The sequence below is a fragment of the Aquitalea sp. genome (assembly GCF_030150775.1).
In the GTDB taxonomy this organism is placed as follows: domain Bacteria; phylum Pseudomonadota; class Gammaproteobacteria; order Burkholderiales; family Chromobacteriaceae; genus Aquitalea; species Aquitalea denitrificans.
The window spans coordinates 1-54,840 of sequence record NZ_JASLFG010000038.1; the positions used below are offsets into that span (position 1 = coordinate 1).

Sequence of the window (54,840 nt, forward strand, 5' to 3'; positions counted from 1 at the left end):
CCGGCAATCTGCTGCTGGTGGGCCTGCTCTACCTGCTCTATCGTTATTCCCGCTTCTGAAAACACATGTCATGCCGCTGAAAAACCTGTATGCCCGCCTGCCCTCGGTAGACCGGCTGCTCAACCATCCGCTGCTGGAAAAAGTGCTGGATCGCCACGGCAATGCCGCACTGGCCGAAGCCGTGCGCCAGACCCTGGACGAAGCCCGCCAGCACATCCGCAGCAACAACAGCCTGCCGCGCTGGGCAGAAGACGAACACCAATTGGCCGAGCAAGCCAGCCAGCGCGTCTGCACCCGTCAGCAGGTGCAGATCCGCCCGGTATTCAACCTCAGCGGCACGGTGCTGCATACCAATCTGGGGCGTGCGCCGATGGCGGAAGAAGCCGTCGAAGCGGTCAGCCGCGCCATGCGCGAGGCCGTGACACTGGAATACGATCTGGATGGTGCAGGCCGTGGCCACCGTGACGCCGCCATCAGCGAATTGCTACAGGAGCTGACCGGGGCTGAAGCCACCTGCGTGGTCAACAACAATGCCGCAGCGGTGCTGATTCTGCTATCCACGGTCGCGGCAGGCCGCGAAGTGGTGGTGTCACGTGGTGAACTGGTGGAAATCGGCGGGGCTTTCCGCATGCCGGACGTGATGCGGCAAGCCGGCTGCCAGCTGGTGGAAGTGGGTGCCACCAACCGCACCCATCTGCGCGACTACAGCCAGGCCATCACGCCGGACACCGGCCTGCTGATGAAGGTGCATACCAGCAATTACCATATAGAAGGCTTTACCCACAGCGTCAGCGAGGCCGAACTGGCAGCACTGGCGCATGAACACGGCCTGCCGGCAGCCACCGACCTGGGCTCAGGCGCACTGATAGACCTGTCTGCCTACGGCCTGCCGGCGGAACCGATGCCACAGCAAATGATTGCCCAGGGGGTGGATCTGGTCAGCTTTTCCGGCGACAAGCTGCTGGGTGGTCCGCAGGCAGGGCTGATCATCGGCAAGAAGAGCTGGATAGACAAAATCCAGCAGCACCCGCTCAAGCGCGCACTACGCTGCGACAAGATGACACTGGCGGCACTGGAGGCCACCTTGCGGCTTTACCTGCAGCCAGACAAGCTGGTACTCAAGCTACCCACGCTGCGCCGCTTGGTGCGCCCGCAGGCCGATATGCAACAGCAGGCCCAGCGCTTGCTGCCGCTGCTGCGTGATTTTGCCGGCAGTGATTTCGACACCGCAGAGCAGGCCTGCCTGTCGCAGATTGGCAGCGGCTCATTACCCGTAGACCGCCTACCCGGCTGGGCCATTACCTTCAACCCGCGCGATGGCCGTGGCAGCACACTGGAAGCGCTGGCTACCCGGCTGCGCAACCTGCCCTCCCCGGTGATTGGCCGGCTGTATGATGGCAAGCTGTGGCTGGATTTGCGCTGTCTGGAAGACGAAGCCACTTTTCTGGCGAATCTTGGCCTGACAGTGCAGAGCGCAAACCCCAGCTAGCCGTGCCAGCGGCTCCAGCCCAGAATCAGCACAAAGGCCGCCACGCCCCAGCACAGGGTGGCGGCAGCCAGCGCCCAGGGCAGGCGCAAACGGTCCAGCAGGCAATACAGGCTGAACAGGTAGACAAAATATGGCAGCAGCGACCACATGCCAAACAGCACCGTGGTCTTGAGCGCCAGAGCGCCGCGTTCGCTGCCGACAATATAGTGGGCAATCAGCGCAAAAGTGGGAAATAGCGGCACCAGGCCGGCGATATAGTAATTGCGCGAGCGCGACAGCAGGCTGATCAACACGACGGCCAGCGCCCCCAGCAGGGACTTGAGCAACAGAGCCAAGGTCATTCCGGAGCAAGATGATTAACAGGTGCTATTTTGACATGATCGGCAGCTAACACCTGCGAAATGCAGATCATTCTTATTATTGTTTTTATTTACCAATCAATAAATTTCAATTAATAAAAACTTAAGCCAGCTGTGGCATACTGCACTCCCCACCCGATCCGGACCACCTTGCCATGACCATACACACCAGCCATTCCCCACACGAAACGATAGATGAAGCCGCCCGCAACAAGGCCGCTCACCGCAGCACCATGGTCAGCGTCTGGGTCAATATCGTGCTGGCAAGTGCCCAGATCCTGATCGGCGTGTTTGCCAAATCACAGGCCCTGGTGGCTGACGGTGTCCACTCGCTGTCCGACTTGCTGTCCGACTTTGTCGTGCTGCTGGCCGGCCATCACAGCCGCAAGGCACCGGACGATGACCACCAGTATGGCCACCAGCGTTACGAAAACGCCGCTTCGCTGGTGCTGGGCCTGCTGCTGCTGGCGGTGGGCATTGGCATGCTGTGGTCTGCCGCCGTCAAGTTTCACGACCCCTCATCCATCCCCACCGTGCACAGCGTGGCGCTGTGGGTTGCCATCACCGCACTGGTGGCCAAGGAATTGCTGTTCCGCTTCATGCTGGCGGTGGCGCAGCGGGTGCGTTCCAGCATGCTGGTGGCCAATGCCTGGCATGCACGCTCGGATGCCGCCTCCTCGCTGGTGGTGGCCATCGGCATCATCGGCAACCTGATGGGCTATCCGATTCTCGACCCGGTTGCCGCACTGATCGTGGGCTTCATCGTGGGCAAGATGGGCTGGAGCTTTGCCTGGAACTCACTGCACGACCTGATGGACCGCGCCGCCGACACCGAAGAAACCGATGCCATTCGCACCACCCTGCTGGGCACCAGCGGCGTCCGTGCGCTGCACGACCTGCGCACCCGCAAGATGGGCGATCTGATCCTGGTGGATGTCCATCTGGAAGTGGATGGCCACATGAATGTCTTCGATGCCCACACCATTGCCGAGCAGGCACGCGAACGGGTGATGGCGGCCCATCCGGTACTGAATGTGATGACCCATATCGACCCGGTTGGCCTTGAACACCCGGCAGACCGCTCCATCGCATGATTTTTGCCACTGCCGGCCATGTCGATCATGGCAAAACCGCCCTGCTGACCGCACTGACCGGCCAGAATGCCGACCGGCTGCCGGAAGAGAAAAAGCGCGGCATGACCATAGACCTGGGTTATGTCTACCTGCCGCTGGCGGACGGACGGGTCGCCGGCTTCATTGACGTACCAGGGCACGAGAAATTCCTTTCCAACATGCTATGCGGCCTGTCCGGCATTCCGCACGCCTTGCTGATCATTGCCGCCGACGACGGCATCATGCCGCAAACCCGGGAACATCTGGCCATCCTGCAGCTTAGCGGCATTGCGCAACTGACGGTGGTCATCAGCAAATGCGATCTGGCCGATTCAACCCGGCAGCAGGCGGTGGCCGACGACATCCGCCAACTGCTGGCCGCCAGCCCATGGCCAGCGGCACCGGTTTTCTTTGTCTCCAGCCACAACGGTACCGGTATCGAGCCACTGCGCCAGCACCTGCTGCAACACCTATCAGCACTTCCCTCCTCTGCCGGCCAGCGCTTTCGCCTGGCCATAGACCGAGCCTTCAGCCTCAGCGGAGCCGGACTGGTGGTTACCGGCACCGCACTAGGCGGCCAGGTAAGGGTTGGCGACCGGCTCTGGCTCAGTGGCAAGGATGACCCACTCAGGGTGCGTAGCCTGCATGTGCAAAATACCGCGGCGCAGTCTGGCCAGGCCGGGCAACGCATCGCACTGAATCTGACTGGTGATATTGAAAAGAAAGACATCCAGCGCGGTGACTGGCTGTTTAGCACCACAGCACCTGCACCAAGCAGCCGCATCACGGTCAGCGTGCAGGCCATCGCCCCCTTGCGCCACTGGCAGGCTTTGCATATCCACCATGCAGCACGCCACATTACCGGACGGCTAGCACTGCTAAACCGCAGCCAACTGGCTGCCGGAGAAACCGCCCTGGCCGAACTGATGCTGGACCAGCCATTGTGGATGGTTTGCGGTGATCAGCTGATCCTGCGCGATGCCAGCGCACGCGACACCCTGGCCGGTGCACGTCTGCTCGAATTACAGGTACCGGGCCGCGGCAAACGCCAGCCAGCCCGGCTGGCTTATCTGCAGCAATTGCAGCACACCACGCTCACCCCGGCCGACAGACTGCAACTGCAAAGCCGGCAGCAGGCCGTGGTGCTACAGGACTTTGCCTGGGACATGCAGCTGGATGAACCCGCCCTGCAACAATTGCTGCAAGCCAGTCCCGGCCAGCAAGTGGCCGGCCGGTTCTATCACCCGCAACACTGGGCCGGCATGCAGGAAACCCTGCTACAACGACTGGCCATGCTGCACCAGCAACAGCCGGACCAGTTGGGTGCCAGCCGAGGCCGCCTGCGCCGCCTGGCCCTGCCCGGCGAACCCGAAGCCACGGTCAACCAGCTACTGGAACAGCTGCTGCAACAAGGCCGGCTGAAACAAACCCGGGGCTGGCTGCACCTACCTCAACATGTGCTGGTTTTCACACCGCAGGAAGAGCAGCAATGGCAGCGCCTGGCACCCTGCTTTGTCGGCAATGAACCCCACTGGGTGCGCGACCTTGCCAGCACCCTGGGTGAGGATGAAGGGGAGACACGCCGCCTGCTGCACAAGGCGGCGCGACTGGGTCATGTCATGGCCGTGGTGCAGGACCGCTACTTTTCCAGCGCCAACATGCATGCAATGGCTGACATCATCCGCCAGCTTTGCCAGCAGCACGGCCACGCAGATGCCGCCACCTTCCGCAACCAGCTGAGCTGTGGACGCAAGCTGGCCATCCAGATTCTGGAGTTTTACGACCGTACCGGCTTCACCCGCCGTCTGGGAGATCGCCATCTGCTACGTGAGAGTCTGCTGTTTGGCGGCATGGAATCCACGACAGGACCGCACACTTTCCCGCCGACCTGAAACCGGTATAATCAGCCGACATGGAAGAGAGGCTCCCCCGGTGGGGTGGCTGGTCTTCAAAACCAGATGGGGCCGCCAGCGGTCCCGGGTGGGTTCGACTCCCATTCTCTTCCGCCATCAGCAAGCCATGCCAAACCACTGAAAGCCTGCTAGAACCCAAGACCCGCAACGCTTTCATTCTGAATTTCCAGATGCAGTAGGGGCTTCCGGCGGCTCTCTGCGGCGCGAGAATTCGCACAAAATTCGCACGACAATCCCTAAGTTTTTCAACATCACCAAAAGCAATTTCAGGCACATGGGCCAGCATGGGCCACCAATTTATCGCGCAATCAGTTGCCAATATTTAAACAAAATTTAAAAAATAAGAAGTATTGCATACACTTTGTTAATTTTTCCCACTTAGGGTCAAGTTTCGTCCAGGCCTCAGCATGTCAAGAAATGCAAAAATATGTTAGTTCGTATACACTTTCGAACAAAGTCTAACTATTTAGCATACTCAAATGTCCTCACAACAAGCAGAAGCGGTAATTAAACAGTTCGCTGAAAGCAGGAATGATAGTTCAATTTCTGTACTCGAATTTATTGGGATATTAACAATCTGGATTGCAATGATTGCAATATGCAATCCCATTGGAAACTTCCCGTTAAATGATGACTGGGCATATGCAGACTCTGTAAGAAAATTACTGGAGGGCAAGATTGTTCTACACGACTGGACAGCAGCAAATCTGTTCAGCCAATTATTCTGGGGTGCACTATTTTGCAAAGCCTTTGGCTTTTCTTATACAACACTCAGAATATCATCTCTAGTTCTCGGCTTTATTGGAATACTTATAACGTATCAACTGGCCTTACAACTAAGCAAGAACAAGCAAACAGCATTTGCGTTGTGCATTTTAACTGCAGTCAATCCAATATTCTTTGCATCAAGCAATACCTTCATGACGGAAATTCCGTTTTTTGCATTTTCCTTAGCTTCAATTCTATTTCTGACAAATGCATTCAGAAGCTCGTCTTGGGTTGACATATCAGTTGGAACTGTGTTCGTTATAATTGCCATGCTTTCTCGGCAGATTGAACTAGCAATTCCAATGGCATTTGCTATCGCATACCCAATAAACAAAAAAATAAATACTAAAACACTACTACAAGCATCGCTACCTCTAGCGATCTGCATACTAACACAAATTTTATTCAAAGCCTGGCTGGAAGCAGAGAACAAAATCCCATTCACTTACGGCTATCAAATACACCTATTAAAAGAAACATTGAAGCTCCCGCCATTAGAAATGGCAAAAATAATCTATAGCAACACCATAAAATCCATCACGCTAATTGCATTTTTTTGCTCACCATTTGTTTTTCTCAAATCAAAAACAAAGTCCAAGGCAAATACGGCATATATTATTACAACAATATTACTTTCAGCAGTCACATGGAAATATGCAATTCCACATACATTCCCGATAACTGGAAACATTCTAAACAAAGGTGGAATTGGCCCCGGAAGTTACGAATACTCTCCATCAAGAAAACTGACACAAATTTGGACAGCTATCGGAGTTATATCTACATTTGCAAGCATTGCAATGATTGCAAATTTTGCCAGATATCTATTCAAATCATTCAAATTTATAAGAGAAAAAAACCTCAACCCAATAAAACTTCCACTATTTTCATACTAACAACTCTAATATACCTTGCCCCAGTAGAAGCAATTGATGGGATGTATGATAGATATTTCATTATTCCTTTCGTAACAATTCCACTATTCATCCTCTCCATTGAGAGTGAAAATGAAAACAAGAGTGAACATACCATTTCAAGAGGCTACTCAGCCATATTTATTGCATTCCTAACAATAACAACAACTGCCCTAACTCATGACTACCTAGAGTGGAACAGAGAAAAATGGAACTCACTCAACTCTCTCTTAGAGAAAAAAATACAGCCACAAGAAATTAATGGTGGATTTGAATTTAGTGGTCAATACTTGTATACAAATTACACCAAGAATAACAAGAAAGGCTTCTGGGTAATAGATGACAAATACAAAGTAACAACATCAACAAAAGATGAAGCCACTGAAAACTACACAATTCTGAATAAAAAGAAAATCAACACATGGCTACCAATGAGTATCAAATACGTGTACACCTTGCGCAGAAATAATTAACATGAATAAGCAATTTTTTAAATTCATTGCCACAAGCGCAACATCAGCAGGATTTAATTTTTCATTTAGAATTTTATTTAACCAGTGGCTAACATACTCCCAATCAATTTTTGCAGCATACATAATATCAACAACAATTGCCTTCATTCTTGCCAAGAAATTTGTATTTAGCAACAGCACAGAGAGTACAAAGAACTCAGCAATAAAATTTATCATTGTAAATATATGGGGAATGTTTCAGACATGGGCAATTAGTCTATCAATGGTAAATTATATATTACCGACAATAGGCATAACAGATCACACTCATGAGATTGGCCACTTCCTTGGACTTTCATCTTTGGCGATTAGTAGTTTCATGGGGCACAAATATTTCTCATTCAAAACTCACAAAAGCATTCAGGAAGATGCATGAACCACTCTACTTCTGCATGAATCCGCATGATCCGGGTTAGGTGACTTCACCACACGAAAGCCTTGCTACGGGCCGTTTACGGGGCAATCATGCAGGTGCAAGTTTTCCGACACGTTAAGTGGGCGGGCGAGGCGGGGCTTCGATTGCGCGCGCTGGGGGTCCAGAGGGGTGTTTTTGGATATTTTGGGAATTGGCTATGTGTGCCGGTATTGAATTCGCCGGGCGGCAGATACTCTGGTCTGATGACAACCCGCAGCTGCCCATGCTGAGGAAGGACGGCAGCATCTGCTGGGGTGCGTGGGGCAAGGCATTCACTGAGGCCAGGCGCGACATTCCTGCCGGTGGATGGGCCAGGCTGGAAAGCATCAGGGACGGGAAGTGGAAGCGGTATCACCCGGTTGCGGTGAAGATACCGGCCACCGCATTCATGGAGAAAAACGCCAAGGGCGAGGCGGTATGGTTCCCGCTGGTGTCAGGCATCATAATTCAGGGCGCGGCCATTGAAACCAGCAACGAGATCATGACTGCATGAATGGGGAAGCAAGGACGTTCGAGTCTACGTTGTCACCATGCCAGCAGATGAAACCGTCCGGCCAGTCCATGACAGAATGCCGCGCCTGATAGTACAGCCGTAAAAAATGCGCCTCGCGGCGCATTGTCGTTTGGGGTAACGGTCAGGCTGCAGCTGGGTCGGTGAAACGGATATGGGGCCATTCATCATGATGCGCCTTGCTGCGGCATCACTAGGTATCAAGCTGACCAGTGGTATAGGAATTCTGGGCAAACTTGGCGCGATGCTGAGGTGGATTGGCCGTGTCATTGCCTTTGTCGGACGCCTGTTCCTGTTCAATCCGATTGGGCTGGTCATTACCGCCATTGCCGCCGGAGCCTATTTGCTCTGGCGCAACTGGGACACCATCGGGCCGAAGTTCGCCGCCATGTGGGAAGCCATCAAGGCCGCATTCGCTGCAGGCTGGGAATGGGTCAAGTCATCCACCAGCGCCGCGCTGCAGTGGTTCTTCAATCTGCCAGCCCGCTTTGTCGAGTTGGGCAGCCAGATCATGCAGGGCATGGTGCGCGGCATTGAATCCGGGCTGGCCAAGGTCAAGGACGCCATTACCGGGGCCGGTGACGCCACCATCACCTGGTTCAAGGAAAAGCTGGGCATCCACTCCCCTTCCCGCGTATTTGCCAAGTTGGGCGGCTTCACCATGGCCGGGCTGCAGCAAGGCATTGCCGGTGGGCAGGATGGCCCGCTGTCTGCCGTGCTGGGCGTGGCCAAGCGGCTGACCGCTGCGGGGGCAGGTATCGCACTGGGCGTGGCCGGGCCTGCCATGGCCAACCAGCTGGACCAGCGCGGGCCGATGCGCGCCACGCCGCCAGCGGCAGCCGTCGCCGCACCCGCGCCCATCACCATCACCATCCACGCGGCACCGGGCATGGATGAAAGAGCACTGGCCCAGGCCGTTGCGCGGGAACTGGCGCGCCAGCAAAACCAACAAGCGGCAAACCGCCGCAGCCGCTGGGGAGATAGTGACTGATGCTTGGCTTGCCGATGCTGGCCTTTGGCCTGTTCGTGTTCAATATGGAAACCCTGCCCTATCAGGAATTCAAGCAGCGCTATGGCTGGCGCTGGGCCAGCAATACCCGCGTCGGCTTGCGCCCGGCTTACCAGTTTCTGGGCAAGGACGAAGAAGCCTTCACCCTGTCCGGTGTGCTGATGCCGGAACTGACCGGCGGGGATACCGCGCTGGACCTGCTGCGCCTGCAGGCAGACCAGGGAAAGGCATGGCCGCTGCTGGAAGGCACCGGTACCATGTATGGCTTTTTCATCATGGATGGTCTGGACGTGGGCCGTACCGAGTTTTTCAGCGACGGCAAGGCGCGCCGGATTGAATTCACCATCACGCTGAAACGGGTAGACGTCAGCATGATGGACCTGCTGGGTACCATCACCCGCAGCATTCTGGAGTTGGCACAATGATGGACAGCATCACTGACAGCCTGATGACATCCGCCAGCGCCGTGCTGGATCAGGCTGGCCAGCTGCTGGGCAGCCTGCAGGCATTCACCCAGCCAAAGCAGCCCGCCTTCACCATCACGCTGGATGGCAAGAACATCAGCAGCAAGCTGGCAGACCGGCTGATCAGCCTGACCCTGACTGACAACCGGGGCTTTGAGGCCGACCAGCTGGACATTGTGCTGGATGACGCTGACGGCATGCTGGACATTCCACCGCGTGGCGTCACCATCAAGCTGGCGCTGGGCTGGGCTGGCCAGCCGCTGGTAGACAAGGGCAGCTATATCGTGGACGAGGTAGAGCATACCGGCAGCCCGGACACGCTCACCCTGCGCGCCCGCGCCACCGACCTGCGTGCAGGGCTGGCCGCCAAGCGGGAAAAGTCGTGGCATGCCACCACGCTGGGTGTCATCGTGCGCGCCATCGCCAAGGCCAACAACCTGACCGCCGCCATACCGGACTGGATCGCCCGCCAGAAGGTGGAACACATCGACCAGACCAACGAGAGCGACGCCAACTTGCTGAACCGGCTGGCCCGCCGGTTTGATCTGGTGGCCACCGTGAAGCATGGCAAGCTGATTGTCTGCAAGGCCGGGGATGCGGAAAGCGTCAGCGGCAAGCCCTTCCCCACCTGCCTGATTACCCGTGCAAGTGGCGACCAGCACCGTTTCAACGTGGCAGACCGCAATGCCTACACCGCCGTAAAGGCGCAGTGGCAGGACATCCAGCGGGCCAAGCGCGGGGAAGTCATTGTGGACGCCAACACCCGTTTTGAACGCCGGGCCACGGTCACCAAGCTGGGGAAAAAGAGCAAGCGCACCAAGCTGGCTGCCATCCAGGCCAAGGGCATCGAGCCGAGCGCCAGCAACGTGAAGGTGCTGCGCCATGTCTATGCCAGCGAGGCCACTGCCCTGCAGGGTGCCAAGGCCGCATGGCAAAAGCTGCAACGCGGTGCAGCGGAATTCAGCATCAAGCTGGCCGAAGGCAGGCCGGAACTGTTCACCGAGCTGCCGGCCAAGGTGCAGGGATTCAAGCCTGTCATCGACAGCCAGGCATGGGTCATCAACAAGCTGACCCACACGCTGGGGGATGGTGGGCTGGTGACGGATATTGAACTGGAAATGAAGTTGGATGAACTGGAAAGCTAGCTGCAAGTGGGAAACGATTACAACAGCAGAACCGTTGATTCTTTTGTATGTCACACAGTTGATGCTACATTGAACCAGAAGTTGTACAATCGCGCGCTTTGATCGAACCATAGCACTGTTTGTTCATCTCCCCAATGAAAGGAGGACAATATGAGCATGACGCCTGTTGAACTTCTCCAGCGGTATTGGGATGGAGACCTACCTGTGAAGGTAGAAAACATCGCTAAAGCCGCAGGTTTACGCGTTCGGCACGCTCTTGGCCGAATTGAAAACAAGTACAGTGGCTGCATCGAACGCATGGACGATGGCGTGTATCAAATCAACGTTGACTTGACTGAGTCGCCATTACGCCAGCGTTTTACCATCGCACATGAACTTGGCCACTGGGCACTTGGTCACCTAGATGACAGAACAACCTGCTTCCGGGATGGTCCTGCTGACTTTTCCAGCAATGCCATGCAGCCACTAGAGCGTGAAGCCAACAACTTTGCGGCACAGTTGTTGATGCCTGATACACTGGTCAAATACGTGATTGATCATCAAGGAGTGAATTCTCTAGCCGACTTGGCCAATGTATTTTCAGTCTCACAAACTGCCATGTCTTACCGGCTGAGAAATCTTGGTTTAGTTAATGCCTGAGACACCCACGATAACATCCAATAGTGGGGATATCGACCCGCTAGTTGCGAAATTTACTCAACAAGCCGGAGCAGAGTCAGCCTTGAATGCTGTCGATGCTACGGCTTTTTTTGCGCAACCTCACCAAACCGGCCCTGACTTAAGTCAGGATATTGGAAGTAACACACAAAGCGTCCAAGATACAATTGCCTTTCAGGAATCGGCTGACCGTAGGGCAATGCAGCGATCTTTGTTCAACAGTGCAATATCGCTATCCGTTTTGATGTTTTCTTTTGCGGCAGTCTTGGCTGCCGTTATTGTTAGCAAGGCAACAGACGCCAATAAATTCGATTGGCACTTACCTTTGTTGGCAGCCGCATTCGTAGTGCCACCCACCTTAATACTGATTGCCATCATCCGTGCCATTTATCCGTCGTTGGCCAAGTCTGATGATAAAGACAACCTTCCTGCGCTCAATCTGGTCAAGGAAATCGCTGTCGCAATCAAAGAAGCCGCGAAGGCGGTAAAAGGCTAAGAGCCTTGAGCTGGACGGATGAAACGACAAGGCCCCATGTCTGGGGCCTTTTGCATTAGAGGTCAGTCAGCAAGCATCTAAAAAGCAACCGCATCAGAAAAATCATGCTCATGAATGATTTGCAATCGAACGCCAGACTTGCGCAGTTCGACAGCCCTTTCAACTTTCCGGCCATAGCAGGCATAGGCCCAGCAGGGATTCCCTTCCGCTCCAATCACCAGATAATCCACCTTGGCCGACACTGACGAAGACACCTCTCCGCCACGCGACTCCACCAGTGCGGCCAACTCCTTGCGACCATAGCGGGATGACGCCCCGGTAAAGCAGAAGCGGGAGCCTGCAAAAACGATGTCCGGACAAACGGCGCACAGGCCGGCCAGCGTACCGCCTTCGGCAACAGACGGGCTGACAATGGTTCTGTCATCCAGTACCGCGATGAACTCAGTAAAGAAGTCACGCAGCAGCAGCTGTTCCTGTGCGTCAATTTTCTTGTCAGCCATCACCGTGGTCACCAGGCTGCCGACTTCATCGTAAGGCCAGCAGGACTTCAAATGATCGTGCTCCTCCAGCCAGTCCGACAGGCCGCGCAACTCCTCCTCGGTCACCACACCATCCGCCATGATGCCGCCAAGCAAAGCGTGCAGCCGTTGCAGGTCGGATGTGGTCTTGTCGTAAAACTCACTGGAGCGCAGCCGGTTGCACAACCACAGCAAGTCTGCCTTTTGCTCCGCATCAATGTTGCCGCTGTCCACCCAGCTGCGCACAACAGGCATCAGCTCGTTCATCGGGTGCCGGTTGCCAAACTCATGACAGTCATCCAGCCACTGCTGCAAAAAGCCAAACTCGGACTGACTGACCATGCCATCTATGGCAATGCCTTCAATCAGTCCGTGCAGGGTATTGATAGCTTTGTCCAGCCGGGAACGACTGGTGAAACGGATAAGGGGTGTATTTTCAGCGCGCATGATGGAGTCCGTAAGGGTGCAAGTTAGGACGTTTGAATTTTTACTTGCAGTGTATCACGCACCTGAAATGTGAATCACAAACAGAAAAGCCCAGCGGCATGGCTGGGCTTGTAGGCTGACCGTTCGGATAGGGGGCTGGGATTGCTAACGATCTGCCTGCGAATTGACTACCTGCCTGCGTAAACTCCACCAGCAGGCAAGGCCTGCTGCAGCGCCGCTGACGGTTGCAACCCAATAAAATTCTGTGATTTTTTTATGAATTAATGGCACTTCAAAATCAGTAGGATGCATAGGCGCTAACAACCAGCAAACAAGCAGCAAGAGAAGGCTGGCGTTTAGCGACGCGCCAAGAACGTAGACCAGACAATGTGCCAGCCTGCGCCGCCGTTGCCAGAATGTGAACAGCAAGTAAGGGCCGATAGAGAAGACGCCGACAAACAAGAAGCACCAACAGAACAGGAAAAACGTCGTGCTTTCTATCTGCGGAATTGCGCTCAAGAATACAACATGTATATATCCCATGAAGAGCAGCGACCCGGTAAGCAGACCGGCCAGGTATGGCCCCATGAAATGCTGCGGCTTGCGTTCTACCGTTTCCATTGCACTCAATTCCAACCTGATAAGTAATGCAGGTCCCTGGAAATCACTTCCGCAAGTACGCCCAGCAAACCAGCCCGGCAGCGGTTCCACTGAGGAGAAATCGGGGAAGCACAGCACTGGTGCTGAGAAGTTTCACTCCGTCCATCTGCACACCTGGGCTACTCGCGATGCAGTGGTAAAGCAGCATCAGACCAAGGGATGTAACAACCGCACCACTCACGTAAAAAGCCCAATGGTATAGCGCGAACTTCTCTGATAACCAGATGCAAAGACGATAAGGCAAGACCGCAAGCAACGCTGCGCAGAGCCAGACAAAAGCAAAAAACACGGCCCCCATCATCAGCACATTGCCAATATCCGAACCACTCCTGACCCAGAGCCAGAACCAGGTGATTGTTTGACACAGCGCGAAAACCAGCGCACCGGCAGTCACCGCCAACAAGTAGGCAAAACGGATTTGCTGGGCGTCCTGGAATGTTGCCGGTCTGGAATTCATGTGTGTTATAGCGCGTTGTACGCCTGCATTACTGCCAGAGTAACCGCCCTGCCCTTGTCATCCAGCTTGCCGAACTGTTCCAGCACGGCAGACTGCTCGTTGCTGAGTGCGCTGTTGTTTCGTGTACCTGTCACTACGTACAGGACATTAAAGCCAGCAGTAGCCCAATTCTGAAGTGTTTCCGCATTGGGTGCGCGATCACCTCTTTCATAGTTCTGGTAGGCGGTAAAGCTGATGTCACCAGCTTTTGCAGCCTCTGTCTGGTTTAGGCCAAGTCTATTGCGCTCCTCGCTCAGTCGTACAGAAATACCCACAAACGTGTGCCTCACAGTTGACTTTCACCCGAAAGTTGGTATTACGCGGCTTGTAACTCACAAACGTACACATAGTAACTCACATGCACAGCAAGCCAAAAGCCTACGGGCCGCGTGGTGCGGCCAAGCAAAAGCCGGTGCAGATGCGACTGCTGGCACAGGAGCGCCGCGAGTTTGAGCGCTTGTGTCGGGAGCAAGGCGGTTCGGAAAGCAGCATTGCCCGCGCCATTTACCTTGCCGGCCTGCCGGTGTGGCTGGCCCAGCGCCAGCAACAGCAACAGCAAGCCACCGCATAACTGCACTTTAGTCATTGACCAGCAGTTGGTAAACCTCTGGAAACTTCGGTTTCCGTTGAATTCAGGACAAATGGATATGGACTTCATCCGCATCAGCTTCCAGAAAATGTGTAAGGCAATGCCTGGTGGCTGGTCCGCTATGGCTGCAGCTATGGGCCTGTCGCTGCCGAATCTGGAAAACCGCGTGTACAACCGCCGCAACCAAGCCATGGATGTTCACGAAGCGCTGCAGCTGCAGGAATTCAGCGGTACCGCCCTGTTTGCCGAAGCCGTCGCCCAGGTGTCTGGTGGTGTATTCATCCCGATGCCGGCCATGGGAAAAATCGACCAGTCTGAGATTGGCCAGATTTACATGGAACTGGTGGAGGAAGTGGGCAAGCTGGCCCGCGAGTGGCGCGAAGCCACCCGCGATGGCGAAGTGGACCCGAAAGAGCGCCAGCGGCTGGAAGAGGTGCACGCTGCCATCTGCACCAAAGTCACCCAGATGAACCACCTGACATTTGAAGTGTTCTGCAAGGATGCCAAGCAATGAGCGCTCGCCCCTGCCCTGCCTGCGGTGAAGCCGCACTGATTACCCGTACCAGCCGCTTGGTCACGCTGGTTACTTGGCAGAACTACTACGCCTGCAAGGTATGCAATCAGACCTATACCGGCTACGAAAGCCTCGATGGCCGTCTTGGCGAAGGCTTTGTGCCGCCGGAAGAGCACTTGGCCAAGGTGCCGCTTTCCCCAGCAGCAGAACGCCAGCGCGCCCGCGACATTTACCGGGCAGCGCGCCGAACAGAGCCTGACGATCAGTTGGCTCTAGGCTTCTAAGCCACACCACCACTAACAATCCGCCCCTTTTCAAAGTGAGCCCGCGAGGCCCACGGGGTACTGCTACGTCCAAAACTCTGGAGGCCATGCCATGAACCTGCGCCGCGTTGAACTGCAAGACGGTACTACCTGCTACACAGCCGCCCCACCGTGGGTGGCCAGATGGGCCACGTTGACACCGAAATGGTGATGCGTACTTACGGCAAGTGGATACCAGACCCGGACAAGCGCGGCGGCTATCAGCCAGTCAACAATTGGCAGCTGCCGCCGCACACGAAAACCGCATGACAAAAAGCCCGCAGATCGCGGGCTTTGCTTATTCTGGCGGTCACGAAACCGCGTCACGATATCGCACAACTGTCGCACAAATGATTGTGCGAAATGCTGAAACCATTGCCACACAAGGCTTGCAGAGCATGACGCCGTAGGTTCGACTCCCATTCTCTTCCGCCAGTATTCCTGCTCGCAAAACCAGCCATCAACCGGCATATCAGCAATAAAAAACCCGCACACTGGCGGGTTTTGCTGTAATGGCCACCGGAAAATCCTGGCCCGGCGTTTTGCTTCCTCAAGCGGCCATGCCTTTCAGTGCGCGGCGATAGTACTCAAGATAAACCCCGTAAAGATGATGCAGCACGCTGGCACTACGTCGTCCCGACTTGGACAGGCATGCTTGCCGGGCGGCATTCAACTCACGCAACTCATACGGCATCAGCACGATCTCATCTCGCGACTGGAAAACCGAATAGGCCGATTTCAGATTCTCGATGACATGCTGGATCAATCTGGCTTCCGGTGAATGCACATTTACATACAGCACATGAAATGCCTTGAGCAGTGCAATCATCTGGATGATCCGGTCACCGTCCGCCTTGCCTGAACAAAGATCTGCACAGCAGGAAGTCAAATTCTGTTTGATATTTACCATGTTGCCACACTGACCTTCACTGACTATTACCGGATGCCATGCTGCAGTTGGCATCATGATCTCACCCGGATTCACCACCTCATCCAAAAAACCCGACCAGCGGGCAGAAGAATGCATGCCTGCCGATACTCCGGAGGGCTGCCCCAACATGTATAGCCTGCCAAGGATAACACTCTTACCCGGCTTGCCAAGTGAGCGCAGCAAAGCAAAACAGCAGTAATACACAAGCCATTACATATAAGTCATAACAAGTCATAAATACCAACCCAATTTCACTAAGCAAACTATCAGCCATTTTCCTGGCCGGAGTTTGCCTGTCTCCGCTCGTGATATTGCAAATTGGGGTTCTTTCAAGGCTTTCATCACCCCACAGCCATCTTCTATAACAAATTATAAAAGCCCATACGGGTTCGGGGATAAGATAAATGTTCAATCAGCACCTGAAACAACAGATTGCCAGCCTGGAGAGGCAACTTTCTGCAAGCAAGCAGCTGGAAAACGCACTGGATCACTCCATGGCGCTCATCCGGTTCAGCCCGGATGGCTGCATTACCGATGCCAATCAGAACTTCCTCGACACCATGGGTTATGCCACCCGTGATGAACTGCTGGGCAAACCGCACAGCCTGCTGTGCGAGCCAGCATACTCGGTCAGTACGGATTATCGGCAGCTGTGGGAAAGGCTGCGCCGTGGCGAGTTCTATCGCAGCCAAGTGTGCCGCCTTACCCGAGATGGCCGCACCATCTGGCTGCAGGCAACCTATACCCCGGTCAAGGATGAAAACAACCATGTTGTCAGCATCATCAAGCTGGCAACCGATATCAGTCGCAATGTCGCGGAAGCCACCCGTAACCAGGCCATCCTGCAAGCCATCAACCGGGCAATGGCCGAAATAGAATTTACGCCGGATGGCCTGATCCTCAATGCCAATGACAATTTCCTGCAAGCCACCGGTTATACCCGTGACAGCCTGATTGGCAAACCACATCGCATACTGTGCACTGCCGAGTTTGCCGCCAGTGCGGAATACGTCGCGCTATGGGAGCGCTTGCGTAGCGGCCAGCATTACAGCGGGCGCATATTGCGCCAGAGCCGCGATGGCAAGCTGATCTGGCTGGAAGCCAATTACAACCCGGTACTGGACGAGCAAGGCCGGGTTGGCAGCGTCATCAAGTTTGCTACAGACATCACCGCCCAGATCTCCCTGCAACACATGGAAAGAGAGTCGGCACTGCTGGCTTACGCTACCGCGCGCGAAACCCAGTCACTGGCCAATGCCGGGGTGTTTGACATCGAACAGAGCATCGAGGAAATCATGACCATGGCCGGTGATATTGAACGTGGTAGTCAGCAGGTGCAAAAACTGGGGGATCGTTCACAGCAAATCGGCTCCATCGTGCAAACCATCAAGGAAATTGCCGACCAAACCAATCTGCTGGCCTTGAATGCCGCTATTGAAGCAGCCCGCGCCGGCGAGATGGGACGCGGCTTTGCCGTGGTGGCAGACGAAGTGCGCAAGCTGGCAGAGCGTACATCCAGCTCTACAGTGGAAATCAACAGCATGGTGCAGGATATCCAGGTACATACCCGTACCGCGGTATCCAGCATGGACAGCCTGCTGGAACAGGCCAATGGCAACGTGCAGCTATCCCAGCGGGTAGGAGAAACCATTTCCCGCATCAACCACCAGGCCAAGGGCGTTGTCGAGGTGGTAAGCCGCTTTGCCGACATGAAAAGCCAGCAAGAGCAGAGCAGGCCCTAGCGCCCAAGGGTAAATCCGAATTGGCAGCAGCAGCATGGACATTATCTAATGTAACCTGAACCCTGCTCCTGCCTGTCGGAGGCCCTGCGCACCATGAAAATCGGCCTGTTCATTCCCTGTTTCATCAACGAACTGTTTCCCCATGTGGCCATGGCCACACTCGAACTGCTGGAAAGCCTGGATTGCGAGGTGGACTATCCGCTGCAGCAATCCTGTTGTGGTCAGCCGCTGGCTAATAACGGCGACAGCAAGGGCGCTTGTGATGCAGCCAAGCGCTTTACCGATGTCTTCCATCAGTATGACTATGTCGTTGCGCCCTCTGGCAGCTGCGTCTCCCATGTAACCCACCACTACGACTGGTATATCGCCGACAACCGTGACTATCAGCAGCTCAAGCCCAAGGTGTATGAAATCATCGAATTTCTACAGGATGTGCTGAAACTGGAAAAGTTGCCCAAGCCGGTGTACTTCCCGCACAAGGTGTCCATTCACCAGAGCTGCCACGGCCTGCGTGAGCTGCACCACGCCAGCCCGTCCGAACTGATGATGCCCTACCACTCGCGGCTGGAAGACATCCTCAAGCTGGTTGATGGTGTGGAAGTGTTGCTGCCGGAACGCCGTGACGAATGCTGCGGCTTTGGTGGCACCTTCTGCGTTGACGAGCCCGAGCTATCCACGGCCATGGGCGAGGACCGCATTGCCCAGCATGAGGCCACCGGCGCGGAATACATCGTCGGTGCCGATCCTTCCTGTCTGATGCACATGGGCGGCATCATCCGCCATCAAGGCAAGCAGATCCGCCCGCTGCACATCGTGGAAATCCTCACCGGTCGGGGAGAACGCACATGAAGGACGACAGCGTAAAACACCCGCAGGCTGCGGCAGAATTCCTCAAGGATCGCGCACAGGCCAAATGGCACGACAGCGCCATCTGGTGGGTACGGCAAAAGCGTGATGCCCAGGCCAAGCAACTGCCGGAATGGGAAGAACTGCGCCGGCTGGCCCGCGAGATCAAGGCCCATACCCTGTCACAGCTGGACGATTACCTGGCCCAGTTTGAAGCCAATGCACAAAAGAATGGCGTCACCGTGCACTGGGCAGCCGATGCCGACGAGCACAACCGCATCGTGCACGGCATTCTGGCAGCACGGCAGGTCAAGAAGCTGGTCAAGTCCAAGTCCATGCTTACCGAAGAATGCGGGCTGAATCCCTACCTGGAACAGCGCGGCATCGAGGTGGTGGATACCGACCTGGGCGAGCGCATCGTGCAATTGCGCCACGAAGCGCCCAGCCATATCGTGATGCCGGCCATCCACCTCAAGAAAGAGCAGATTTCCGAACTGTTCCACAAAGAGTTGGGTACCGAAGCCGGCAATAACGACCCCACCTACCTCACCCACGCGGCACGGGCCAATCTGCGTGAGCACTTCCTGACCGCCGATGCCGGCCTGACCGGGGTCAACTTTGCCATTGCCGAAACCGGTGGCGTGGTGGTGTGCACCAACGAAGGCAATGCCGACCTTGGCACCAGCCTGCCGCCCATTCACATCGCCAGTATGGGGCTGGAAAAAATCATCCCCAAGCTGGAACACCTGGGCGTGTTCACCCGGCTGCTGGCGCGTTCGGCCATCGGCTCGCCGGTGACGACCTATACCTCGCATTTCCACCAGGCCCGTCCTGGTGGCGAGATGCACATCGTCATCGTCGACAATGGCCGCAGTGACATTCTGGGCAATGAGGAGTTCTATCAAAGCCTGCGTTGCATCCGGTGCGGTGCCTGCATGAACACCTGTCCGGTATACCGCCGTAGCAGCGGCTTCAGCTACAGCTACATCATTCCCGGCCCCATCGGTTCCACCCTTGGCCCCAGCCGTGATATGAAAAAGCACGGCAGCATGGCTTTTGCCTGCAGTACTTGTGGTTCCTGCTCCAATGTCTGCCCGGTCAAGATCAATCTGCACGAACAGCTGGTACTCCATCGCAAGAAGGCGTTTGACCAGAACCTGCTGCCAGCCGGCAAGAAAATGGGCCTGCTGGCCATGCGTTTTCTCACCCAGCACCCGGCATTGTTCGACCTGGGTGGCAAGGTCATGCGCAAGGTGGTGCCCATCATTCCGGAAAGCCTTACCCGTCATAGCGCCTGGAGCCGGGCTGGCCGTGATCTTCCGCCCATGCCGGCACAAAGCTTCAAGGAGCTGTACCAGCAGCGTAATCAAGACAAGAAGGACAAGGAGGGCAAGCAATGAGCGCCCGTGACAGCATACTGGCCCGCATCCGCCACAACCGCCCGGCAGCAACAGCCTTGCCGGACATCCATGCCGTGCCGTTTATCCGCTACGACAACCAGTTTGAAGCGTTTGCCACGCTGATCCGTAATCTGGGCGGCGATGCCGTACAGATGCAGCCAGGACAGAGCGTGGCCAGCATCATTGCCGAGCGCTGGCCTGAGGCTGGCCGCAGCGTCGATCTGACCGTACCGAACCACGAAGAAGTAGATGACCCGCATGCCTGGCACGACGTCGATGTCGCCATCGTACCCGGTCAGCTAGCGGTAGCGGAAAATGCCACGGTCTGGGTCAGCCATCCGGACAACCGTTTCCGCTCCATTTATTTCCTCACCCAGAAACTGGTGCTGGTAGTGCCGCGTGAGTCCATGGTGGATACCATGCGCGATGCCTATGCCCGCATTGACATGGCGGAGCACGGCTTTGGCAGCTTCATTTCCGGCTCGTCACGCACCGCCGATATCGAACAAAGCCTGGTGATGGGCGCCCATGGAGCCATGGTGGCGCTGGTGATTTTTATTTAGTTGTACGCACGGAGCATTGCTTCCTTGGGCCCCTGCGGGGGCCTTTTTTCATGCCTGCTTGCACCATGAAAAAACCGCCGGTCTGACGACAGGCGGTTTTCCCTAGTTGCCACAGCAGGCAATCAGCGGCTTGCTTCCACCTTGTAGCGCGGCGGCAACAGCAGGGCCGGAACCTCGCGCTGCGCCTTGCGGCTGCGACGGCTGCTACCGGCAGGCTTGATGGTTTTCAGGCCTTCACCCGATTTGCCTGCCATCAGTGCGGACGCAGGTACCGACATAGGATCGCGCTGGACTTCCCGCACCGGAGCACGTGCAGCCGAGTGGCCATAGTCGCGACCACCCTCACCACGGGAAAACTCGCGACGCGGTGCCGATTCCTCACGCGGCGCAGCTGCACCCGGCTGGAAGCCTTCCACCACCTGCGGCGTCAGTGTCTGGCGAGTCAGCTTTTCAATGGCCTCATGCTGGCGGGTTTCCGCCGGGCTCATCAAGGAAATGGCGATACCGCTGGCACCGGCACGGCCAGTACGACCGATACGGTGTACATAGTCTTCTGGCGAATTGGGCAGTTCGTAATTCACCACGAAAGGCAGTTCGGTAATATCCAGGCCACGGGCTGCCACATCGGTGGCCACCAGCACGCGCAGACTGCCGTCCTTGAAGGAAGACAGGATTTCCAGGCGCGAAGCCTGAGCCTTGTCGCCATGGATGGCTTCCGCCACCAGACCATCGCGCTTCAGATCACGCGCCAGTTGGTCGGCACTGAGTTTGGTCTTGCAGAACACGATGACCTGACTCATGTCACGGCTCTTGATCAGGTGGCTCAGCAGATGGCGCTTGCGACCGGCATCCACCGAATACACCAGCTGTTCCACTTGCTCGTTGGTAGCATTCTGCCGTGCCACTTCCACTGTTTGCGGGTCTTTCATGAAGTCCGCAGCCAGGCGCTTGATTTCCGCCGCAAAGGTAGCCGAGAACAGCAGTGTCTGCCGCTCCTTGGGCAGCATGCTCATGATCTTGCGGATATCCTGAATGAAACCCATGTCCAGCATGCGGTCCGCTTCGTCCAGTACCAGTACTTCTACCTTGTTCAGCTGAATGGTTTTCTGCTGAATGTGGTCAAGCAGGCGACCCGGCGTGGCAATCACCACCTCTACACCGCGGCGCAGCTCGGCAGTCTGCGGATCCATATTCATGCCGCCAAACACGGTGGTAGCACGCAGCGGCAAATACTTGGTATAGGTTTTTACATTCACGCCAATCTGGTCGGCCAGCTCGCGTGTAGGCGACAGCACCAGTGCACGCACCGGATGCATGGCCGGGGAAACACTGGTATTGGCAAACTTTTTCAGGCGCTCAAGAATGGGCAGCATGAAGGCGGCAGTCTTGCCCGTGCCCGTTTGTGCGGCAGCCAGCAAGTCCCGACCGGACAATACCAGCGGAATGGCTTTGGCCTGGATCGGCGTGGGTTCGGCGTAACCCTGTTCTTCAATGGCACGAAGAATCTCGGGCGACAGCCCGAGTTCGGAAAACAGCATGTGTGTGCTCCTGCAATTCGGTTGGGCGATGTCATCGCAGCATGCGACACATCCCCTTGTTCATGAACATGGCCTAGCCAAAATGGCAACGCCGCCCATCAGGGGCGGCGGTTAGCAGGCATCAGGCCATGTGGTTGGCGACACTGAGCAACAGGACGACAAACAGCCATAGCAAGGCTGAACGCCAGACCAGTCCGACGGCACTTTTCAGAAAGGCCGGATCTGCCTCGTCACCCAGGCCCAGTTCGGGCCGGAACTTGATGGTGTAATCCTGTCTGAGCGGATCGCCCAGCTTGACCCCCAGCGCACCGGCCGCCGAGGCCAGAAGAATGCCGTTGGCGTAGTTGCCCCAGGTTCTTGCCTGCGAGCGCCAACAGTAAACAGCATCTTCAAAATCGCCCATTACCGCGAAACTGGCGGCAGTAAGGCGTACCGGCAGCCAGTCCAGCCAGGCTGCGGCACTACCGGCAAAACGGCCAAAACGGTCCTCCTCTGCCTGACGGCTGCCCCACTTCTGTCCCAGCATGCTGCACAGCCGGTACAGCAAGGCACCGGACGGGCCGGGCAGCAGTACAAACCAGAACATGGTGCCAAAAACATGGCGGTAGCTGTCTACCACACCTTGCTCAATTGCCAGCCGGGAAATCTCGCCCACCGACAGCTCGGCTGCAGGCTGACCAGTCCAGCGGGACAGCGCGATACGTGCGTCCAGATCACGTCCTTCCGCCAGAGCCAGCGAAATCTCGGAAAAAGCGCTGGAGAAATGGCGAAAGCCCATGGTGAGGTAAAGCACCAGCACATTCCACAGGATGGCCAGCAGCGGGTTGGCTGCATAAAGCGCGTAGTACACCCCCAGGCTTAGCAGCACCGGTGGCAGGATGGCCAGCATCCACGCAAACACGCCGTGCCGGTTGGCACCGGCATTCAGGTTGCGTTCCAGGTGGTTGGCGTAGCGGGTAAACACATGCCATACGCGGTTACGGTTGCCCAGGGGGCGCAGCTGTTCAAGTGCCAGCGCAAATATCAGGGAAATCAGGGTCATCAGATTATGGATGGTGGTTTGCTCAGGCCCAGTCGCGAAGATACCACAAAGGGACAGGTACGCCCACCACATCGCATGTACTGCGCGACATGTCAGGGGAAATGCGAATCAGGCAGAGCCGAGAAAACGGCGTCCGCCAACCGGCTGTGGCTGCTGGCCGCCGCGATCGTAACTTAGGGTCGCAGCTGCGGCCTGGCGCAGCACGGCCAGTGACTCCTCGACCTGCCCCAGTTGCTGTTCAATGAAGCTGCCATTGAGCTGATTGATGCCCTGTGCGCGGTGGATCAGGTCTTCCAGCGCCAGCCAAGCCTGACGTTCTTCAGGCTTGTCCGCCAGCCAGATATAGACGGTATCGCTGTCGGAAAGACCAAGCGACTTCATCAGCCGGGCACGACTCTGGGAGTGCACGGCCAGCTCGTCCAGCACCTTGCTTTTGCTGTCAGCCAGATCTTCCAGCAGATGCACCTGACCGGCAATCATCACCTGCTGCTCCTGCTGCAGCAGTTCCACCAGCCGGGCCACTTGTGTGGCCTCGGCACGGCACAGTTCGGCAAAACCTTGTTCTTGCGTCATCGCAGCGTGACCATCGTGCCGGTGATTACTGGTTCAGCAGCTCTTGCGTGGACGCAATCAGGCTATCGGCAATCTTTTCCGGGTTAACCGAGAAGGTTCCGGATGCAATGGCATTCTTGATGGCATCTACTTTGGCGGCATCAAAGGCCGGGGCCGTGTCAGCCTGTGCTTCCAGCGCACTGATGCTGCTGGCCAGCGGATTGATTTTCACGCTATCGGTCGGGGTTGATCCGACACCAGCGGCCTGCGTGCCGGCATCGCGTCGGGCCAGCTTGCTCTGGCCGCTATAGGCAGCAACGGCACTACCCGAGTTGTCGATTTTCATGGCGGAACCTTCCAAACTAGCTAGGGGTTTCTCTATTATCGGCTGAAAAAGCAAACTCTTGAAATATTTATCAATAACTCAGACTGACCGTACCATCCGGCTGCACCACGCCACGAATCACCCGTCCGCCGCTCAGACGCACCGATACGGCATCCCCCACCGCAGCATTGCCATTAGCCACGCCTTCGGACAGCACGCTGAAACCATCACCACCCGCCTCAACCTTGACCGGCTGGCCAGCCCTTACCATGTATGGCGCATGCACCATGAAGGAACGTAGCCAGCTGCCAGCCGGTGCCCCGCTACGCATGCTCTGTCCAATCGCCAGATCAAGACTGGTAATCACATTGCGCGCCATGGCCGGGTTGGCCACATCCACCAACTTGACGTCCCCCGCTTGCAACACTTCGCCGGCACTGACCGAACGGGTCAGCACCACGCCCAGTTGCTTTTCATTGATACTGACTGGCAGGCGTATGCTCCAGCCGCTATCCGGGCAGGCCAGCACCAAGGCGGTATTGCCGCTGGTCTGCGCCGCATTGGACCAATCTACCCTGGGGTTCTGGCAGACGGGCAGTACCAGCCGGCGATCCAGCTTGCCCAGTTTGTAGCTGGCCTGGCGATGGCTGACTTCCTGCTGCATGAACCGGTCGGCCAGTTTTTCCAGCACGCTCATGTCCTGGTTGCCCGCCGCCAGTACCAGACCGGGCAGCAGCCAGGCCAGAATCAGATAAGGGAATTTCATCCTGTCATTGTATCCGCTAGGTTTACTCATGCGTACCGGAATGCAGTCATCCGATCGGATGCAACACCGGCCTGCTGGCGAGCACAGCATTCAGAGCTGAATATCGCCCAACAGTTGCCAGCATCCATAAAAAAAACAGGCCCTGTCGAGCCTGTTTTGTCCTGAATATACGATGACCGAGGGTATCAACCGGCCAGTGTGGCTTCCACAAATGCTTTTACCTTGCCGGCATCAGCCTCAAACACCACCACTTTTTGCGGCAGGTCTTCCAGGCCATCAAAGCCAGCGGGGCGCGGTGGGTCACGGTCCAGTGCCTCGCGGATGGTATCGGCAAACTTGGCCGGCAGCGCGGTTTCCAGGCAGACAACGGTTTCACCAGGCAGACGCAGCTCGCGTGCCACCTTGATGCCATCGGCGGTATGGGTATCCACCACCACACCATCGGTCGCATCCAGCGCACGGATGGTGGCCAGACGGTCGGCATGGCTGCTTTTGCCGGAAACAAAACCGAACTTGTCCGCCGCCTCGGCCAGCTTGGCCGACAGATCAAAGCCCTTGCCGGCATCCACATCGGCCCACAATGCCTTCACGGCAGCACCGTCGCGACCCACCAGATCGAACACGAAGCGTTCGAAGTTGGAAGCCTTGGAGATATCCATGGACGGGCTGGAGGTGACATAGGTGTTGGCCGTACCACGCGGACGGTAAGCACCGGTGTGGAAGAATTCGTCCAGTACGTCGTTTTCGTTGGTGGCCACGATCAGGCGCTGCACCGGCAGGCCCATCTGACGCGCGATATGACCGGCGCAGACATTGCCGAAGTTACCCGACGGCACGCAGAAGCTGACTTGTTCATCATTGCTGCTGGTGGCGTTGAAGTAGCCCTTGAAGTAGTACACCACCTGCGCCACCACGCGGGCCCAGTTGATGGAGTTGACGGTGCCGATCTGGTACTTGGCCTTGAAGGCATGGTCGTTCTGCACTGCTTTCACGATGTCCTGGCAATCGTCGAACATGCCCTTGATGGCGATGTTGTGGATGTTGGCATCCGGCAGGCTGAACATCTGCGCGCGCTGGAAGGGGCTCATCAGGCCATCCGGGCTGAGCATGAACACGCTGATGCCTTGCTTGCCACGCATCGCATATTCGGCAGCGCTGCCGGTGTCACCGGAAGTGGCACCAAGGATGTTGAGCGACTGGCCTTTTTTGCCCAGCACGTATTCGAACAGATTGCCCAGCAACTGCATGGCCATGTCCTTGAAGGCCAGCGTCGGGCCATTGGACAGTTCCAGAATCACCAGGCCATCGGACAGGCGCTTGACCGGGGTGATGGCTTCGCTGCCAAACACGGCTGCGGTGTAGGTGCGGGTGACGATGTCCTTGAGGTCGGCCTCCGGAATATCGGTGGCGAACAGGCGGATGATTTCAAACGCCAGTTCCGCATACGAAAGACCGCGCCAGGCATCCAGCTGGCTGCGGCTGATCTGCGGGTAGCTTTCCGGCAGCGCCAGGCCACCATCGGGAGCCAGGCCCATGAGCAGGATGTCGCTGAAACTTTGCGGCTGCATGCCGCCACGTGTGCTGATGTACTTCATGATCAGTTGGTCAACCTGTCCAGACATTGAAAACTGGCCTTGACGATCTTTTTCTTGATCTCGGGTGAAAAGGCCTTGAAGGTATTGCTGCCGCTCTCGGTCTTGCTGCCGGACATGCTGTTGGCCACGGCTTCGCTCAGGTCATCCATGGTCAGTGCCTGCATGGCCTTGTCGGCGGCACAGCTACAGTAGCTGCTGCGGTTTTGCTGGGTAATGGCATGACCAAGCTGCTGTTCCAGCTGCTTGAGCTTGGCACTGTCATTGGCAAAGCTGGTCATGCAGCCCTTGCTGATCAGCTGGCTGAAATTCTGGACATAGGGTGCCATGCTGGGATCGTCCGCCAGACTGCCGCTGGTGGTATCAGCCCAGGCAGACAGTGGCAACAACAGCAACGACAGCAGCAAGCGTTTGGGGAGGGTAGCCATAATGTGTTCCATTGGGTAGCTGAGTCTCAGTCGGCGGCACTGGCATCCAGATGGCGGCTGCAGGCAGCAGAGGCTTCCGCCAACCGCTTCTTGCCGCGCGGGTCATCCTTGCGGATCTGCCCGGTCAGCACGCCCATCACCTCTTCCGAAGTAAAGGTATTGGCCAGATGTTCACTGGCACACTGACAGTATTTCTGAACCTGGGCATCAGAGCGCTCGCTGGCCCCATCCGAGGCCGGCGTGCGCTTGATACAGCCGCGCATCAGAAAACCCTGCAGCAGATTATGCTGACCGGGTGTCAGTGGCGTGGCATACAAAGTCGATGCCGTGAGAGCGCAGGCCATGCCCACGCCATTCATCCAGTACCTTGCCATTCGCAACCATTCCATTGCCGCCCCCTGGCCTGCAGCGGGCGACTACTTGCTTAGTCGTTGAGTTCTTCCATGCGCAGGCGCACCACCTTGCCCGATACGCTTTCCAGCGCTTCGATGGCGGCGATGGCTGCGTTGATGGCACGCTCCTGCACGCGGTGAGTGAGGATCACCACCTCGGCATTGCCCTCGCTGGCCGAGCCCTTCTGGATCAGCGCTTCGATGGAAATGCCGTTTTCTGCCAGCAGGCCGGTAATATTGGCCAGCACGCCGGCGCGATCGGCAGCACCGATGCGCAGGTAGTAGGAGCTGTAAACCTCATCAATCGGCAGGATGGGCAGGTTTTTCAGCTGGTCCGGCTGGAAGGCCAGATGCGGCACGCGATGTTCCGGGTCTGCGGTCAGCAGGCGGGTCACGTCGACAATGTCGGCCACCACGGCAGAGGCAGTCGGCAGCGCGCCGGCACCGGCACCGTAGTGCAGGGTTTGGCCGATGGCATCGCCCTTGGCCAGCACGGCGTTCATCACGCCGTTGACGTTGGCGATCAGCTGGCTTTCCGGAATCAGGGTCGGGTGCACGCGCAACTCGACACCGGCATCGGTGCGGCGGGTAAAGCCCAGCAGCTTGACGCGGTAGCCCAGTTCTTCGGCGTACTTGATGTCGCGGCCATCCAGCTTGCTGATGCCTTCCAGATAGCAGCTGTCAAACTGCATCGGGATACCAAAGGCCAGCGCGGCCATGATGGTGAGCTTGTGACCGGCGTCGTGGCCTTCGATGTCGAAGGTGGGGTCAGCTTCGGCATAGCCCAGGCGCTGTGCCTCGGCCAGCACGTCGGCGAAGCTGGCACCCTTGTCGCGCATTTCGGTCAGGATGAAGTTGGAGGTGCCGTTGATGATGCCGGCGATCCATTCGATGCGGTTGGCCGACAGGCCTTCACGCAGCGCCTTGATGATGGGAATGCCACCGGCAACCGCAGCTTCGAAGGCCACCATCACGCCCTTTTCCTGGGCGCGGGCAAAGATTTCATTGCCATGCACGGCCAGCAGCTTCTTGTTGGCAGTCACCACGTGCTTGCCGTTTTCGATGGCCTTGAGGACCAGCTCCTTGGCGATGGTGTCGCCACCGATCAGTTCGACCACAATGTCGACTTCCGGATTGTTGACCACCAGCATGGCGTCATCCACCACCGGCACGCCTTCGCCCAGCACTTCGCGGGCGCGGGCCACATCGCGGTTGGCGGCCATGCATACGCGGATGGGGCGACCGGCGCGGCGGCTGATTTCCTCGGCGTTACGCTTGAGTACGGTGGCGGTACCGCCACCGACTGTCCCCACTCCCATCAGGCCAATATTGATCGGCTTCATAACATTCTCCATGTCTGTCTCTAGTGTTTTGTCCCGGGCCGACGGCCTCTTGGCAAAACGGCGGCTGCCGGCTTGCCAGGAGGTCTTCAGGCAGATGATTCAGCCGACGGATTGTGACATCCGTCGGCTGGATACAGCATCAGGCCGTGCCGTGACGCTGGCGGTAACGCGCCAGGAAACGGGCAATGCGGCCAATTGCTTCGATCAGGTCATCCGAGTTAGGAAGGAATACCACGCGGAAGTGATCCGGCGCAATCCAGTTAAACCCGCTGCCCTGCACCAGCAACACTTTTTCTTCCTGCAAGAGTTCCAGGATGAACTGCTGGTCGTCACTGATGGGGTAGATTTTCGGGTCCAGCCGCGGGAACAGGTACAAGGCCCCCTGTGGCTTGACGCAAGTCACACCCGGAATATCAGTGAGCAGCTTGTGCGCCAGGTCGCGCTGGCGTGCCAGCCGGCCACTGGGTGCCACCAGATCGTCAATGCTCTGATAACCGCCCAGCGCAGTCTGGATGGCAAACTGCGCCGGCACATTGGCACACAGCCGCATCGAGGCCAGCATGTTCAGGCCTTCGATGTAGTCACGCGCGTGTTTTTTCTCGCCGCACAGAATCATCCAGCCGGCACGATAGCCACAGGCACGGTAGTTCTTGGACAGGCCGTTAAAGGTGACCACCAGCAGGTCCGGTGCCAGCGAGGCAATGGAGGTGTGCTTGACTTCGTCGTACAGCACCTTGTCGTAGATTTCATCGGCGTAGATGATCAGCTGGTGCTGGCGCGCCAGGTCGACAATCTGCTGCAACAGTGCGGGCGGATACACGGCACCGGTGGGGTTGTTGGGGTTGATCACCACGATGGCGCGGGTATTGGGGGTGATCTTGGCACGGATGTCGTCGATGCTGGGGAACCAGCCCTGCTCTTCGTCACAGACGTAGTGCAGCGCCTTGCCACCGGCCAGGCTGACTGCGGCGGTCCACAGCGGGTAGTCCGGTGCCGGCACCAGTACTTCATCGCCATTGTCCAGCAAGGCTTGCATGGCCATCACGATCAGCTCGGACACGCCGTTGCCGATGATGATGTCGTCCATGCTGACATTGGGCAGCTGTTTTTCCTGCGCGTAGTGCATGATGGACTTGCGCGCGGCAAACAGCCCCTTGGAGTCGGAATAGCCGGACGCCGACGGCAGGTTGACAATGACGTCTTCGATGATTTCATCCGGCGCAAAAAAACCGAACGGAGCCGGGTTGCCGATATTCAGCTTGATGATGCGATGGCCTTCGTCTTCCATCTTCTTGGCATGCTCAAGCACCGGGCCACGGATGTCGTAGCAGACATTGGCGAGCTTCTGCGATTTGTGTACTGGCTGCATGGTGGCCTGTTTTTCCGTCACGGACCGCGCCCCGGCTACGGCGGTATGCTGGCGGCGGCGCGGCTTGTTGTCTTTCATTGGAGTCCCTTGTCTGTCCCGGCCACGGGCAAAGCGTACCTTGCCGGCGGGTCAGGGTATAATCCTATCCCAATCCGTGTTGCACTGCATGACGACGTGCGCGCCATACCGGCATGGCTGCAACAGCGCTGCGTGCTGATTTTTATTCCTTGCAGGAAATCGACTTCATGAAAATGCATCAGGCCCTGGGACTGGGCAAGAACCTGTTTACCGGCTATGGCGAAGGCCATGTATTGATCAATGCCGAACGCCATGATGGCAACCTGATCGTCACCCCGGACAGCGTGCAGCCCTGGGGCGTGGCCGATTTTGCCAGCCTGGCCGAACAGCATTTCAGCATGCTGCTGGAGATGCAGCCGGAGGTGGTGCTGTTTGGCTCCGGGGCCAGCCTGCGCTTTTTCCACCCGAAGCTGATGGCAGCCCTGACCAATGCCGGTATCGGCGTGGATGTGATGGACACCCAGGCCGCCTGTCGCACCTTCAATATCCTGATGGCGGAAGACCGCCGGGTGATTGCCGCCATCCTCGCCATCTGAACGCCCCCGGCCTGGCACCGCCCTTGCCGCTCAGTCACCATGGAACTTGATGGCCGGCTGCGCACTTTTTCGCAGCTTGTCACCCAGATACAGCATCCCGGCCTGCCGCCAGCCGTACAGCACCCGCTGATGCTGGCGGTACAGGCCGTTGTAGATCAGCCGTGCGCCGCGCCCCGCCACCAGATGTTCCCGTTTGATGCCAGTCAGGCTGCCCACTGCGCACTGCCTGCCCAGCGCCACTAGCATGCCATGCGGATGAAAGCGGAAAGCCGGCCCCTGCTGCCCAGTCAGCTGCAGCTTCAGCTCATCCACCAACCAGCGCGCCTGCTGGTGCGCCACTTGCGCCGTGGCCGGCAAGCATCGCCCGCCTTCCCCGCCGGGAGTGGCGGCACAATCACCGATGGCATAGATGTTCTGCACGCCCTGGCAACGCAAATGCCCATCCACCAGCAACTGCTGCTTGTCATTGCAGCGTACGCCCTCCAGGCCGGCCAGCCAGTCCGGAGCCTTGACCCCTGCAGCCCAGACCGTAATGTCGGCCGCCATTTCCTCACCCTGTTGCAGCACCACCGCCCCGGCCTTGAGCCTGGCCACCTTGCTATCGGTCATCACCCTGACCTGACTCGCCCTGAGTTGCTGCTCGGCAAATGCCGACAAGGCCGGTATTGCGCCCCCCAACAGATGCTTTGCGCCTTCGATGACGCAGATCTGCACGCATTCGGGTGGTAGCCTGCCTCCGTACAAATGCAATTCGAACAAGGCGCGATGCAGCTCTGCGGCCAGTTCCACCCCGGTGGCTCCGCCGCCGATGATGGCGATGTTCAATGTCTTTCCTGCGTCCCGGGCATGGGCAACAGCGAATGCCAGCTCCAGAATGCGCAAACGCAAGCGCTGGGCATCAGCCACATTGTTGAGGAACATGGCGTATTCCGCCACGCCGGGCGTTCCGAAATCGTTGGCCTGTGCGCCGACCGCCATGACCAGCCAGTCATAAGCCAACTCGCGCTCCTGACAGAGCAACTGGCCATTGCCATCCCGCACCTCGGACAGACGGATACGGCGCCGCTGCGAATCCAGGCCCAGCATGCGTCCGTATTCGAACTGGTAATCATTGTGATAGCCATGGGAGAAGTAATTGACCTCATCCATCCCGGTATTGAGTGCGCCGCTGACCACCTCGTGCAGCAGCGGCTTCCAGATATGGGTGGGGGCGCAATCAAGCAGCACGATCCGGGCCTGCTGACGCCGCCCCAGGCTACGTCCCAGTCGGGAAGCCAGCTCCAGGCCGGCGGCACCACCACCAACAATCAGAATGGTTGGCATGGCTGAATGTGTCATGTGCGTTCTCCATGAACAGGATGAGGGGGAGATGGCAGCAGTCGGCCAAGACAGCACACGACCACCACCTGTGCGCACAGTACGGATCGCCCTTGGCCTTGTCTTCAAGGAAAGGACTGACCGTAGTTACAGCGCAGCAGCCCTCTGCTGCCGCGGAAAAACAAAAAAGCCGACGCTGCGGCTTTTTGTGTTGCTGGCCATCTCTTCCGCTCAGGCTGCGGGCGCATGCTCTCCGCCAAACTCCTCGAATGCCTGCAAGGCTTCGGCAGCCGTCATCAGCGACGGACCGCCACCCATGTATACCGCCACCTGCAGCATTTCCATGAACTCCGCCCGCGTACAAGCCAGTTCCACCAAGGCCTTGCTGTGAAAAGCCAGACAGCCTTGACAGCGGTTGGCGATGCCGATGGCCAGCGCAATCAGCTCCTTGGTTTTGTTGGATAGTGCGCCATCGGCATGGGCGGCGCGGCTCATCTGGCCAAAGCCTTTCATGGTATCGGGAATTTCGCGGCGGAATTCGGCCAGCTTGCTGCCCAGCTCCTGGGCCAAACCGGTGTAGTCGTGACTCATTGCTCTCTCCTTCCAGATTAAATTCATTTTTATATTATATATTTTTATATATTGAATCAAGACTGAATTGCGCCCTGCCACAGAAAAAATCCCGCGTGGTAATCTGCAGCATCCCATCGCCTGCAAGGACCCGCCGTGCCCCACTCCAGCAATGAACTGGCCGACTACGACCACGTGCGCCAATGGGCGATGCAGTCGCTGTTCCAGCACATGGACGACAGCTACCAAGGCACGGTGATTGTGGATGAACAGGCACGCATCATCTGGATCAATGCCCGCTATGCCGAACGCTTTGGCTTTACCGACCCGGCCAGCGCACTGGGGCAGCCAGTGGAAAACGTCATCCCCAACAGCCAGATGCGCGAAGTGCTGAGAACCGGCGTGCCGATGCTGCTGGACATCATGCCCACCGGCAAAGACCAACTGGTGGTGACGCGGCTGCCACTGAAGGATGCCAGCGGCAAGATTGTGGGGGCGGTCGGTTTTGCCCTGTTCGACCAGATTCAATCACTGGCCCCGCTGGTAGCCAAATTTGCCCGGCTGGGCGAGGAGCTGGCGGCCACGCGCGAATCGCTGGCCCAGGCCCGGCGCGCCAAATACAGTTTTGACGACTTTGTCGGCCACAGCAGCCAGATCAGCGAAGTCCGCCGCCAGGCCATGCTGGCCGCCCCGCTGGAAGGCGCGGTATTGCTGCTGGGGGAAACCGGCACCGGCAAAGAGGTGCTGGCGCATGCCATCCATGCCGCCTCGCCGCGCGCCGGCAAGCCGCTGGTCAGCCTGAACATGGCGGCCATCCCGGACACCCTGCTGGAAGCCGAACTGTTTGGTGCCAGTCCCAACGCCTATACCGGAGCGGATAAAAAAGGCCGTACCGGCAAGCTGCAACTGGCCGATGGCGGCACCCTGTTTCTGGATGAAATAGGCGATATGCCGGCCAGCCTGCAAGCCAAGCTGCTGCGGGTATTGCAGGACAAGGAATTCGAACAACTGGGTGCCAACCGGGTGTTGCGCGCCGATATCCGCATCATTGCCGCCACCTCGACCCGGCTGGAAGAAAAAGTGGCGGCCGGCAGCTTTCGTGCCGACCTGTATTACCGGCTGAATGTGCTGACCATCCACCTGCCAGCGCTACGCGAACACTTGCAAGACCTGCCCGAGTTGACCGAAGCACTGCTGGGTCAACTGGCGCGCCATGGTCATCTGGCACGTAGCCAGATCAGCCATGCCGCCTTGCAGCGGCTGGCCGCCTATCACTGGCCAGGGAATGTACGTGAACTGCGCAATATCCTGGAGCGCGCCAGCATGCTGGCCCAGGGCAGCTTACTGGACGAGGCCGACATCCAGGCACTGCTGGGCCCCATCCACAACACCCCCCAAGCCGGTGCGGCCAGCTACCAGCAGCAGATAGCCGACTTCGAGGCGCAATTGCTGCACCAGGCGCTGCAACAGGCCAATGGCCATGTCCCCACGGCGGCGCGCCAACTGGGCATGGGCCGCGCCACCCTGTACAAAAAACTGGCTGCGCTGGGCATCAACCCCAGCCAATTCTGAATCGCAGCGCGATCATTCTTTTATGTCGTCTCCACAAAGAGACGACGTCTACAAAGCGAGACTTTCACGCTTTCCCTGCTGCCACAAGGCTTTCCAGCCGACGATGCCACCTTGCTCGTCTCCAAATCGAGACAATCCGTGACCCCAACGTTCACAAATCACACTAAATCATTGATTTATAACAGATAGAAATTCTGGCACGCTTCCTGCAATATCCAGGCAGCGACATGGGGCATACCCATGATCGTCCGGTCTGGCACAGGCCATACAACAATATGAGGAGATACACCATGAGCTTTATCGTGGTTTTGCTGGCCCTGTTTTTCCTGATGCTGGCCGCCTATCGCGGCTACAGCGTCATCCTGATGGCACCGCTGGCTGCCCTGGGCGCGGTGCTGCTGACCGACCCCTCCGCCGTGGCGCCCGCCTTCAGCGGACTGTTCATGGACAAGATGGTGGGCTTCATCAAGCTGTACTTCCCGGTGTTCTTGCTGGGGTCGGTGTTTGGCAAGCTGGTGGAAATGTCGGGCTTTTCCAAATCCATCGTTGCCGCCGTCATCCGCTTTATCGGCGAGAAACGTGCCATCGCCGTCATCGTGGCGGTGTGCGCGCTGCTGACCTATGGCGGGGTATCACTGTTTGTGGTGGTGTTTGCCGTCTACCCCTTTGCCGCCGAACTGTTCCGCCAGAGCAATATTCCCAAACGGCTGATTCCCGGCACCGTGGCGCTGGGCGCGTTTTCCTTCACCATGGACGCCCTGCCCGGCACGCCGCAAATCCAGAACATCATCCCCACCACCTTTTTCAAGACCACCGCCTGGGCTGCTCCGGCACTGGGTATTTGCGGTGCGGTATTCATCACCCTGGTGGGGCTGGCTTATCTGGAATGGCGCCGCCGCAGCCTGATGGCGCGCGGTGAAGGCTATGGCACCGATTTGCGCAACGAGCCGGAACACGTCGACACCAGCAGCCTGCCCTCGCCCTGGCTGGCCATCGCGCCGCTGCTGCTGATCGGCATCAGTAACTTTGCCTTCACCCGCTGGATTCCCGCCTGGTACGGCAGCAGTCACGAACTGCATCTGGCCGGCATGGCCAAGCCGGTTACCACCCAGATTTCCACCGTCACCGCCATCTGGTCGGTGGAAGCCGCCCTGCTGCTGGGCATTGCCTTTGTAGCTCTCACCGCCTGGCCCGCCATCAAGGAGCGCTTTGCCGAAGGCAGCAAGGGAGCGATTGCCGGTGCCATGCTGGCCGCGATGAACACCGCATCGGAATACGGCTTTGGCGCTGTCATTGCCGCCCTGCCCGGCTTCATGGTGATTGGCCATGCCTTGCAGAGCATCCCCAATCCGCTGGTGAATGCCGCAGTCACGGTCAGCACGCTGGCCGGCGTCACCGGTTCGGCATCCGGCGGCATGAGCATTGCACTGGCCGCCATGGGCGAGCAGTTCATCAGCGCCTGCCAGGCGGCAGGCATTCCGCTGGAAGTACTGCACCGGGTGGTGGCCATGGCCAGTGGCGGCATGGACACCCTGCCGCATAACGGCGCGGTGATCACCCTGCTGGCGGTCACCGGCCTCACCCATCGCGAGGCCTACCGCGACATCTTTGCCGTCACCCTGATCAAGACGCTGGCGGTGTTTTTCGTGATCAGCGTGTTCTATCTCACCGGACTGGTCTGATTCCATCCAGCCATCCCCTACCCCGGCCCTGCGCTGTGCAGGGCCAGACAGGACAATCAACATGACAACACTGGCAGGCAAAACCGCGCTGGTTACCGGCTCCACCAGCGGCATCGGTCTGGGCATTGCCCTGGCACTGGCCGAAGCGGGGGCCGATATCGTACTCAACGGCTTTGGCGATGTTGAGGCAGCACTGGCCCACATCCGCGCCACCGGCGTGCAGGCCTGGCATCATCCGGCCGATTTGTCCGACCCGGCCCAGGTTGACGCACTGTGTGCCTTTGCCGCACACGAAACCGGCGGCGTGGACATTCTGGTGAACAATGCCGGCATCCAGCATGTAGCCCCCATCGAAGCCTTTCCGCCAGCGCAGTGGGACAAGGTGCTGGCCATCAACCTGAGCGCGGTCTTCCACACCAGCCGCCTGCTGCTGCCGCTGATGCGCCAGCGCGGCTGGGGCCGCATCATCAATATCGCCTCCACCCACGGGCTGGTGGCCTCCAGCGGCAAGTCTGCCTATGTGGCAGCCAAGCATGGGGTGCTGGGCCTCACCAAGACCGTGGCACTGGAAACCGCCCACAGCCCCATCACCTGCAATGCCATTTGTCCGGGCTGGGTGCTCACCCCGCTGGTGGCACAGCAGATTGCCGACCGCGCCAGCGCACAGGGCATCAACCCGCAGCAGGCCCAGCACGATTTGCTGGCCGAAAAACAACCCTCCGGCCAGTTTGTCACCCCGGCGCAACTGGGTGCGCTGGCCGTGTTTTTGTGCAGCCCGGCTGCCGATGAAGTACGCGGTGCCGCCTGGGCCATGGATGGCGGTTGGACTGCCCAATAAGCAAAGCAAGCAAGGACAATGCAATGAACAAGCTTTACCCGGATGCCGCCAGCGCACTGGCGGACATTGTGGCCGACGGCCAGACCATTGCCGTGGGCGGCTTCGGCCTGTGCGGCATTCCCGAGGCACTGATTGCCGCGCTGCGCGACAGCGGGGTGCGCAATCTCACCGCCATTTCCAATAATGCCGGGGTGGATGGCTTTGGCTTGGGGCAACTGCTGCAAACCCGGCAGATCCGCAAAATGGTGTCGTCCTACGTCGGCGAAAACAAGGAATTCGAACGCCAGTACCTGAGTGGCGAGCTGGAGCTGGAATTCACCCCGCAAGGCACGCTGGCGGAAAAACTGCGCGCTGGCGGCAGCGGCATCCCCGCCTTCTTCACCCGCACCGGCTACGGCACGCTGGTGGCCGAAGGCAAGGAAGTGCGCGAATTCAACGGCCACCAGCACATTCTGGAGCAAGCGCTGTTTGCCGACATTGCCCTGGTCAAGGCCTGGAAGGCCGACCGCGCCGGTAATCTGGTCTACCGCCGCACCGCGCGCAATTTCAATCCCAATGTGGCCATGGCCGGACGCATCACCGTGGCCGAGGTGGAAGAGATTGTCGAAAACGGCGTGTTGGACCCGGATGCCATCCACACCCCCGGTATCTTTGTGCAGCGACTGGTGCTCAACCCGCATCCCGAAAAACGCATCGAACAGCGCACCGTGCGCAGCACTGCATTGACGGAGGCATGAAGATGGCCTGGACACGCGAACAAATGGCTGCACGGGCAGCACAGGAATTACAGGATGGCTTTTATGTGAATCTGGGCATAGGCCTGCCCACGCTGGTGGCCAACCATGTGCCGGCCGGCATGGAAGTGTGGCTGCAGTCGGAAAACGGCTTGCTGGGCATCGGTCCGTTTCCGACCGAAGACGAGGTAGACCCAGACCTGATCAACGCCGGCAAGCAAACCATCACCACCCTGCCCGGCTCGGCCATTTTCAGCTCGGCCGACTCCTTTGGCATGATTCGCGGCGGCAAGATCAATCTGGCCATTCTGGGCGCCATGCAGGTCAGTCAGCATGGCGACCTGGCCAACTGGATGATTCCGGGCAAGATGGTGAAGGGCATGGGCGGCGCGATGGACCTGGTGGCCGGTGTCGGCAAGGTGGTGGTGCTGATGGAACACACTGCCAAGAAAAAGGACGGCACGGAAGAGGCCAAGCTGCTGGAGCGCTGCACCCTGCCCTTGACTGGCGTGGGCGTGGTCAGCCTGATCATTACCGATCTGGGCGTAATACGAGTGGAGTCTGACGGCCTGCATCTGCAGGAGCTGGCACCGGGCGTGAAAGTGGAGGACATCTGCGCCCGTACCGCAGCACCGCTGCATTCAGGCTTGCGACGCCAGGCCGGTGAAGCAGCTATCGCCGGCTAAAACCAGCGCCGTCCCATGAAAAAAGCACGCGCTGCCAGCAGTCGCGTGCTTTTTTATTGTCAGCCAGCAAGGGCTAGAGCAAGGATTTGACCAGCAAAGCCGTCAGCAGGATGGCAATCAGGCTGAGCAGGAAATTCTGCCGCTTCTGCTCGCGCATCAGATGCATATAACCCTCCACCAGCAAATCACTCTTGGCTGCCGATAGCGCCTCGTTGAGCTTGCGCGGCAGCGTGGGCAGGGTGGTGGCCCATTGCGGTGCTTCCTGCTTGAGCGTGCGCAACATGCCGCGCCAACCCATCTGTTCGTTCATCCACTTGGTGAGGAAGGGCTTGGCGGTATCCCACAAGTCCAGCTCCGGGTCCAGTTGACGGCCCAGACCCTCGATATTGAGCAGGGTCTTTTGCAGCAACACCAGCTGCGGCTGGATTTCCACATTGAAGCGGCGGCTGGTTTCAAACAGGCGCAGCAGCACCAGGCCAAAGGAAATCTCCGACAAGGGTTTTTCGAAGATGGGTTCACACACCGTGCGCACCGCTGCTTCCAGCTCTTCGGCCCGAGTTTCTTTCGGCACCCAGCCGGATTCGATATGCGCGGTGGCCACACGGTGGTAATCGCGGTTGAAGAAGGCCAGGAAGTTGACCGCCAGGTAATGCTTGTCCTCGTCGGTCAGGCTGCCGACGATGCCGAAATCCAGCGCGATATAGCGGCCATCTTCCGCCACGAAGATATTGCCCGGGTGCATGTCGGCATGGAAAAAACCATGACGGAACACCTGGGTGAAGAAGATTTCCACCCCGAAGCGCGACAGCTTGCGCAGGTCCACGCCCTGCTCGCGCAGGCGGTCAATCTGCCCCACCGGCGTGCCGTGCATCCACTCCAGCGTCAGTACCTGCCGGTTGGTGTAGTCGTAAAACACTTCTGGCACGATCAGCATGTCCGAACCGGTAAAGTTGCGGCGCAGCTGCGAGGCATTGGCGGCCTCGTGCATCATGTCCAGTTCGTCGTGCAGGTATTTGTCGAACTCGGCCACCACCTCGCGCGGTTTCAAGCGCTTGCCGTCGATGAAGAAACGCTCCACCCAGCGGGCCAGCGTGGACATCAAGGCCAGATCCTGTTCGATCACCGGCTGAATGCCGGGGCGCAATACCTTCACCGCCACTTCGCGGCCACGGCTGCCATCCGGCTGTTTCAGCCAGGCCTTGTGCACCTGCGCCACCGAGGCACTGGCCACCGGGGTGATATCAAAATCCACATACAGGTTTTCCACCGGCTGGCCAAAGCTCTGCTCGATCACCTGCCGCGCCAGCGCGCCATCAAACGGTGGCACCCGGTCTTGCAGCAGCGCCATTTCATCGGCGTAATCCGGTGGCAGCAGGTCGCGCCGGGTGGACAGCACCTGGCCGAACTTGACGAAGATAGGCCCCAGGCTTTCCAGCGCCAGCCGCACCCGCGCCGGCAGCGGTGCACTGACATCACGCCGTACCGGACACAGCTTCAGCAGGCTATGCACGAAGCCCAGCCGCGAATGACCTTCGAAAAAGTCGTCCAGACCATAACGGTACAGGGTGGAAACAATCTTGAAAAAACGCGAAATCCGCATAATGACGGGCTTGACCCTTATTCCTTTGGTTCCGACAACGCGGCTTCCAGCCGCTGCAATCGTTTTTCGCTGCGCGCCACATCATCACGCAAGCTGTCTACCGCGCCGACAAAGCGGCCAACGGCTTGCCGACTGGCCAACAGCGGTGCTTCTTCCCGCAAGTGCTCTATCCAGTTTTCCATCAGCCGCCAGGCAATTTCACCCTTGAAGCCCAGCGAGGCACGGGCCATGCGCTGCAAACGATTGGCCGCCACATCCCCCACTACGCGCGACAAGTCTTCGCCAGCATCCCAGCGCATACGCGCCAGTAAGCGGCCTACCGCGCTCCCCAGTTCGGCGTCACCTTCCAGGCTGACATCGCGCAAGGCCGGATCGCGCCCGCTGACAGCGGCCAGCGCCGCCGCATGACTCAGGCGGATGGTGGCTTCCGGCTCGCCCTCACAGGCAGCCAGCCAGCCTTCTTCGGTCACCACCCCGCGCACCGTCATCGGAGCCAGCACCACGCCTAGTCGCCGACCGGCATGAGCGGCCAGTTCGGCCCGCACTGCCGGCTGCTGCTTGAGCAGATGATTGAATACGGCAATCTGGATACGCATCAGCAATGCTCCACAAACAAGCTGCCCGGTTTCAGTGTTTCAAGCGGGCAAACAAAAGATTGATACCCAGCAGGATAAACAGGCCGCCACACAGTTGATCCAGCCGCTGCGCCACACCCTTGTGTCGCAGCCAGTCCCCCAGCCGCGCCGACAGCAAGGCCAGCAGCGTGCACCAAGCCAGGCCGGTGGCGACAAAGGTCAGCCCCAGAATGACAAAAGACAGGGCGGTGGCACCCGGCTTGACGAACTGCGGCAGGAAGGCGAGGAAAAACAGCGCCACCTTGGGATTGAACAGATTGGTGAAAAAAGCTTCACGCAGGATTTTGCCTGGCCGCGCAGCTTCCAGCCGGGCCGCATCGCTGGCGACACTACTGCCGGGGCGGCGCAGCATCTTTACCCCCAGCCACAGCAGATAGCCAGCCCCCAGCAGCTTCACCGCCAGAAAGGCCATGGCAGATGTCGCCAGCAGCGCGGACAGGCCAAAGGCCGCCAGCAGGGTGTGACCCAGGCTGCCCAAGCCTATGCCCAGCGCCGACAACAGCCCCACCTTGCTGCCCTGCGCCGTGCTGCGGCCCAGAATGTAGAAGGTGTCCGGGCCGGGCGTCAGGTTAAGCAACAAGCCTGCCGCCATGAAGGCCCACAGATTGGTGATGCCGTCCATGGCGCGTGTCCTTACAGTTTGTAGCCCTTGTGCAGCGCTACCACGCCGCCGGTCATATTGTGGTAGTCCACCTTGCCGAAACCGGCTTCCAGCATCATGGCCTTCAGGGTTTCCTGATCCGGATGCATGCGGATGGATTCGGCCAGGTACTGGTAGCTGTCGGCATCGCCGGCCACCATCTTGCCCATCACCGGCAGCGCCTTGAAGGAATAGAAGTCATAGAAGGGCGACAGCGGTTTCCATACCTTGGAAAACTCCAGCACCATCAGCTTGCCACCCGGCTTGAGCACACGGCACATTTCCTTCAGCGCGGCGTCCTTGTGCGTCATGTTGCGCAGGCCGAAGGCCACCGACACGGCGTCGAAATAATTGTCCGGGAACGGCAGTTTTTCCGCATCAGCCAGCGAAACCGGCAGGATCAGGCCATCATCCAGCAGACGGTCACGGCCCACAGTCAGCATGGAGCTGTTGATGTCGGTCAGCCATACTTCGCCCTTCTTGCCCACGCGCTTGCTCCAGCCGCGCGCCAGGTCGCCGGTGCCGCCGGCAATGTCCAGCACCTTGTCGCCGGGCTTCACGCCGGAGGTGGTGAGGGTGAAGTGCTTCCACACGCGATGCAGGCCACCGGACATCAGGTCGTTCATCACGTCGTACTTCTTGGCGACAGAGTGGAAAACCTCGGCTACCTTGCCGGCCTTTTCACTCTCGGCCACCGTCTTGAAGCCAAAATGCGTATCTTGATCCATATTCACTCCCTGCTCGCGCCTGCGGCGGCGAGGCGATTCAAATAATCCTGCCAGTACGCGGTTTGCTGCGCACCCAGCTCGTAAAGGTAAGACCAGCTGAAGAGGCCGCTGTCGTGGCCGTCATCAAAGGTGATCTTCAGCGCGTAATGACCAACCGGCTCCAGCGCGGTGATGCCGACATGGAGCTTGCCGGTTTGCAATACTTCCTGCCCCGCACCGTGGCCGCGCACTTCGGCCGAGGGCGAGTACACGCGCAAATATTCGGCCGGCAACTGGAAACGGGCACCGTCCTCATAACTGATTTCCAGCGTGCGGGACACTGCATGCAAGGTGATTTCCTGCACTTGCGGGCTATCGGGAGTCAATCCTGCCATGTCTGCCTCATCTGTAGTTTTTCGGGGCTCAGTCCTGCGCATCCTTGCGCTCCAGCAGCATGGCATCGCCATAGCTGAAGAAGCGGTATTCCTGCTGCACCGCATGGGCGTAGGCCGCGCGCATTTCCGCATAACCAGCAAAAGCCGACACCAGCATCAGCAAGGTGGACTTTGGCAGGTGGAAATTGGTGAGCAGGCGGTCCACCACGCGGAAGCGGTAACCCGGCGTGATGAAGATATCTGTCTCGCCACGGCCAGCCACCAGATCGCCGCTGCGCGCAGCAGACTCCAGCGCGCGCATGCTGGTGGTACCTACCGCCAGTACCTTGCTGCCGCGGGCATGCGCAGCCTGGATCAGGTCATAAGTACGCTGCGGCACATCGTAGATCTCGCTGTGCATCTTGTGATCGGCAATATTGTCCACCCGTACCGGCTGGAAAGTGCCCGCGCCCACGTGCAGGGTGACATAGGCCAGTTCCACGCCCTTGGCCTGCAGGGCAGCCAGCATTTCTTCAGTAAAGTGCAGGCCGGCAGTGGGTGCCGCTACCGCGCCTTTTTCGCGCGCGTACACGGTCTGGTAGCGTTCGTCGTCCTCGCCTTCGGCCGTTCTCTCTATATAGGGAGGCAGCGGCAGCTTGCCGGAGGCATCCAGAATGTCGAACAGATTGTCCTCGGCCAGAAAGCGCAGCTTGAACAGCTCGCCCTCACGGCCCAGCATCTCGGCCTCCCAGCGCTCGGCAAAAATCAGCCGGGTGCCGGGCTTGGGCGATTTGGAAGAACGGACATGGGCCAGAGCAGTGTGCTCGTCCAGCACCCGCTCGATCAGGGCTTCAATCTTGCCGCCGCTGGCTTTTTCGCCAAACAGTCTGGCCTTGATTACGCGGGTATCGTTGAACACCATCACGTCGCCGGGAGCCAGCAGGCTGGCAAAATCGGCAAACTGGCCATCGGTGAGGCTGGTGCCGGCAATATGCAGCAAACGGCTGGCACCGCGCACGACTGGCGGGTGCTGGGCAATCAGATGATCGGGCAGGTGGTAATCAAAATCAGACAGCAGCATGGTGTGAAGCTCGAATCAAAACCGGCAAATTATACCTGCGACCGCTGGCACCAGCACGGACTTGTTCGGAATTGCGCAGAATTTGAGCTTGATCAAGGGCCAGTAGCAAGAAACTGTAAAAAATTTGCCACCGTTTGAAATGCGGTTCACTGTAGTGCATTCGCTCGAAACGGCGGGCTTTCCGGGTAAATCAGCAGGCCTGAACAAATATCAAACAACCGTTTGAAATACTGGAAAAGCTAGACATCGTGTCGCCATTTGCGGCAAACTCGCGCCCATGTTGAACTCAGGAGCAAAGCTTTGACCGGAAAAATCCTTGTGCTGCACGGCCCCAACCTCAATCTGCTTGGAACACGGGAACCACAGCATTATGGCCGGGATACGCTAGCCTCCATCAACCAGCGGCTGACCGAGCAGGCAAATGCCGCCGGTTTCGAGCTAGAGGCGCTGCAAAGCAACGCCGAACACCTCTTGATTGACCGCGTTCATGCCTGCATGACAGACGGAACGTCGTTCATCATCATCAATCCAGCGGCCTTCACCCATACCAGCGTTGCCCTGCGCGACGCCATTTCCGGGGTGAAGGTGCCATTCATAGAAGTTCACCTGTCCAACGTCCACGCCCGCGAACCCTTCCGCCAGCATTCGTATTTTTCGGATCTGGCAGTCGGCGTGATTTGCGGCCTGGGTGCCCAGGGCTATGAACTGGCACTTGCGCACGCCATCCGGCGTCTGTCCGCGCAAGCCTGAACATAATAAAGTACATCCCATCCGAAGGATTACCATGGATCTGCGTAAACTGAAGAAACTGATCGATCTCGTCGAAGAATCCGGCATTGCCGAACTCGAAGTGACCGAAGGGGAAGAAAAAGTCCGCATCACCCGCGTATCGGCCAATACCCAGCAGATTGCCTACGCCCAGCCGATGATGCAGATGCCGATGCAAGCGCCAATGGCCGCACCGGCAGCCGCCGCACCGGCAGCCGCAGAAGCCCCGGCCGCCGCCAACAATGCCAATGCACTGAAGTCGCCGATGGTAGGTACCTTCTACCGCTCCGCCAGCCCGGGCTCCAAGGCCTTCGTGGAAGTGGGCCAGAGCGTGAATGCCGGTGACACCCTGTGCATCATCGAAGCCATGAAGCTGATGAACGAGATCGAAGCCGACCGTTCCGGCGTGGTGAAGGCCGTTCTGGCCGAAGACGGCCAGCCGGTTGAATACGGTGAGCCGCTGTTCATCATCGAGTAATTCTCTCTGCCTCGCTAATAGACGCCAGAGATGACAGGGGCACGACAATGCGTCGGTGCCCCTGTCGTTTGACGCGCCACCCAACGGACGTCCCTACCATGTTTGAAAAAATCCTGATTGCAAACCGCGGCGAAATCGCCCTGCGCATCCAGCGCGCCTGCCGCGAAATGGGCATCAAGACCGTGGTCGTGCATTCCGAAGCCGACCGTGAAGCCAAGTACGTCAAGCTGGCTGATGAATCGGTATGCATTGGCCCCGCTCCGTCGGTCAAGAGCTACCTGAACGTACCGGCGCTGATTGCCGCTGCCGAAGTGACCGATGCCCAGGCTATCCACCCGGGTTACGGCTTTTTGTCGGAAAACGCCGACTTCGCCGAACGCGTGGAACAGTCCGGCTTTGTCTTCATTGGCCCGCGCCCGGACACCATCCGCCTGATGGGCGACAAGGTATCCGCCAAGGACGCCATGATTGCCGCAGGCGTGCCCTGCGTACCGGGTTCTGAAGGTGCCTTGCCGGATGATCCGGCCGAGATCGTCAAGATTGCCAAGAAGATCGGCTTCCCGGTAATCATCAAGGCTGCTGGCGGTGGCGGTGGTCGCGGCATGCGCGTGGTGCATACCGAAGGCGCGCTGATCAACTCGGTACAGATGACCCGTACCGAAGCCGGTGCAGCATTTGGCAACCCGACTGTCTACATGGAGAAATACCTGCAGCAGCCGCGCCATATCGAAATCCAGATTCTGGCCGACGAATACGGCAATGCCATTTATCTGGGCGAGCGCGACTGCTCCATGCAGCGCCGTCATCAGAAAATCATTGAAGAAGCACCGGCTCCGGGCATTACCGACGAGCAGCGCGAGCGTATTGGCACCGCCTGCGCCGAAGCGTGCAGCCGCATTGGCTACCGTGGCGCCGGTACTTTCGAATTCCTGTTCGAAAACGGCGAGTTCTACTTCATCGAGATGAACACCCGCGTGCAAGTGGAACACCCGGTGACGGAAATGATCACCGGCGTGGACATCGTGCAGGAACAGATCCGCATTGCCGCCGGCGAAAAGCTGCGTTACAAGCAAAGCGACATCGTACTGCGCGGCCATGCGATGGAATGCCGTATCAACGCCGAAGATCCTTTCACCTTCGTACCGTCGCCCGGCAAGATCGAAAGCTATCACCCGGCAGGTGGCCCCGGCATCCGTATCGATTCGCACATCTATCAGGGCTACACCGTGCCGTCGCATTACGACTCCATGGTCGGCAAGCTGATTTCCTATGGTGACAACCGCGATCAGGCCATGGCCCGCATGCGCGTTGCCCTGTCGGAAATTTCCATTTCCGGTATCAAGACCAATATCCCGCTGCATCAGGAATTGTTCATGGATGCCGCCTTCCAGCGTGGCAGCACCAGCATTCACTACCTGGAAGAACGCCTGTCGCAGATGAAAAAGGGAGACGCATAATGGCCTGGCTGCAAGCCACCATCGATACCGATTCGGCGGTGGCCGAACGCCTGGCCGATGCGCTGATGGACGCAGGTGCACTGTCTACCGCCATTGAGGATGCGCTGGCCGGCACTGAGCTGGAACAGCCCATCTTCGGCGAGCCGGGCATGCCGGTGGACCAGTTGTGGAACCACAGCCGCATCATCACCCTGTTTGCCGAAGATGCCGATGTGGCCCTGCTGATTGCCGCCGCCTGCAATGCCTGCAAGCTGGGCATGCCGGCCTACAAGACCGAACGTGTGGAAGAGCAGGACTGGGTGCGGCTTACCCAGTCCCAGTTCGACCCCATCCGCATTTCGGACCGCTTGTGGATCACCCCCACCTGGCACGACGCCCCGGCCCCGGATGCAGTCAATCTGCAACTGGACCCGGGCCTGGCCTTCGGCACCGGCAGCCATCCCACCACGCGGCTGTGCCTGCAGTGGCTGGATGCACATATTGCCGGTGGCGAAAGCGTGCTGGACTACGGCTGCGGCTCCGGCATCCTGGCCATTGCCGCGCTCAAGCTGGGTGCAGGCAGTGCCGTGGGTGTGGATATCGATGCCCAGGCCGTGCGCTCCAGCCGCGACAATGCGGACCAGAACAATGTAACCGCCACCTTCTGCCTGCCGGATGCCAATCCGGCTGCCCAGTACGACGTGGTGCTGGCCAACATCCTGGCCAATCCGCTGCGCATGCTGGGTCAGCTGCTGGCCAGTCACGTGAAAACCGGTGGTAAGATCGTGCTGTCCGGCATACTTGCCGAACAGGCCGATGAACTGTCTGCGATCTATGCGCAGTGGTTTACCATGGACACCCCGGTGTTCGATGAAGGCTGGACCCGACTGACAGGAACCAGACGCCCAAGCGTATGAGCTATACGACACAGTGCCCCAGTTGCCAGACCCGTTTCAAGGTTAACGACAAGCAGCTATCTGCCGCCAACGGACTTGTCCGCTGCGGGCGCTGTGCGCATGTATTCAACGCCACCGAGCATTTTGTCAGCCCGGAAGCCATTACTCCACCTTCTCCAAGCCCGGCTCCGGCTGCCATTGCGCAGCCAATAGCCCCTCCGGCCGCGGCTAACCCGCCGCCAGCGCCGCCGGCAGCAGACCCGATGGACGACTTCGAGCTGGAGCTGCCGGATTTCGATCCCCAGACGGCAGCCAGCGAGAGCCCTGCCGACAGCTTCAGCCTGGATATCGCGGCACCCGATATCACACCGGAAACCACTGCAGCAGATGCCAGCAGCGAAGCGGAAGAATTCCAGCGCGCCCTGGCTGAAGCATTGAAGACGCGTAACAGCACGCCGCCGGCAACAGCTGCCTATGGCAATACGCCGGATGCAAACGAAGAAGCCCCGGATCTGCCCGATGTTTTCGGCAAGCAGCGCCGCTCGGCTGAAACCGCTGATCCTGATGATGCCATCGCGCCTCCAGCGCCTCCGGAAACCATCTTTACCCGTCCGCAGCCTCATCCGCCAGCAGAACAGACGACACCGGAGTTTCCAGAAGACACTACCGATCAGGAAGCAAAACCACGCAAACCCCTGCTGACGGTAATCATGGCCTTGCTGGCCGTCATCGGTGGCATTTTGCTGGCCGGTCAGCTGGTCTATTTCAACCGCACGCGCATTGCTGCCGAAGTACCGGAATCCCGTCCGGCACTCGAAGCTTTCTGCGGCATTGTCGGTTGCAAGGTCCCCTGGCCCAGCGATATCGGCCAGGTCCGCACCGAATGGTCCGAACTGGCCTTCGTCCCCGAACATGCCAACCTGATCCAACTATCAGCCACGCTGAAAAACCATGCCGCTTTCGCGCAGAGCTACCCGATGCTGGAAGTTTCGCTGAAGGATGCCGATGACCAGGTACTGATTCGCAAAGTGTTTTCACCCAAGGAATACCTGAAGGCCGATGACCTCAAATTGCAGCGCTTCAATGCCAACAGCGAGGTGAAGATCACCATGCGGCTGGATATCGGCAAAGTGCGTGCCATGGGCTACAGCCTGTACTGGTTCTATCCCTGAAGTCGCCTCGACGTGAAAAAAGCGGCTTCAGCCGCTTTTTTTGCATCCTTGATCAAGAAATCCCGGATTCTGCCTTGTATTTGCCCACATGCTGTCCACCATGAAAGAACAAGGAGGCAGCATGAACGATTTCACATTGCTCTATGGTGATGACACCATCCCGGTAGAAGGTGCATTCCCTCAGACCGGACAATACCTGCCCAGCTTCATGCTGGTGGACGACCACAAACGCGACGTGGCGCTGGAGGCTTTTGGCGGCAACCCGAAAGTCATCATTACCTTGCTATCGGTTGACGAGAAGGAGCACGGCGGACTGGCGCTACTGCAGGATACCCGTCGCTTTCTGGAAGCCTGGCCGGAACTGTCGGTAATTGTCATCAGCGTAGACTCCCCATCCTCTCTGCTGCGCTGCCGGCACGAACACGGCCTGCCAGGGGTCACCCTGCTCTCCACTCTGCGCGGCAGGGATTTCCACAAGCAGTATGGCGTACTGGCCATGGGCTATCCGCTAAGCGGCTATACCGTACCATCTATCCTGATTGCAGATGGCGACAACCTCATCCATTACGCCGAACGCTTGCACAACAGCAGTGGCCGCTTCAACCAGCAGGCAATTGCGGCCTTGCTGGCAGCCGAAAGTGCACCGGACACCACGCCAGGCACGCCGGCTGACTGAGGCCCCGGCGGCCCGTATCCAGCAATGAAGCATGCTGAGGCTGCAATGACCAATTGCAGCCTCGGAAGTTTCCCAATATTAAACACTATGGGTAAACAAAAGATTAAATAAAATGATATTTATTGAAAAATAAATGGTCAATATACTGAACCCAAGCTGTAAGACACAGCAGTTAACGCACTCAGCAAGGAGCACAGTATGAAAACCCTGGCCATCGCCCTGATTACCCTGATCACCAGCAGCGCAGCATTTGCCCATGATGTAGACAACAACCCGCCGACAGCTAACACTGTCAGCGCCTGGCAGGCCGAACAGCAAGCCATCAAGAACGACTTTGCCAAGCTGCCGACTGCCGAGCAGCAACGCATCCAGAAAATCAATGCCTACTGGGACGCACAAAGCCTGCGTGAAAACCAGCGCACCCACTGAGCCGTCACCGGCCTCACCGCCAGCCAACGCTGGCGGCATGAAAAAAGCCTCCATCACGGAGGCTTTTTTCAGTCATGGCGGCACACCCTCATTCCAGCACGCCACCACCTTCGGATTTGGGCGCTCGGCTAAGCAGGCCCTCCACCACGCGGTGGGGTTCATTGCCCTGATACAACAGGCCGCATACTGCTGCGGTAATCGGCATTTCCACTTCCAGCCGCTCTGCCATGGTCAGCACTTCACGGGCGGTACTCACCCCTTCGGCCACATGGCCCAGTTCCGCCAGAATGACATCCAGCGATTTGCCTTCCGCCAGCTTCAGCCCCACCTGACGGTTGCGCGACAGCGCCCCGGTGCAGGTCAGAATCAGGTCTCCCATGCCGGCCAGGCCCATCATGGTGTGCTGGCTGGCACCCAGTGCGCTGGCCAAGCGGGTGATCTCGGCCAGACCACGGGTAATCAGCGCGGCACGGGCATTCATGCCAAAACCCAGACCATCGGCCACCCCGGTGGCAATGGCCATGACATTTTTCACCGCCCCGCCTACTTCCACGCCCACCAGATCATCGTTGGCATACAGTCGCAGCAGGGGGCTGTGCAGTTCGCGGGCGATGCGGCGGGCAAACTCGCCATCATCGGCCGCAATGGTGACAGCAGCCGGTAGGCCTTCGGCCACCTCGCGGGCAAAGCTGGGGCCGGAAAGCACGCCGCAGGGATGATCGACCGGCAGCTCCTCCGCCACCACCTGGTGCGGCAGCAGACTGGAGCCGGCTTCAAAGCCCTTGCAGGCCCACAGGATGGGCGGCAGTTCCGATGACAGCGCCGTCAGCGCCCGCAGCGTAGGGCGCAAACCCGCAATGGGCGTGACGATAAGAATCAGTTCGGCACCCTGAATGGCGCGCGGCAATTCCGCGGTCAGGGTGATGGAGTCGGGAAAGGGGCAATCCGGCAGATAGCGACGGTTGACGCGTTCGGCTGCCAGTTCGGCCATCTGCGCGGCATCCCTGCCCCACAGGCTGACAGCATGATGGCGCGCAAATGCCAGCGCCAGCGCACTACCCCAGGCACCGCTCCCCAATATGGCCAGTTTCATGGTTTACAAACCCCACAGGTCGCTGATGCGGGCATAGCCGCTGCTGCCATCGCGGTGCTTGATGCGCACCCAGCCATCTTTCGGCGCTTCCTGCCATTGCAGCACGCCATCGCGGGCAACCGAGAACAAGGGCTTGCCATCGGCTGCGGGGCTGTCGCGCACCACGGCCTGATCGGCAGTCACCAGCAGCCAACGCTGGCCGGAAAGTGCCGCCAATGGAATCCAGGCGATACCGCCGGTAGCGTCGCGCACGCGCGACCATTCCTTCTGGCTGGACAGCACTTCGACCGGGTAATAGCGACTGACCACGAACAGTTTTTTGGCGCTCAGCGCGGGCGCCTCGTACAGCGCCACGCCGGTTTCCTTGACCGAACGAAACTCCAGTGCCTGTGCCGGCAGGGACATCAACCCGGCCAGCATGGCTGTGACAGTGACGAGGCGGCGCAGCATCAGGCGTTGCCGGCTTCGGCTTGCTGGGCACGCTGCTGCATGTACAGCGCCTCGAAGTTGATCGGCGACAGCAGTACCGGCGGGAAGCCAGCGCGGTTCACCAGATTGGAAACGGTTTCGCGGGCATACGGGAACAGGATGTTCGGGCAGGCAACGCCCAGAATGGGTTCGATATCGTCAGCCGGTACGTTTTCGATGCGGAAAATGCCGGCTTCGGTCACTTCGCACAGGAACATGGTTTTTTCCGGCAGCTTGGCGGTAACGGTAACGGTGAGGGCAACTTCGAAAAAGCCGTCGTCAATCTGCTTGCCTTCGCTGGCCAGCTGCATGTCGATTTCCGGCTGGGCGGCTTCCAGATAAACCTGGGGAGCGTTCGGCACTTCCAGGGACAGATCTTTTACATAGATTTTTTCGATGGAAAATACCGGTTGCAGCTCTTGTTGTTCGCTCATGTCTTGTCTCGCACGGGGCCGTTACACAACGGCCGGTTGGTCAGGAAATCAAGCACGCATCATCGCATGAAAGCACGACGTGCTGCCAGAGGGTGGCAAGCGGATTCGGCGGCTTGCCGGACGGGGCTTGATGCCGGTCAATCTGCCAGCAGTACTTCCAGCTTGCCGGCCTGGTTCAGCGCAACCAGATCGTCGCAACCACCCACATGGGTTTCGCCGATATAGATTTGCGGCACGGTGCGGCGGCCGGTACTGCTCATCATCCGGTCGCGGGCTTCCGGGTCCAGATCGATGCGGACTTCCTCGATATCGCTCACGCCCTTGCTGGCCAGCAATTGCTTGGCACGGATGCAGTAAGGGCAGACTGCCGTGGTGTACATGGTGACGTGTTTCATGAAAAACCTGTTGATGCGTGGTGGGTTCAGGGTTGCATTATAGCGTCTGGCGCTGGCAGCGCGCTGCTGTCTGGCACGCTGCGGTCAAAGCGGTGGATGAGGTCGGTAACAATGCCGTCCAGGGCCGGTCCCATCGCCAGTGCGCGCGGGCTGTTGACGATGGCCACAATGGCCAGCCTGCGGCCGTCGGCAGCCTGCCAGTAGCCGGCCAGTGCCTTTACATCCTTCAGCGTACCGGTTTTCATGCGCAAACGCGGGCCGGTAGTGGCAAAGCGGCGCTTGAGCGTACCGTCTTCGCTGGCCAGCGGCAGGGTGGCCAGCAACTCGTTGCCATAGGGACCGCGGGCGGCGTTGAGCAAGACCTGTCCGAGCAAGCGGGCCGACACCCGTTCGCGTCGTGACAGTCCGCAGCCGTTCTCCAGCACCAGCGCTTCGTCGGAGATATGCTGCTCGGCCAGCAGGCGGCGCACGGCATGCTGGGCATCAGCCGGCGTATCGCCACTGCTGCCATCTTCCCGCCCCAGGGTGAGGTAGACGGTGCGCGCCATGGTGTTATTGCTGTACTTGTTGATATCGTTCAGTGCCACGGTAAGCGGCTCGGACTGGAACTGCGCCAGGGTGCGCGCCCCCGCCGGTGCGCGGCCCAGCGCCATGCCCTGCGGGCCGCTGCCACCCAGTTCGCTCCACAGGGCGGCAAAGCTTTGTCCGGCAAAGTCGTTCTGGTCCAGCACGTTTACATAAGCCTGGCTGCCATCGCAGGCCGCGGGCAGCTTGCCACTGACTTCAATCTGGCTGCCCTGCAGACGGATATGTACCCATTGGCGCACATCCGGGCAAGCAGCAGTCGTGCTACCGCCATTGCCCAGCCGGGCTTGCAGATTGACACCAGCCAAGGGGGGATCCAACACCACGCGCGGCCCGTTGTCATCATTGAAAAAGCGCAACCAGGCCACTTTCAGGCCGGTAAGGTGGGTATCTGGCTCCACGGTAAAGGATTTGCCTTCATCACCGCCAAAATTATCTGCCGTGCCTATGCTGCTAAAACCGCTCTTGTCCAACAGTAGCCGGCCGGCAATCTGCCGTATGCCTCGCAGACGCAAGTCGTGCAGCAGGGTTTGCAGATTGGCCATGCCAAAACGCGGGTCTCCAGCTCCTATCCACACCAGGTCGCCTTTGAGTACACCGTTCTCCACCGGTGCAGCCGATACCAGCCGGGTAGTCCAGCGATAGCCCGGCCCCAGCCGGTTGAGTGCGGCCCAACTGGTGACCAGCTTCATGGTGGAGGCCGGATTGACCGCGGCATCAGCACGCTGGCTGGCCAGTTCGCTGCCACCTTCCACCGGTGCGGCCCAGATGGCTACTTCGTCCGGCCGCAAACCATGCAGATCCAGCGCCATGGCAGAAAGGGAAACCGCACTCAGACAACAGGCAATCCATGCTGCAGACTTCATTACATCTCCTGCGGGTCGACATCCAGCGACCAGCGTAGTCCACGCCCATGCTGGCGGGCTTCCGCGTCCAGCAAGGGGGGCAATTGATCAAGAAAACGGTGCAGAGCCTGACGGTTTGGCGATTCCAGCACCAGCTGTGCGCGCTCACGGTTGGCCAGCCGCACCATCAGGGCCGGGGCTGGTCCTGAAATCAGCACCTCGACAGTGAGTGCCTGCACCTGTGTGCGCACGCGGCTAAGGAAGGCGCTGGCCTGGGCCAGTTCGCTGGCATCGGCCCGCAGTAGTGCCTGGTATACGGCAGGCGGAAAAGCGGCCATGCGGCGCTCCGCAAGCAGGCTGGCAGCAAAGCCGTCAAAATCATGTGCGACCAGTGCCTGATACAAGGGATGGTCCGGCCATTGCGTCTGCACCAGCACTTCACCCGGGGCATCGGCCCGGCCTGCACGGCCGGCCACCTGGGTGAGCTGGGCAAACAGCCGCTCGGAAGCGCGATAGTCGGCCGAATACAAACCGCCATCCGCATTCAGCACCGTCACCAGCGACAGGGTGCCAAAATCATGCCCCTTGGCCAGCATCTGGGTGCCAACCAGCATGTCAACCTCCCCGGCATGCACCTTGCGATAGATTTCATCCCATGCTTGTTTGCGCTGGGTAGTATCGCGGTCGATACGCAGGATGCGTGCGCTGGGAAACAGGCGTCCCAGTGCAGATTCCAGCCGCTGCGTCCCCTCACCCAGCGGCTTGATGTCTGGTGCGCCGCAGTCGGGGCAGGCATGTGGCACGGGCTCTTCCCAACCGCAATGGTGACAGCGCAGCTTGCGTTCCATCAGGTGCAGCACCAGCCGCGTGGAGCAGCGCGGACAGCCACTGGTCCAGCCACAGTCGGTACAGGCCAGCACCGGGGCGAAACCACGACGGTTGATGAACACCAGGCTCATTTCCCGGCGCTCCAGTCGTGCCGACAGGGCCTTGATCACCGGCTCGGACAAACCTTCGGCCAGCTTGGCCCGGCGGGTATCCACCAGCCGCACCGTGGGCAGGCGTGCCGCGCCGTGGGCGCGCTGGTTCAGCTTGAGCTGGCGGTAGCGCCCGGCCTCAACATTGGCCACGGTTTCCAGACTGGGTGTGGCACTACCCAGGATGATGGGAATCCCCGCCTGCCGCGCACGCCAGATCGCCAGATCACGGGCGTGGTAACGCAAGCCATCCTGCTGCTTGAACGAGCCGTCATGCTCCTCGTCCACCACGATCAGGCCCAGCCGTGGCATCGGGGTGAACACCGATAAACGGGTGCCGATGACGATATCCGCCCCGCCCTGCCAGGCATCCAGCCAGTTGCGCAGGCGCTCGCCATCGGCCAGCTGGCTGTGCTGTACCGCAATGCGCGTGGCGGGAAAGCGCTGGATGAATCGTTCCACCAGTTGTGGTGTCAGGTTGATTTCCGGCACCAGCACCAGCACCTGCTGACGGGCGGACAGACTCTGTGCAATGCGCTGCAGATAGACTTCGGTCTTGCCGCTGCCGGTAATGCCATGCAACAGCCAACACTGAAAACCGGATGGCTGGGCAGTAAGCGCAGCCAGTGCAGCCTGTTGCTCATCATTCAGCAACGGAGCCTGGCCAAGCTGCAAGGGCTGGGTTTCCGGGCTGACTCGTCTGATACGCTCTTCGGCCAGCCAGTCGGCCAAAATCCTGCCCGCCTGCGGTGTCACTTGCCGTGCCTGCGCCTGTGTCAGCGGCCCGTCACCCAAGGCCTGCCACAGGGCCAGCCGGGCCCGCTGCCGGGCAGGAGGTGGCTCTGCCTGACCCAGCACAGTCAGGGCGAAGGGGCGTTCATCGGCAGGCACGATATCGCGCGCATCCCGCAAGCCGGTAGGTAGCGCAGTAAACAGGGTCTGTCCCAGTGGGAAGTGATAGTAAGCCGCGGCAAATTCCACCATGGACAGAAAGTCTGCCGGCAAGGGTGGCAGGCTATCAAAAACCTGTGCCACTTGTT

Annotated in this window: 63 protein-coding genes and 1 tRNA gene (1 of these 64 only partly in view); 34 read left to right on the top strand and 30 right to left on the bottom strand. The window is 58.7% G+C overall.

All coding sequences use genetic code 11. The annotated features are described in order from the left end of the window. Positions 1-70 precede the first annotated feature (70 nt). On the top strand, positions 71-1,489 hold the full coding sequence (gene selA, locus QVF59_RS13850; RefSeq protein ID WP_287880700.1) for an L-seryl-tRNA(Sec) selenium transferase: 1,419 nt from the start codon (positions 71-73) through the stop codon (positions 1,487-1,489). Here the strand turns inward: selA and QVF59_RS13855 are convergent. Continuing rightward, entirely contained in the window at positions 1,486-1,830 is a 345-nt protein-coding gene (locus QVF59_RS13855; RefSeq protein WP_502866810.1) for a GlpM family protein, read from the bottom strand. The genes selA and QVF59_RS13855 overlap by 4 nt on opposite strands. 173 nt (positions 1,831-2,003) lie before the next feature. On the opposite strand from QVF59_RS13855, the gene QVF59_RS13860 reads away from it, so the two are divergent. The 12 genes from QVF59_RS13860 to QVF59_RS13915 all read left to right on the top strand — a co-directional run bounded on the left by QVF59_RS13860 (position 2,004) and on the right by QVF59_RS13915 (position 11,764). After that, positions 2,004-2,942, top strand: coding sequence for a cation diffusion facilitator family transporter (locus tag QVF59_RS13860; RefSeq protein ID WP_287880703.1), 939 nt, complete (start codon positions 2,004-2,006; stop codon positions 2,940-2,942). Further along, complete coding sequence (selB, locus tag QVF59_RS13865; protein WP_287880705.1) at positions 2,939-4,852, top strand: selenocysteine-specific translation elongation factor; 1,914 nt, start codon at positions 2,939-2,941, stop codon at positions 4,850-4,852. Before QVF59_RS13860 ends, selB begins: the two co-directional genes overlap by 4 nt. Positions 4,853-4,874: 22 nt before the next feature. Then, positions 4,875-4,969 (top strand) — tRNA-Sec (locus QVF59_RS13870). A gap of 383 nt (positions 4,970-5,352) precedes the next feature. After that, positions 5,353-6,537 carry an ArnT family glycosyltransferase gene (locus QVF59_RS13875; protein WP_287880707.1) on the top strand — a complete coding sequence of 395 codons (1,185 nt, stop codon included), beginning with the start codon at positions 5,353-5,355 and terminating at the stop codon, positions 6,535-6,537. A gap of 41 nt (positions 6,538-6,578) precedes the next feature. Further along, entirely contained in the window at positions 6,579-7,028 is a 450-nt protein-coding gene (locus tag QVF59_RS13880; protein WP_287880709.1) for a hypothetical protein, read from the top strand. Position 7,029: 1 nt separating this feature from the next. Further along, complete coding sequence (locus QVF59_RS13885; RefSeq protein WP_287880711.1) at positions 7,030-7,443, top strand: GtrA family protein; 414 nt, start codon at positions 7,030-7,032, stop codon at positions 7,441-7,443. Positions 7,444-7,639: 196 nt separating this feature from the next. Then, on the top strand, positions 7,640-7,975 hold the full coding sequence (locus QVF59_RS13890; RefSeq protein ID WP_287880712.1) for a hypothetical protein: 336 nt from the start codon (positions 7,640-7,642) through the stop codon (positions 7,973-7,975). Positions 7,976-8,147: 172 nt separating this feature from the next. Further along, positions 8,148-8,984 (top strand): phage tail tape measure protein, encoded by an 837-nt coding sequence (locus QVF59_RS13895; protein WP_287880714.1) that lies wholly within the window; start codon positions 8,148-8,150, stop codon positions 8,982-8,984. Beyond that, entirely contained in the window at positions 8,984-9,427 is a 444-nt protein-coding gene (locus QVF59_RS13900; protein WP_287880715.1) for a phage tail protein, read from the top strand. Before QVF59_RS13895 ends, QVF59_RS13900 begins: the two co-directional genes overlap by 1 nt. Next, positions 9,424-10,611 carry a phage late control D family protein gene (locus tag QVF59_RS13905; RefSeq protein ID WP_287880717.1) on the top strand — a complete coding sequence of 396 codons (1,188 nt, stop codon included), beginning with the start codon at positions 9,424-9,426 and terminating at the stop codon, positions 10,609-10,611. The genes QVF59_RS13900 and QVF59_RS13905 overlap by 4 nt, the downstream gene beginning before the upstream one ends. A 150-nt stretch (positions 10,612-10,761) precedes the next feature. Further along, positions 10,762-11,250 (top strand): ImmA/IrrE family metallo-endopeptidase, encoded by a 489-nt coding sequence (locus QVF59_RS13910; protein WP_287880718.1) that lies wholly within the window; start codon positions 10,762-10,764, stop codon positions 11,248-11,250. Then, complete coding sequence (locus QVF59_RS13915; protein WP_287880720.1) at positions 11,243-11,764, top strand: hypothetical protein; 522 nt, start codon at positions 11,243-11,245, stop codon at positions 11,762-11,764. The genes QVF59_RS13910 and QVF59_RS13915 overlap by 8 nt, the downstream gene beginning before the upstream one ends. Positions 11,765-11,841: 77 nt before the next feature. On the opposite strand, the gene QVF59_RS13920 is transcribed toward QVF59_RS13915, so the two are convergent. The 4 genes from QVF59_RS13920 to QVF59_RS13935 all read right to left on the bottom strand — a co-directional run bounded on the left by QVF59_RS13920 (position 11,842) and on the right by QVF59_RS13935 (position 14,139). Further along, positions 11,842-12,729: a BRCT domain-containing protein gene (locus QVF59_RS13920; RefSeq protein ID WP_287880721.1), complete on the bottom strand. Its 888-nt coding sequence runs from the start codon at positions 12,727-12,729 to the stop codon at positions 11,842-11,844. 144 nt (positions 12,730-12,873) lie between these two features. After that, complete coding sequence (locus tag QVF59_RS13925) at positions 12,874-13,329, bottom strand: hypothetical protein (RefSeq protein ID WP_287880722.1); 456 nt, start codon at positions 13,327-13,329, stop codon at positions 12,874-12,876. Between the two features lie 43 nt (positions 13,330-13,372). Next, entirely contained in the window at positions 13,373-13,825 is a 453-nt protein-coding gene (locus tag QVF59_RS13930; RefSeq protein WP_287880723.1) for a hypothetical protein, read from the bottom strand. 5 nt (positions 13,826-13,830) lie between these two features. After that, positions 13,831-14,139 (bottom strand): helix-turn-helix domain-containing protein, encoded by a 309-nt coding sequence (locus QVF59_RS13935; RefSeq protein WP_287880724.1) that lies wholly within the window; start codon positions 14,137-14,139, stop codon positions 13,831-13,833. Between the two features lie 83 nt (positions 14,140-14,222). Between QVF59_RS13935 and QVF59_RS13940 the strand changes: the two genes are divergently transcribed. The 4 genes from QVF59_RS13940 to QVF59_RS13955 all read left to right on the top strand — a co-directional run bounded on the left by QVF59_RS13940 (position 14,223) and on the right by QVF59_RS13955 (position 15,539). Then, positions 14,223-14,435 carry a hypothetical protein gene (locus QVF59_RS13940; protein ID WP_287880726.1) on the top strand — a complete coding sequence of 71 codons (213 nt, stop codon included), beginning with the start codon at positions 14,223-14,225 and terminating at the stop codon, positions 14,433-14,435. Between the two features lie 106 nt (positions 14,436-14,541). Beyond that, on the top strand, positions 14,542-14,967 hold the full coding sequence (locus tag QVF59_RS13945; protein ID WP_287880789.1) for a YmfL family putative regulatory protein: 426 nt from the start codon (positions 14,542-14,544) through the stop codon (positions 14,965-14,967). Next, complete coding sequence (locus tag QVF59_RS13950) at positions 14,964-15,251, top strand: Ogr/Delta-like zinc finger protein (RefSeq protein WP_287880728.1); 288 nt, start codon at positions 14,964-14,966, stop codon at positions 15,249-15,251. The genes QVF59_RS13945 and QVF59_RS13950 overlap by 4 nt, the downstream gene beginning before the upstream one ends. Positions 15,252-15,413: 162 nt before the next feature. After that, complete coding sequence (locus tag QVF59_RS13955; RefSeq protein ID WP_287880730.1) at positions 15,414-15,539, top strand: hypothetical protein; 126 nt, start codon at positions 15,414-15,416, stop codon at positions 15,537-15,539. A gap of 280 nt (positions 15,540-15,819) precedes the next feature. On the opposite strand, the gene QVF59_RS13960 is transcribed toward QVF59_RS13955, so the two are convergent. After that, entirely contained in the window at positions 15,820-16,296 is a 477-nt protein-coding gene (locus QVF59_RS13960) for a hypothetical protein (protein ID WP_159879312.1), read from the bottom strand. 308 nt (positions 16,297-16,604) lie between these two features. Between QVF59_RS13960 and QVF59_RS13965 the strand changes: the two genes are divergently transcribed. The 4 genes from QVF59_RS13965 (at position 16,605) to QVF59_RS13980 (ending at position 20,751) form a co-directional block, all read left to right on the top strand. Continuing rightward, a complete protein-coding gene (locus tag QVF59_RS13965; protein WP_287880731.1) occupies positions 16,605-17,942 on the top strand; it encodes a methyl-accepting chemotaxis protein in 1,338 nt (445 codons plus the stop codon). 93 nt (positions 17,943-18,035) lie between these two features. Further along, complete coding sequence (locus QVF59_RS13970; protein WP_287880733.1) at positions 18,036-18,791, top strand: (Fe-S)-binding protein; 756 nt, start codon at positions 18,036-18,038, stop codon at positions 18,789-18,791. Next, positions 18,788-20,188, top strand: a complete 1,401-nt coding sequence (locus tag QVF59_RS13975; protein WP_287880735.1) for a lactate utilization protein B — start codon at positions 18,788-18,790, stop codon at positions 20,186-20,188. Before QVF59_RS13970 ends, QVF59_RS13975 begins: the two co-directional genes overlap by 4 nt. After that, positions 20,185-20,751 carry a LutC/YkgG family protein gene (locus QVF59_RS13980; protein WP_287880737.1) on the top strand — a complete coding sequence of 189 codons (567 nt, stop codon included), beginning with the start codon at positions 20,185-20,187 and terminating at the stop codon, positions 20,749-20,751. The genes QVF59_RS13975 and QVF59_RS13980 overlap by 4 nt, the downstream gene beginning before the upstream one ends. Before the next feature lie 122 nt (positions 20,752-20,873). Here QVF59_RS13980 and QVF59_RS13985 read toward each other — a convergent pair whose 3' ends face one another. The 10 genes from QVF59_RS13985 to QVF59_RS14030 all read right to left on the bottom strand — a co-directional run bounded on the left by QVF59_RS13985 (position 20,874) and on the right by QVF59_RS14030 (position 30,098). After that, positions 20,874-22,289 carry a DEAD/DEAH box helicase gene (locus tag QVF59_RS13985; protein WP_287880739.1) on the bottom strand — a complete coding sequence of 472 codons (1,416 nt, stop codon included), beginning with the start codon at positions 22,287-22,289 and terminating at the stop codon, positions 20,874-20,876. 121 nt (positions 22,290-22,410) lie between these two features. Further along, positions 22,411-23,331, bottom strand: a complete 921-nt coding sequence (locus QVF59_RS13990; RefSeq protein ID WP_159879324.1) for a CobD/CbiB family protein — start codon at positions 23,329-23,331, stop codon at positions 22,411-22,413. Between the two features lie 108 nt (positions 23,332-23,439). Next, positions 23,440-23,904 (bottom strand): flagella synthesis protein FlgN, encoded by a 465-nt coding sequence (locus tag QVF59_RS13995; protein ID WP_159879326.1) that lies wholly within the window; start codon positions 23,902-23,904, stop codon positions 23,440-23,442. 25 nt (positions 23,905-23,929) lie between these two features. Next, a complete protein-coding gene (gene flgM, locus QVF59_RS14000; protein ID WP_159879328.1) occupies positions 23,930-24,229 on the bottom strand; it encodes a flagellar biosynthesis anti-sigma factor FlgM in 300 nt (99 codons plus the stop codon). 70 nt (positions 24,230-24,299) lie between these two features. Further along, entirely contained in the window at positions 24,300-24,974 is a 675-nt protein-coding gene (flgA, locus tag QVF59_RS14005; protein ID WP_287880741.1) for a flagellar basal body P-ring formation chaperone FlgA, read from the bottom strand. 185 nt (positions 24,975-25,159) lie between these two features. Continuing rightward, positions 25,160-26,569, bottom strand: coding sequence for a threonine synthase (gene thrC / locus QVF59_RS14010; protein ID WP_287880791.1), 1,410 nt, complete (start codon positions 26,567-26,569; stop codon positions 25,160-25,162). A 2-nt stretch (positions 26,570-26,571) separates the two neighbouring features. After that, entirely contained in the window at positions 26,572-26,994 is a 423-nt protein-coding gene (locus tag QVF59_RS14015) for a hypothetical protein (RefSeq protein WP_159879332.1), read from the bottom strand. 26 nt (positions 26,995-27,020) lie between these two features. Beyond that, a complete protein-coding gene (locus tag QVF59_RS14020) occupies positions 27,021-27,368 on the bottom strand; it encodes a hypothetical protein (protein WP_287880742.1) in 348 nt (115 codons plus the stop codon). A 50-nt stretch (positions 27,369-27,418) separates the two neighbouring features. Then, complete coding sequence (locus QVF59_RS14025) at positions 27,419-28,729, bottom strand: homoserine dehydrogenase (protein WP_287880743.1); 1,311 nt, start codon at positions 28,727-28,729, stop codon at positions 27,419-27,421. A 139-nt stretch (positions 28,730-28,868) separates the two neighbouring features. Further along, the gene (locus QVF59_RS14030; protein ID WP_287880793.1) at positions 28,869-30,098 is read right to left on the bottom strand and encodes a pyridoxal phosphate-dependent aminotransferase; all 1,230 of its coding nucleotides are present in this window, start codon (positions 30,096-30,098) and stop codon (positions 28,869-28,871) included. A 245-nt stretch (positions 30,099-30,343) separates the two neighbouring features. Here QVF59_RS14030 and QVF59_RS14035 point away from each other — a divergent pair, with 245 nt between their 5' ends. Further along, complete coding sequence (locus tag QVF59_RS14035; RefSeq protein WP_159879338.1) at positions 30,344-30,712, top strand: Mth938-like domain-containing protein; 369 nt, start codon at positions 30,344-30,346, stop codon at positions 30,710-30,712. A gap of 30 nt (positions 30,713-30,742) precedes the next feature. Here the strand turns inward: QVF59_RS14035 and QVF59_RS14040 are convergent, their stop codons facing one another. Beyond that, positions 30,743-32,050 carry an NAD(P)/FAD-dependent oxidoreductase gene (locus tag QVF59_RS14040; protein WP_287880745.1) on the bottom strand — a complete coding sequence of 436 codons (1,308 nt, stop codon included), beginning with the start codon at positions 32,048-32,050 and terminating at the stop codon, positions 30,743-30,745. A gap of 210 nt (positions 32,051-32,260) precedes the next feature. Beyond that, on the bottom strand, positions 32,261-32,620 hold the full coding sequence (locus QVF59_RS14045) for a carboxymuconolactone decarboxylase family protein (RefSeq protein WP_287880746.1): 360 nt from the start codon (positions 32,618-32,620) through the stop codon (positions 32,261-32,263). A gap of 135 nt (positions 32,621-32,755) precedes the next feature. Here QVF59_RS14045 and QVF59_RS14050 point away from each other — a divergent pair, with 135 nt between their 5' ends. The 5 genes from QVF59_RS14050 (at position 32,756) to QVF59_RS14070 (ending at position 38,111) form a co-directional block, all read left to right on the top strand. After that, positions 32,756-34,171 carry a sigma-54 interaction domain-containing protein gene (locus tag QVF59_RS14050; protein ID WP_287880747.1) on the top strand — a complete coding sequence of 472 codons (1,416 nt, stop codon included), beginning with the start codon at positions 32,756-32,758 and terminating at the stop codon, positions 34,169-34,171. Between the two features lie 290 nt (positions 34,172-34,461). Further along, the gene (locus QVF59_RS14055) at positions 34,462-35,853 is read left to right on the top strand and encodes a GntP family permease (RefSeq protein ID WP_287880749.1); all 1,392 of its coding nucleotides are present in this window, start codon (positions 34,462-34,464) and stop codon (positions 35,851-35,853) included. A gap of 61 nt (positions 35,854-35,914) precedes the next feature. After that, positions 35,915-36,691, top strand: coding sequence for a 3-hydroxybutyrate dehydrogenase (locus tag QVF59_RS14060; protein ID WP_287880751.1), 777 nt, complete (start codon positions 35,915-35,917; stop codon positions 36,689-36,691). 23 nt (positions 36,692-36,714) lie between these two features. Further along, positions 36,715-37,428 carry a CoA transferase subunit A gene (locus QVF59_RS14065; RefSeq protein WP_287880752.1) on the top strand — a complete coding sequence of 238 codons (714 nt, stop codon included), beginning with the start codon at positions 36,715-36,717 and terminating at the stop codon, positions 37,426-37,428. A gap of 2 nt (positions 37,429-37,430) precedes the next feature. Beyond that, on the top strand, positions 37,431-38,111 hold the full coding sequence (locus tag QVF59_RS14070) for a CoA transferase subunit B (RefSeq protein WP_159879348.1): 681 nt from the start codon (positions 37,431-37,433) through the stop codon (positions 38,109-38,111). A 73-nt stretch (positions 38,112-38,184) separates the two neighbouring features. On the opposite strand, the gene ubiB is transcribed toward QVF59_RS14070, so the two are convergent. Genes ubiB through queA form a run of 6 tightly spaced genes read right to left on the bottom strand, consistent with a single transcriptional unit; the run spans position 38,185 to position 43,148 of the window. Beyond that, complete coding sequence (gene ubiB / locus QVF59_RS14075; RefSeq protein WP_159879350.1) at positions 38,185-39,711, bottom strand: ubiquinone biosynthesis regulatory protein kinase UbiB; 1,527 nt, start codon at positions 39,709-39,711, stop codon at positions 38,185-38,187. A 17-nt stretch (positions 39,712-39,728) separates the two neighbouring features. Beyond that, positions 39,729-40,307 (bottom strand): ubiquinone biosynthesis accessory factor UbiJ, encoded by a 579-nt coding sequence (locus QVF59_RS14080; protein WP_159879352.1) that lies wholly within the window; start codon positions 40,305-40,307, stop codon positions 39,729-39,731. A gap of 31 nt (positions 40,308-40,338) precedes the next feature. Continuing rightward, positions 40,339-40,968, bottom strand: coding sequence for a LysE family translocator (locus tag QVF59_RS14085; RefSeq protein WP_287880754.1), 630 nt, complete (start codon positions 40,966-40,968; stop codon positions 40,339-40,341). Positions 40,969-40,979: 11 nt separating this feature from the next. Next, positions 40,980-41,714: a bifunctional demethylmenaquinone methyltransferase/2-methoxy-6-polyprenyl-1,4-benzoquinol methylase UbiE gene (gene ubiE / locus QVF59_RS14090; protein WP_159879356.1), complete on the bottom strand. Its 735-nt coding sequence runs from the start codon at positions 41,712-41,714 to the stop codon at positions 40,980-40,982. A gap of 2 nt (positions 41,715-41,716) precedes the next feature. Continuing rightward, positions 41,717-42,088, bottom strand: coding sequence for a gamma-butyrobetaine hydroxylase family protein (locus tag QVF59_RS14095; protein ID WP_287880756.1), 372 nt, complete (start codon positions 42,086-42,088; stop codon positions 41,717-41,719). Positions 42,089-42,116: 28 nt separating this feature from the next. Beyond that, positions 42,117-43,148, bottom strand: a complete 1,032-nt coding sequence (gene queA, locus QVF59_RS14100; protein WP_287880758.1) for a tRNA preQ1(34) S-adenosylmethionine ribosyltransferase-isomerase QueA — start codon at positions 43,146-43,148, stop codon at positions 42,117-42,119. A 300-nt stretch (positions 43,149-43,448) separates the two neighbouring features. Between queA and aroQ the strand changes: the two genes are divergently transcribed. From aroQ to QVF59_RS14135, 7 genes are all read left to right on the top strand, one after another. After that, positions 43,449-43,898, top strand: coding sequence for a type II 3-dehydroquinate dehydratase (aroQ, locus tag QVF59_RS14105; RefSeq protein WP_159879362.1), 450 nt, complete (start codon positions 43,449-43,451; stop codon positions 43,896-43,898). Between the two features lie 34 nt (positions 43,899-43,932). Then, positions 43,933-44,394, top strand: coding sequence for an acetyl-CoA carboxylase biotin carboxyl carrier protein (gene accB / locus QVF59_RS14110; RefSeq protein WP_287880759.1), 462 nt, complete (start codon positions 43,933-43,935; stop codon positions 44,392-44,394). Positions 44,395-44,492: 98 nt separating this feature from the next. After that, positions 44,493-45,851, top strand: coding sequence for an acetyl-CoA carboxylase biotin carboxylase subunit (accC, locus tag QVF59_RS14115; RefSeq protein ID WP_287880761.1), 1,359 nt, complete (start codon positions 44,493-44,495; stop codon positions 45,849-45,851). Then, positions 45,851-46,747, top strand: coding sequence for a 50S ribosomal protein L11 methyltransferase (gene prmA, locus QVF59_RS14120; RefSeq protein ID WP_287880763.1), 897 nt, complete (start codon positions 45,851-45,853; stop codon positions 46,745-46,747). Before accC ends, prmA begins: the two co-directional genes overlap by 1 nt. After that, positions 46,744-47,898 carry a DUF3426 domain-containing protein gene (locus QVF59_RS14125; RefSeq protein WP_287880765.1) on the top strand — a complete coding sequence of 385 codons (1,155 nt, stop codon included), beginning with the start codon at positions 46,744-46,746 and terminating at the stop codon, positions 47,896-47,898. Before prmA ends, QVF59_RS14125 begins: the two co-directional genes overlap by 4 nt. Positions 47,899-48,019: 121 nt before the next feature. Further along, on the top strand, positions 48,020-48,574 hold the full coding sequence (locus QVF59_RS14130; RefSeq protein ID WP_287880766.1) for a thioredoxin domain-containing protein: 555 nt from the start codon (positions 48,020-48,022) through the stop codon (positions 48,572-48,574). Between the two features lie 198 nt (positions 48,575-48,772). After that, the gene (locus QVF59_RS14135; protein WP_287880768.1) at positions 48,773-49,003 is read left to right on the top strand and encodes a hypothetical protein; all 231 of its coding nucleotides are present in this window, start codon (positions 48,773-48,775) and stop codon (positions 49,001-49,003) included. A gap of 88 nt (positions 49,004-49,091) precedes the next feature. Here the strand turns inward: QVF59_RS14135 and QVF59_RS14140 are convergent, their stop codons facing one another. The 6 genes from QVF59_RS14140 to QVF59_RS14165 form a co-directional block, all read right to left on the bottom strand. Next, positions 49,092-50,096: an NAD(P)H-dependent glycerol-3-phosphate dehydrogenase gene (locus QVF59_RS14140; RefSeq protein WP_159879374.1), complete on the bottom strand. Its 1,005-nt coding sequence runs from the start codon at positions 50,094-50,096 to the stop codon at positions 49,092-49,094. Positions 50,097-50,099: 3 nt separating this feature from the next. Continuing rightward, on the bottom strand, positions 50,100-50,546 hold the full coding sequence (locus QVF59_RS14145; RefSeq protein ID WP_287880770.1) for an SH3 domain-containing protein: 447 nt from the start codon (positions 50,544-50,546) through the stop codon (positions 50,100-50,102). Continuing rightward, the gene (gene secB, locus QVF59_RS14150) at positions 50,546-50,998 is read right to left on the bottom strand and encodes a protein-export chaperone SecB (protein ID WP_159879378.1); all 453 of its coding nucleotides are present in this window, start codon (positions 50,996-50,998) and stop codon (positions 50,546-50,548) included. The genes QVF59_RS14145 and secB overlap by 1 nt, the downstream gene beginning before the upstream one ends. A gap of 137 nt (positions 50,999-51,135) precedes the next feature. After that, positions 51,136-51,393, bottom strand: coding sequence for a glutaredoxin 3 (grxC, locus tag QVF59_RS14155; RefSeq protein WP_159879380.1), 258 nt, complete (start codon positions 51,391-51,393; stop codon positions 51,136-51,138). A gap of 26 nt (positions 51,394-51,419) precedes the next feature. Further along, positions 51,420-52,844: a D-alanyl-D-alanine carboxypeptidase/D-alanyl-D-alanine endopeptidase gene (dacB, locus tag QVF59_RS14160; RefSeq protein WP_287880771.1), complete on the bottom strand. Its 1,425-nt coding sequence runs from the start codon at positions 52,842-52,844 to the stop codon at positions 51,420-51,422. Beyond that, positions 52,844-54,840, bottom strand: the 3' portion of a protein-coding gene (locus tag QVF59_RS14165; RefSeq protein WP_287880773.1) for a primosomal protein N'. Its footprint extends 178 nt past the window's final position; 1,997 of the gene's 2,175 nt are visible here — the last part of the coding sequence; its start codon lies off the right edge, out of view; it ends in the stop codon at positions 52,844-52,846. The genes dacB and QVF59_RS14165 overlap by 1 nt, the downstream gene beginning before the upstream one ends.

Excerpts from the sequence above, each read along its gene's own strand:
- selA (WP_287880700.1), top strand. The coding sequence starts at position 71 with ATGCCGCTGAAAAACCTGTATGCCCGCCTGCCCTCGGTAGACCGGCTG.
- QVF59_RS13855 (WP_502866810.1), bottom strand. The coding sequence starts at position 1,830 with ATGACCTTGGCTCTGTTGCTCAAGTCCCTGCTGGGGGCGCTGGCCGTC.
- QVF59_RS13860 (WP_287880703.1), top strand. The coding sequence starts at position 2,004 with ATGACCATACACACCAGCCATTCCCCACACGAAACGATAGATGAAGCC.
- selB (WP_287880705.1), top strand. The coding sequence starts at position 2,939 with ATGATTTTTGCCACTGCCGGCCATGTCGATCATGGCAAAACCGCCCTG.
- QVF59_RS13875 (WP_287880707.1), top strand. The coding sequence starts at position 5,353 with ATGTCCTCACAACAAGCAGAAGCGGTAATTAAACAGTTCGCTGAAAGC.
- QVF59_RS13880 (WP_287880709.1), top strand. The coding sequence starts at position 6,579 with ATGTATGATAGATATTTCATTATTCCTTTCGTAACAATTCCACTATTC.
- QVF59_RS13885 (WP_287880711.1), top strand. The coding sequence starts at position 7,030 with ATGAATAAGCAATTTTTTAAATTCATTGCCACAAGCGCAACATCAGCA.
- QVF59_RS13890 (WP_287880712.1), top strand. The coding sequence starts at position 7,640 with ATGTGTGCCGGTATTGAATTCGCCGGGCGGCAGATACTCTGGTCTGAT.
- QVF59_RS13895 (WP_287880714.1), top strand. The coding sequence starts at position 8,148 with ATGGGGCCATTCATCATGATGCGCCTTGCTGCGGCATCACTAGGTATC.
- QVF59_RS13900 (WP_287880715.1), top strand. The coding sequence starts at position 8,984 with ATGCTTGGCTTGCCGATGCTGGCCTTTGGCCTGTTCGTGTTCAATATG.
- QVF59_RS13905 (WP_287880717.1), top strand. The coding sequence starts at position 9,424 with ATGATGGACAGCATCACTGACAGCCTGATGACATCCGCCAGCGCCGTG.
- QVF59_RS13910 (WP_287880718.1), top strand. The coding sequence starts at position 10,762 with ATGAGCATGACGCCTGTTGAACTTCTCCAGCGGTATTGGGATGGAGAC.
- QVF59_RS13915 (WP_287880720.1), top strand. The coding sequence starts at position 11,243 with ATGCCTGAGACACCCACGATAACATCCAATAGTGGGGATATCGACCCG.
- QVF59_RS13920 (WP_287880721.1), bottom strand. The coding sequence starts at position 12,729 with ATGCGCGCTGAAAATACACCCCTTATCCGTTTCACCAGTCGTTCCCGG.
- QVF59_RS13925 (WP_287880722.1), bottom strand. The coding sequence starts at position 13,329 with ATGGAAACGGTAGAACGCAAGCCGCAGCATTTCATGGGGCCATACCTG.
- QVF59_RS13930 (WP_287880723.1), bottom strand. The coding sequence starts at position 13,825 with ATGAATTCCAGACCGGCAACATTCCAGGACGCCCAGCAAATCCGTTTT.
- QVF59_RS13940 (WP_287880726.1), top strand. The coding sequence starts at position 14,223 with ATGCACAGCAAGCCAAAAGCCTACGGGCCGCGTGGTGCGGCCAAGCAA.
- QVF59_RS13945 (WP_287880789.1), top strand. The coding sequence starts at position 14,542 with ATGTGTAAGGCAATGCCTGGTGGCTGGTCCGCTATGGCTGCAGCTATG.
- QVF59_RS13950 (WP_287880728.1), top strand. The coding sequence starts at position 14,964 with ATGAGCGCTCGCCCCTGCCCTGCCTGCGGTGAAGCCGCACTGATTACC.
- QVF59_RS13955 (WP_287880730.1), top strand. The coding sequence starts at position 15,414 with ATGGGCCACGTTGACACCGAAATGGTGATGCGTACTTACGGCAAGTGG.
- QVF59_RS13960 (WP_159879312.1), bottom strand. The coding sequence starts at position 16,296 with ATGCATTCTTCTGCCCGCTGGTCGGGTTTTTTGGATGAGGTGGTGAAT.
- QVF59_RS13965 (WP_287880731.1), top strand. The coding sequence starts at position 16,605 with ATGTTCAATCAGCACCTGAAACAACAGATTGCCAGCCTGGAGAGGCAA.
- QVF59_RS13970 (WP_287880733.1), top strand. The coding sequence starts at position 18,036 with ATGAAAATCGGCCTGTTCATTCCCTGTTTCATCAACGAACTGTTTCCC.
- QVF59_RS13975 (WP_287880735.1), top strand. The coding sequence starts at position 18,788 with ATGAAGGACGACAGCGTAAAACACCCGCAGGCTGCGGCAGAATTCCTC.
- QVF59_RS13980 (WP_287880737.1), top strand. The coding sequence starts at position 20,185 with ATGAGCGCCCGTGACAGCATACTGGCCCGCATCCGCCACAACCGCCCG.
- QVF59_RS13985 (WP_287880739.1), bottom strand. The coding sequence starts at position 22,289 with ATGCTGTTTTCCGAACTCGGGCTGTCGCCCGAGATTCTTCGTGCCATT.
- QVF59_RS13990 (WP_159879324.1), bottom strand. The coding sequence starts at position 23,331 with ATGACCCTGATTTCCCTGATATTTGCGCTGGCACTTGAACAGCTGCGC.
- QVF59_RS13995 (WP_159879326.1), bottom strand. The coding sequence starts at position 23,904 with ATGACGCAAGAACAAGGTTTTGCCGAACTGTGCCGTGCCGAGGCCACA.
- flgM (WP_159879328.1), bottom strand. The coding sequence starts at position 24,229 with ATGAAAATCGACAACTCGGGTAGTGCCGTTGCTGCCTATAGCGGCCAG.
- flgA (WP_287880741.1), bottom strand. The coding sequence starts at position 24,974 with ATGAAATTCCCTTATCTGATTCTGGCCTGGCTGCTGCCCGGTCTGGTA.
- thrC (WP_287880791.1), bottom strand. The coding sequence starts at position 26,569 with ATGAAGTACATCAGCACACGTGGCGGCATGCAGCCGCAAAGTTTCAGC.
- QVF59_RS14015 (WP_159879332.1), bottom strand. The coding sequence starts at position 26,994 with ATGGCTACCCTCCCCAAACGCTTGCTGCTGTCGTTGCTGTTGTTGCCA.
- QVF59_RS14020 (WP_287880742.1), bottom strand. The coding sequence starts at position 27,368 with ATGGCAAGGTACTGGATGAATGGCGTGGGCATGGCCTGCGCTCTCACG.
- QVF59_RS14025 (WP_287880743.1), bottom strand. The coding sequence starts at position 28,729 with ATGAAGCCGATCAATATTGGCCTGATGGGAGTGGGGACAGTCGGTGGC.
- QVF59_RS14030 (WP_287880793.1), bottom strand. The coding sequence starts at position 30,098 with ATGCAGCCAGTACACAAATCGCAGAAGCTCGCCAATGTCTGCTACGAC.
- QVF59_RS14035 (WP_159879338.1), top strand. The coding sequence starts at position 30,344 with ATGAAAATGCATCAGGCCCTGGGACTGGGCAAGAACCTGTTTACCGGC.
- QVF59_RS14040 (WP_287880745.1), bottom strand. The coding sequence starts at position 32,050 with ATGACACATTCAGCCATGCCAACCATTCTGATTGTTGGTGGTGGTGCC.
- QVF59_RS14045 (WP_287880746.1), bottom strand. The coding sequence starts at position 32,620 with ATGAGTCACGACTACACCGGTTTGGCCCAGGAGCTGGGCAGCAAGCTG.
- QVF59_RS14055 (WP_287880749.1), top strand. The coding sequence starts at position 34,462 with ATGAGCTTTATCGTGGTTTTGCTGGCCCTGTTTTTCCTGATGCTGGCC.
- QVF59_RS14060 (WP_287880751.1), top strand. The coding sequence starts at position 35,915 with ATGACAACACTGGCAGGCAAAACCGCGCTGGTTACCGGCTCCACCAGC.
- QVF59_RS14065 (WP_287880752.1), top strand. The coding sequence starts at position 36,715 with ATGAACAAGCTTTACCCGGATGCCGCCAGCGCACTGGCGGACATTGTG.
- QVF59_RS14070 (WP_159879348.1), top strand. The coding sequence starts at position 37,431 with ATGGCCTGGACACGCGAACAAATGGCTGCACGGGCAGCACAGGAATTA.
- ubiB (WP_159879350.1), bottom strand. The coding sequence starts at position 39,711 with ATGCGGATTTCGCGTTTTTTCAAGATTGTTTCCACCCTGTACCGTTAT.
- QVF59_RS14080 (WP_159879352.1), bottom strand. The coding sequence starts at position 40,307 with ATGCGTATCCAGATTGCCGTATTCAATCATCTGCTCAAGCAGCAGCCG.
- QVF59_RS14085 (WP_287880754.1), bottom strand. The coding sequence starts at position 40,968 with ATGGACGGCATCACCAATCTGTGGGCCTTCATGGCGGCAGGCTTGTTG.
- ubiE (WP_159879356.1), bottom strand. The coding sequence starts at position 41,714 with ATGGATCAAGATACGCATTTTGGCTTCAAGACGGTGGCCGAGAGTGAA.
- QVF59_RS14095 (WP_287880756.1), bottom strand. The coding sequence starts at position 42,088 with ATGGCAGGATTGACTCCCGATAGCCCGCAAGTGCAGGAAATCACCTTG.
- queA (WP_287880758.1), bottom strand. The coding sequence starts at position 43,148 with ATGCTGCTGTCTGATTTTGATTACCACCTGCCCGATCATCTGATTGCC.
- accB (WP_287880759.1), top strand. The coding sequence starts at position 43,933 with ATGGATCTGCGTAAACTGAAGAAACTGATCGATCTCGTCGAAGAATCC.
- accC (WP_287880761.1), top strand. The coding sequence starts at position 44,493 with ATGTTTGAAAAAATCCTGATTGCAAACCGCGGCGAAATCGCCCTGCGC.
- prmA (WP_287880763.1), top strand. The coding sequence starts at position 45,851 with ATGGCCTGGCTGCAAGCCACCATCGATACCGATTCGGCGGTGGCCGAA.
- QVF59_RS14125 (WP_287880765.1), top strand. The coding sequence starts at position 46,744 with ATGAGCTATACGACACAGTGCCCCAGTTGCCAGACCCGTTTCAAGGTT.
- QVF59_RS14130 (WP_287880766.1), top strand. The coding sequence starts at position 48,020 with ATGAACGATTTCACATTGCTCTATGGTGATGACACCATCCCGGTAGAA.
- QVF59_RS14135 (WP_287880768.1), top strand. The coding sequence starts at position 48,773 with ATGAAAACCCTGGCCATCGCCCTGATTACCCTGATCACCAGCAGCGCA.
- QVF59_RS14140 (WP_159879374.1), bottom strand. The coding sequence starts at position 50,096 with ATGAAACTGGCCATATTGGGGAGCGGTGCCTGGGGTAGTGCGCTGGCG.
- QVF59_RS14145 (WP_287880770.1), bottom strand. The coding sequence starts at position 50,546 with ATGCTGCGCCGCCTCGTCACTGTCACAGCCATGCTGGCCGGGTTGATG.
- secB (WP_159879378.1), bottom strand. The coding sequence starts at position 50,998 with ATGAGCGAACAACAAGAGCTGCAACCGGTATTTTCCATCGAAAAAATC.
- grxC (WP_159879380.1), bottom strand. The coding sequence starts at position 51,393 with ATGAAACACGTCACCATGTACACCACGGCAGTCTGCCCTTACTGCATC.
- dacB (WP_287880771.1), bottom strand. The coding sequence starts at position 52,844 with ATGAAGTCTGCAGCATGGATTGCCTGTTGTCTGAGTGCGGTTTCCCTT.